Annotated in this window: 47 protein-coding genes and 1 riboswitch (1 of these 48 cut by a window edge); of the genes, 21 read left to right on the forward strand and 26 right to left on the reverse strand. The window is 57.7% G+C overall.

What is annotated here, in order from left to right:
- Window positions 1-74: 74 nt before the first annotated feature.
- Genes ppdD through hofC form a run of 3 tightly spaced genes read left to right on the forward strand, consistent with a single transcriptional unit; the run spans window position 75 to window position 3,094 of the window.
- On the forward strand, window positions 75-530 hold the full coding sequence (ppdD, locus tag OXR04_RS08385; RefSeq protein WP_009092106.1) for a prepilin peptidase-dependent pilin: 456 nt from the start codon (window positions 75-77) through the stop codon (window positions 528-530).
- Entirely contained in the window at window positions 517-1,902 is a 1,386-nt protein-coding gene (gene gspE, locus OXR04_RS08390; RefSeq protein ID WP_267369799.1) for a type II secretion system protein GspE, read from the forward strand. Before ppdD ends, gspE begins: the two co-directional genes overlap by 14 nt.
- Window positions 1,895-3,094 carry a protein transport protein HofC gene (gene hofC, locus OXR04_RS08395; RefSeq protein WP_267369798.1) on the forward strand — a complete coding sequence of 400 codons (1,200 nt, stop codon included), beginning with the start codon at window positions 1,895-1,897 and terminating at the stop codon, window positions 3,092-3,094. Before gspE ends, hofC begins: the two co-directional genes overlap by 8 nt.
- 25 nt (window positions 3,095-3,119) lie before the next feature.
- Here the strand turns inward: hofC and OXR04_RS08400 are convergent, their stop codons facing one another.
- Window positions 3,120-4,160, reverse strand: coding sequence for a GMP reductase (locus OXR04_RS08400; protein ID WP_009092110.1), 1,041 nt, complete (start codon window positions 4,158-4,160; stop codon window positions 3,120-3,122).
- A gap of 234 nt (window positions 4,161-4,394) precedes the next feature.
- On the opposite strand from OXR04_RS08400, the gene coaE reads away from it, so the two are divergent.
- The 3 genes from coaE to yacG are packed head-to-tail and all read left to right on the forward strand — an operon-like array spanning window position 4,395 to window position 5,957.
- Window positions 4,395-5,003 (forward strand): dephospho-CoA kinase, encoded by a 609-nt coding sequence (gene coaE / locus OXR04_RS08405; RefSeq protein ID WP_154928436.1) that lies wholly within the window; start codon window positions 4,395-4,397, stop codon window positions 5,001-5,003.
- A 4-nt stretch (window positions 5,004-5,007) separates the two neighbouring features.
- Entirely contained in the window at window positions 5,008-5,751 is a 744-nt protein-coding gene (zapD, locus tag OXR04_RS08410) for a cell division protein ZapD (RefSeq protein WP_009092116.1), read from the forward strand.
- Window positions 5,752-5,759: 8 nt separating this feature from the next.
- Window positions 5,760-5,957: a DNA gyrase inhibitor YacG gene (gene yacG / locus OXR04_RS08415; protein ID WP_009092117.1), complete on the forward strand. Its 198-nt coding sequence runs from the start codon at window positions 5,760-5,762 to the stop codon at window positions 5,955-5,957.
- Window positions 5,958-5,987: 30 nt separating this feature from the next.
- On the opposite strand, the gene mutT is transcribed toward yacG, so the two are convergent.
- The 22 genes from mutT to ilvI form a co-directional block, all read right to left on the reverse strand.
- Window positions 5,988-6,383, reverse strand: coding sequence for an 8-oxo-dGTP diphosphatase MutT (gene mutT, locus OXR04_RS08420; RefSeq protein ID WP_009092119.1), 396 nt, complete (start codon window positions 6,381-6,383; stop codon window positions 5,988-5,990).
- Window positions 6,384-6,525: 142 nt separating this feature from the next.
- Window positions 6,526-9,228: a preprotein translocase subunit SecA gene (secA, locus tag OXR04_RS08425; RefSeq protein ID WP_009092121.1), complete on the reverse strand. Its 2,703-nt coding sequence runs from the start codon at window positions 9,226-9,228 to the stop codon at window positions 6,526-6,528.
- Window positions 9,229-9,302: 74 nt separating this feature from the next.
- Window positions 9,303-9,809, reverse strand: coding sequence for a secA translation cis-regulator SecM (gene secM / locus OXR04_RS08430; protein ID WP_267369857.1), 507 nt, complete (start codon window positions 9,807-9,809; stop codon window positions 9,303-9,305).
- A 299-nt stretch (window positions 9,810-10,108) separates the two neighbouring features.
- Window positions 10,109-11,026, reverse strand: a complete 918-nt coding sequence (gene lpxC, locus OXR04_RS08435; protein WP_009092125.1) for a UDP-3-O-acyl-N-acetylglucosamine deacetylase — start codon at window positions 11,024-11,026, stop codon at window positions 10,109-10,111.
- A 101-nt stretch (window positions 11,027-11,127) separates the two neighbouring features.
- Window positions 11,128-12,282 carry a cell division protein FtsZ gene (ftsZ, locus tag OXR04_RS08440; protein ID WP_009092127.1) on the reverse strand — a complete coding sequence of 385 codons (1,155 nt, stop codon included), beginning with the start codon at window positions 12,280-12,282 and terminating at the stop codon, window positions 11,128-11,130.
- A 71-nt stretch (window positions 12,283-12,353) separates the two neighbouring features.
- Window positions 12,354-13,610: a cell division protein FtsA gene (gene ftsA, locus OXR04_RS08445; protein WP_009092129.1), complete on the reverse strand. Its 1,257-nt coding sequence runs from the start codon at window positions 13,608-13,610 to the stop codon at window positions 12,354-12,356.
- Complete coding sequence (ftsQ, locus tag OXR04_RS08450) at window positions 13,607-14,446, reverse strand: cell division protein FtsQ (protein WP_009092131.1); 840 nt, start codon at window positions 14,444-14,446, stop codon at window positions 13,607-13,609. Before ftsQ ends, ftsA begins: the two co-directional genes overlap by 4 nt.
- Window position 14,447: 1 nt before the next feature.
- Window positions 14,448-15,368, reverse strand: a complete 921-nt coding sequence (locus OXR04_RS08455; RefSeq protein WP_046101213.1) for a D-alanine--D-alanine ligase — start codon at window positions 15,366-15,368, stop codon at window positions 14,448-14,450.
- The gene (gene murC, locus OXR04_RS08460; protein ID WP_009092134.1) at window positions 15,358-16,836 is read right to left on the reverse strand and encodes a UDP-N-acetylmuramate--L-alanine ligase; all 1,479 of its coding nucleotides are present in this window, start codon (window positions 16,834-16,836) and stop codon (window positions 15,358-15,360) included. Before murC ends, OXR04_RS08455 begins: the two co-directional genes overlap by 11 nt.
- A gap of 70 nt (window positions 16,837-16,906) precedes the next feature.
- On the reverse strand, window positions 16,907-17,965 hold the full coding sequence (murG, locus tag OXR04_RS08465) for an undecaprenyldiphospho-muramoylpentapeptide beta-N-acetylglucosaminyltransferase (protein ID WP_009092136.1): 1,059 nt from the start codon (window positions 17,963-17,965) through the stop codon (window positions 16,907-16,909).
- Window positions 17,962-19,176, reverse strand: coding sequence for a cell division protein FtsW (ftsW, locus tag OXR04_RS08470; protein ID WP_009092138.1), 1,215 nt, complete (start codon window positions 19,174-19,176; stop codon window positions 17,962-17,964). Before ftsW ends, murG begins: the two co-directional genes overlap by 4 nt.
- On the reverse strand, window positions 19,176-20,492 hold the full coding sequence (murD, locus tag OXR04_RS08475) for a UDP-N-acetylmuramoyl-L-alanine--D-glutamate ligase (RefSeq protein WP_267369797.1): 1,317 nt from the start codon (window positions 20,490-20,492) through the stop codon (window positions 19,176-19,178). Before murD ends, ftsW begins: the two co-directional genes overlap by 1 nt.
- 2 nt (window positions 20,493-20,494) lie before the next feature.
- Window positions 20,495-21,577: a phospho-N-acetylmuramoyl-pentapeptide-transferase gene (gene mraY / locus OXR04_RS08480; RefSeq protein WP_009092141.1), complete on the reverse strand. Its 1,083-nt coding sequence runs from the start codon at window positions 21,575-21,577 to the stop codon at window positions 20,495-20,497.
- Window positions 21,571-22,929 carry a UDP-N-acetylmuramoyl-tripeptide--D-alanyl-D-alanine ligase gene (gene murF / locus OXR04_RS08485; protein ID WP_009092142.1) on the reverse strand — a complete coding sequence of 453 codons (1,359 nt, stop codon included), beginning with the start codon at window positions 22,927-22,929 and terminating at the stop codon, window positions 21,571-21,573. The genes mraY and murF overlap by 7 nt, the downstream gene beginning before the upstream one ends.
- Entirely contained in the window at window positions 22,926-24,413 is a 1,488-nt protein-coding gene (gene murE / locus OXR04_RS08490; protein WP_046101208.1) for a UDP-N-acetylmuramoyl-L-alanyl-D-glutamate--2,6-diaminopimelate ligase, read from the reverse strand. The genes murF and murE overlap by 4 nt, the downstream gene beginning before the upstream one ends.
- On the reverse strand, window positions 24,400-26,166 hold the full coding sequence (locus OXR04_RS08495; protein WP_009092146.1) for a peptidoglycan glycosyltransferase FtsI: 1,767 nt from the start codon (window positions 26,164-26,166) through the stop codon (window positions 24,400-24,402). Before OXR04_RS08495 ends, murE begins: the two co-directional genes overlap by 14 nt.
- A gap of 16 nt (window positions 26,167-26,182) precedes the next feature.
- Window positions 26,183-26,503 (reverse strand): cell division protein FtsL, encoded by a 321-nt coding sequence (ftsL, locus tag OXR04_RS08500; protein WP_003854764.1) that lies wholly within the window; start codon window positions 26,501-26,503, stop codon window positions 26,183-26,185.
- A complete protein-coding gene (gene rsmH, locus OXR04_RS08505; RefSeq protein ID WP_009092147.1) occupies window positions 26,500-27,441 on the reverse strand; it encodes a 16S rRNA (cytosine(1402)-N(4))-methyltransferase RsmH in 942 nt (313 codons plus the stop codon). The genes ftsL and rsmH overlap by 4 nt, the downstream gene beginning before the upstream one ends.
- Window positions 27,442-27,443: 2 nt before the next feature.
- Window positions 27,444-27,902: a division/cell wall cluster transcriptional repressor MraZ gene (gene mraZ, locus OXR04_RS08510; RefSeq protein ID WP_009092149.1), complete on the reverse strand. Its 459-nt coding sequence runs from the start codon at window positions 27,900-27,902 to the stop codon at window positions 27,444-27,446.
- Between the two features lie 495 nt (window positions 27,903-28,397).
- Window positions 28,398-29,408 (reverse strand): catabolite repressor/activator, encoded by a 1,011-nt coding sequence (gene cra, locus OXR04_RS08515; protein ID WP_009092150.1) that lies wholly within the window; start codon window positions 29,406-29,408, stop codon window positions 28,398-28,400.
- 196 nt (window positions 29,409-29,604) lie between these two features.
- A complete protein-coding gene (gene ilvN, locus OXR04_RS08520; RefSeq protein WP_009092152.1) occupies window positions 29,605-30,096 on the reverse strand; it encodes an acetolactate synthase small subunit in 492 nt (163 codons plus the stop codon).
- A 2-nt stretch (window positions 30,097-30,098) separates the two neighbouring features.
- Window positions 30,099-31,823 carry an acetolactate synthase 3 large subunit gene (ilvI, locus tag OXR04_RS08525; RefSeq protein WP_009092154.1) on the reverse strand — a complete coding sequence of 575 codons (1,725 nt, stop codon included), beginning with the start codon at window positions 31,821-31,823 and terminating at the stop codon, window positions 30,099-30,101.
- A 903-nt stretch (window positions 31,824-32,726) separates the two neighbouring features.
- On the opposite strand from ilvI, the gene leuA reads away from it, so the two are divergent.
- Genes leuA through leuD form a run of 4 tightly spaced genes read left to right on the forward strand, consistent with a single transcriptional unit; the run spans window position 32,727 to window position 37,403 of the window.
- Window positions 32,727-34,289, forward strand: coding sequence for a 2-isopropylmalate synthase (gene leuA, locus OXR04_RS08530; RefSeq protein ID WP_046101207.1), 1,563 nt, complete (start codon window positions 32,727-32,729; stop codon window positions 34,287-34,289).
- 2 nt (window positions 34,290-34,291) lie between these two features.
- Window positions 34,292-35,383: a 3-isopropylmalate dehydrogenase gene (gene leuB, locus OXR04_RS08535; protein WP_267369796.1), complete on the forward strand. Its 1,092-nt coding sequence runs from the start codon at window positions 34,292-34,294 to the stop codon at window positions 35,381-35,383.
- Between the two features lie 4 nt (window positions 35,384-35,387).
- Window positions 35,388-36,794, forward strand: coding sequence for a 3-isopropylmalate dehydratase large subunit (leuC, locus tag OXR04_RS08540; protein WP_009092161.1), 1,407 nt, complete (start codon window positions 35,388-35,390; stop codon window positions 36,792-36,794).
- 3 nt (window positions 36,795-36,797) lie between these two features.
- Complete coding sequence (gene leuD, locus OXR04_RS08545) at window positions 36,798-37,403, forward strand: 3-isopropylmalate dehydratase small subunit (RefSeq protein ID WP_009092163.1); 606 nt, start codon at window positions 36,798-36,800, stop codon at window positions 37,401-37,403.
- Between the two features lie 308 nt (window positions 37,404-37,711).
- Here the strand turns inward: leuD and OXR04_RS08550 are convergent, their stop codons facing one another.
- Window positions 37,712-38,890 carry an MFS transporter gene (locus tag OXR04_RS08550; RefSeq protein ID WP_058958457.1) on the reverse strand — a complete coding sequence of 393 codons (1,179 nt, stop codon included), beginning with the start codon at window positions 38,888-38,890 and terminating at the stop codon, window positions 37,712-37,714.
- Window positions 38,891-39,145: 255 nt separating this feature from the next.
- Here OXR04_RS08550 and sgrR point away from each other — a divergent pair, with 255 nt between their 5' ends.
- From sgrR to thiQ, 4 genes are all read left to right on the forward strand, one after another.
- Entirely contained in the window at window positions 39,146-40,807 is a 1,662-nt protein-coding gene (sgrR, locus tag OXR04_RS08555; RefSeq protein ID WP_267369795.1) for an HTH-type transcriptional regulator SgrR, read from the forward strand.
- Between the two features lie 35 nt (window positions 40,808-40,842).
- Window positions 40,843-40,945: riboswitch (TPP riboswitch) on the forward strand.
- Window positions 40,946-40,991: 46 nt separating this feature from the next.
- Window positions 40,992-41,978, forward strand: a complete 987-nt coding sequence (gene thiB, locus OXR04_RS08560) for a thiamine ABC transporter substrate binding subunit (RefSeq protein ID WP_154928445.1) — start codon at window positions 40,992-40,994, stop codon at window positions 41,976-41,978.
- Entirely contained in the window at window positions 41,954-43,561 is a 1,608-nt protein-coding gene (gene thiP / locus OXR04_RS08565; RefSeq protein ID WP_267369794.1) for a thiamine/thiamine pyrophosphate ABC transporter permease ThiP, read from the forward strand. Before thiB ends, thiP begins: the two co-directional genes overlap by 25 nt.
- Window positions 43,548-44,249, forward strand: coding sequence for a thiamine ABC transporter ATP-binding protein ThiQ (gene thiQ, locus OXR04_RS08570; protein ID WP_267369793.1), 702 nt, complete (start codon window positions 43,548-43,550; stop codon window positions 44,247-44,249). Before thiP ends, thiQ begins: the two co-directional genes overlap by 14 nt.
- Window positions 44,250-44,254: 5 nt before the next feature.
- Here thiQ and OXR04_RS08575 read toward each other — a convergent pair whose 3' ends face one another.
- Window positions 44,255-45,019 carry a DedA family protein gene (locus OXR04_RS08575; RefSeq protein ID WP_009092177.1) on the reverse strand — a complete coding sequence of 255 codons (765 nt, stop codon included), beginning with the start codon at window positions 45,017-45,019 and terminating at the stop codon, window positions 44,255-44,257.
- A 169-nt stretch (window positions 45,020-45,188) separates the two neighbouring features.
- Here OXR04_RS08575 and polB point away from each other — a divergent pair, with 169 nt between their 5' ends.
- From polB to rluA, 3 genes are all read left to right on the forward strand, one after another.
- Window positions 45,189-47,549 carry a DNA polymerase II gene (gene polB / locus OXR04_RS08580; RefSeq protein WP_267369856.1) on the forward strand — a complete coding sequence of 787 codons (2,361 nt, stop codon included), beginning with the start codon at window positions 45,189-45,191 and terminating at the stop codon, window positions 47,547-47,549.
- 152 nt (window positions 47,550-47,701) lie between these two features.
- The gene (gene rapA, locus OXR04_RS08585; RefSeq protein ID WP_009092181.1) at window positions 47,702-50,608 is read left to right on the forward strand and encodes an RNA polymerase-associated protein RapA; all 2,907 of its coding nucleotides are present in this window, start codon (window positions 47,702-47,704) and stop codon (window positions 50,606-50,608) included.
- Between the two features lie 39 nt (window positions 50,609-50,647).
- Entirely contained in the window at window positions 50,648-51,301 is a 654-nt protein-coding gene (gene rluA, locus OXR04_RS08590) for a bifunctional tRNA pseudouridine(32) synthase/23S rRNA pseudouridine(746) synthase RluA (protein ID WP_267369792.1), read from the forward strand.
- A gap of 51 nt (window positions 51,302-51,352) precedes the next feature.
- Here rluA and djlA read toward each other — a convergent pair whose 3' ends face one another.
- Entirely contained in the window at window positions 51,353-52,165 is an 813-nt protein-coding gene (gene djlA / locus OXR04_RS08595) for a co-chaperone DjlA (protein WP_111208316.1), read from the reverse strand.
- A gap of 182 nt (window positions 52,166-52,347) precedes the next feature.
- On the opposite strand from djlA, the gene lptD reads away from it, so the two are divergent.
- The 4 genes in view from lptD to rsmA are tightly spaced (at most 54 nt apart) and all read left to right on the forward strand, a layout consistent with a single transcriptional unit that may run on beyond the window.
- On the forward strand, window positions 52,348-54,720 hold the full coding sequence (gene lptD, locus OXR04_RS08600) for an LPS assembly protein LptD (RefSeq protein ID WP_267369791.1): 2,373 nt from the start codon (window positions 52,348-52,350) through the stop codon (window positions 54,718-54,720).
- 54 nt (window positions 54,721-54,774) lie between these two features.
- On the forward strand, window positions 54,775-56,070 hold the full coding sequence (gene surA, locus OXR04_RS08605) for a peptidylprolyl isomerase SurA (RefSeq protein ID WP_009092189.1): 1,296 nt from the start codon (window positions 54,775-54,777) through the stop codon (window positions 56,068-56,070).
- Window positions 56,060-57,052, forward strand: a complete 993-nt coding sequence (pdxA, locus tag OXR04_RS08610; RefSeq protein WP_267369854.1) for a 4-hydroxythreonine-4-phosphate dehydrogenase PdxA — start codon at window positions 56,060-56,062, stop codon at window positions 57,050-57,052. Before surA ends, pdxA begins: the two co-directional genes overlap by 11 nt.
- On the forward strand, window positions 57,045-57,671 hold the 5' portion of the coding sequence (rsmA, locus tag OXR04_RS08615; protein WP_009092193.1) for a 16S rRNA (adenine(1518)-N(6)/adenine(1519)-N(6))-dimethyltransferase RsmA. It continues 195 nt past the right edge of the window; the window shows 627 of its 822 coding nt (coding positions 1-627); the start codon lies at window positions 57,045-57,047; its stop codon lies beyond the right edge, outside the window. The genes pdxA and rsmA overlap by 8 nt, the downstream gene beginning before the upstream one ends.

The raw sequence follows: 57,671 nt of genomic DNA on the forward strand, positions 1-57,671 counted from the left end.
GCCTGAAAACTCGCCACTGTTTTTCATTGCCCCCGCTTTCTACCCTGTCGACTTCTTAATCAGGAGACGATGGAATGAACTATCAACGTGGATTTACGCTGGTTGAACTGATGATTGTGGTCGGCATTGTGGCGATTCTGAGTGCCATCGGCCTGCCCGCCTATCAAAACTATCTGCAGCGCGCCGCGCTCACCGACATGCTGCAAACGATGGTGCCCTATAAAACCGCCGTCGAACTCTGTGCCATGGAGCGCGGCGGCCCGACGCAGTGTCAGGCCGGACAGGCTGGTATCCCTGCTGCGAAAGGATCGCGCTACGTTTCGGCACTGAGCGTCACTAACGGGGTGATTACACTGACCGGCCAGGAGAGTCTGAATGGCCTGAGCGTTGAAATGGTGCCGATTCATGATGCCACGGATGGCAGTATCAGCTGGCAGCGCAGCTGCACCAGCAGCAACAACAATCTGCGCGACAATTGCCTGGAACAGTTCCGCTTTGCGGATAAAGGGGCCAGCGATGAATCCGCCTGACGACGCAATAACAGCACTCTGCCAGCGCTATCGCGCGCTGATTTTGCAGCATGATGCCGATCGGTTACGCGTTGCCGTAGCGGAGAGCGTTCCGCCCGGCCTCTCTGAAGCGCTTCACTTTGCCAGTCAGTGTCAGATTGACATTGAATGCTGGCCGCAGGCCCGCCTGGATCAACGTCAGCATGCCGACACGGGGCGGGTCGCGCGCGAAGAGACACCCGCTGAATCGGCGATTGAAGCCGCCGAGCTGATTCTGCGTCAGGCGCTGGAACGTCGCGCCTCGGATGTGCATATCGAACCCGGCGCTGAGGGGATGCGGGTGCGGCTGCGCATTGACGGTGTCCTTCACCCGCTCTCTTCCCTGCCTGTGACCCAGCCTGCGGCGCTGCTGGCGCGCCTGAAAATCCTCGGCGGACTGGATATTGCCGAACGCCGGTTGCCCCAGGATGGTCAGTTCAGTCTGGCGATCGCCGGTCAGTCAGCCTCCTTTCGTCTGGCAACGTTACCCGTGTATGGCGGTGAAAAAGCGGTCATCCGGCTATTGCAGAGTGAAAGCGCGGCGCTGTCACTGGATAAGCTCGGTCTCCCCCCTGCGCAGCTGCGCCTCTTCACGGCGGCGCTGGCCCAGCCGCAGGGGATGATCCTGGTCACCGGGCCGACCGGCAGCGGCAAGACATTTACCCTCTACAGTGGACTCAGCGCCCTGAACCGGCCAGAAAAAAACCTGTGCAGCGTGGAAGATCCGATTGAGATCCCGCTGTCCGGCATTAATCAGACGCAGATCCATAACCGCAAGGGGCTGGATTTTAACCGTGTGCTGCGGGCGTTACTGAGACAGGATCCGGATGTCATTATGGTCGGAGAGATCCGCGATGCCGAAACGGCAGAGATTGCAGTGAAGGCAGCGCAGACCGGCCATCTGGTGCTTTCAACCCTGCACACCAACTCTACCGCCGAGACGCTGACGCGGCTGCGGCAGATGGGCATCCCCGGTTATCTGCTGGGCCCGGCGCTGAAGCTGATCGTGGCTCAACGCCTGGTCCGGCGCCTCTGCCCCCATTGCCGTCAGCCGGCCCAGGCGGTGGCGCACTACCCCACAGAAATCTGGCCCGGCACGCTGCAAACCTGGCGGGCGCCCGGTTGCGATCACTGTTTCTCCGGCTACTTTGGCCGGCTGGCGCTGTTTGAACTGCTGCCGATCAATGCCAGGCTACAGAATGCCATTGCTGCTGAGATGCCGCTGGAGAATCTGCTCACGCTGGCAAAACAGCAGGGATTGCGCACCCTGCTGGTTTCCGGTCTGGAAGCCGTAAGCCGGGGCGACACCTCGCTGGAAGAGATGCAGCGGGTCATCGGGCTGGACGATGGCTGATGCAGCGCTGTTCCGCTGGCAGGCGGTAGATAGCCAGGGGCAGTTGCGCAGTGGTCAGCTGCTGGCGGTTGACAGTGAAACTCTGCTGCGGGTGCTGGCGCAGCGCGACCTGCTGCCCGTGAGCTGGAAGCGGGAAAAGGGCTGGCGTCAGTCGGAATGGAAGTGGCAGCAGAAGAGCGATCTGATACGCCAGCTGGCAACCCTGCTCAAAGCCGGTCTGCCGCTGGCAGAGAGTCTGGCGTTACTGGCTGAGGGGCATCCGCATGCAGGCTGGCGGGCATTGCTGCTCGCCCTGCATTATCGGGTGCTCAGCGGCACCCCTTTTTCTCAGGCATTACGTGAATGGCCACAGATTTTTCCGGCGCTCTATCCGGCACTGATGGAGGTGGGTGAACTGACCGGTCAGCTTGATGTCTGCTGCGATGAGCTGGCCCGTCAGCAGATCCGGCAACAGCAGTTAGGTCAGCAGGTGGTGAAAGCGTTGCGTTATCCGCTGTTCATCCTGCTGGTGGCCCTCGCTGTCACCTGCGGCATGCTGCTGTTTGTGCTGCCTGAGTTCGTTGCCGTCTATGACGCCTTTGACGCGCCCCTGCCCGCCTTTACGGCAGCGGTGATGCAGCTATCAGCCCAGCTTCAGGCATGGGGAGGCGTCCTCGCTTTCGGCGTAACGCTGATACTGGCGATTGTGTTTCAGTTGCGACGGCGCTCTGCGGACTGGCAGCGCCGCGAACAGGCGCTTTTGCTGCGCCTCCCCCTGCTTGCCGGATTATGGCGGGGGATGCAGCTGACGCAGATCTACACCATCCTGACGCTGACGCAGCGTGCCGGGTTGACCCTGTTGCAGGGACTGGCCGCCGCAGAAGTGACGCTCTCTGCCCTGCTCTGGCGGGAGGCCATGGCCGCCCTCCAGCAGCACATTGCTCAGGGTCATCCCCTGCATCAGGCATTGATGCATCACTCGCTGTTCACGCCGTTATGTGGTCAGCTGATTCGGGTCGGCGAAGAGGCGGGGGCACTGGATGTGATGCTGGCGCGTCTGGCGGAGTGGCACGAGGCAGAGACCCGCAAACGTGCTGATACCCTGGCGGCGTCGCTGGAGCCGATCATGATGGTAGTCATTGGCGCTATCGTCGGCTCGCTGGTAGTCGCGATGTATCTGCCCGTATTCGGTCTGGGTGATGCGATGCATTAAGGGGCGCCGGATGCGCCCCGGACAATTACCGGTTGAATACGCGGTTTTCCTGCTCATTAACCCGGATGAAGGTCGTGCGCTTGGTCAGCTCTTTCAGACGCTCAGCCCCGACGTAGGTGCAGGCGGACCGCAAACCTCCCAGAATATCCCGTGCAGTATCAGCCACCGGGCCACGTAGTGGCAGCTTCACCGTTTTACCTTCGGCGGCCCGATACTGGGCGACACCGCCGACATGACGTTTCATCGCCGATTCAGAACTCATGCCGTAAAACAGCATGAAGCTTTCGCCATTTTCTTCGACGACCTGCCCTTCACACTCATCGTGTGCCGCCAGCATGCCTCCCAGCATCACAAAGTCCGCTCCGCCACCAAAAGCTTTCGCAATATCGCCTGGCACCGAACAGCCGCCATCACTGACAATCTGTCCACTTAAGCCATGGGCCGCATCGGCACATTCGATGACGGCAGAAAGCTGCGGATAGCCCACGCCGGTTTTCACCCGGGTCGTGCAGACCGACCCCGGACCGATGCCAACCTTAACGATATCCGCGCCCGACAGAATCAGCTCTTCAACCATTTCCCCTGTCACCACATTACCGGCACAGATGGTTTTCGCCGGGAACATCTCACGGGCGCGCTGCAGAAAATCGACAAAATGCTGCGAGTAACCGTTGGCCACGTCGATGCAGATAAACTGCAGATCGTCGGAGAGCGCCATAATGGCGACCAGCTTGTTCAGATCGTTTTCAGAGGTGCCGGTTGACACCATCACATGCTTCAGAACCGTGGCGGGGACGCGCTGAATAAACGCCCGCCACTCCTCCACGCTGTAGTGCTTGTGAACGGCGGTGAGAATAGCAAAACTGGCCAGCGCCTCAGCCATTAAAAAGGTGCCGACGGTATCCATGTTGGCCGCGATAATCGGGACGCCGCTCCAGCTCAGGCGGGAGTGGCGGAAGGTGAAGCTGCGTTCCAGCTCGACCTGCGAGCGGCTTTGCAGCGTGGAGCGTTTGGGCCGGATTAAGACATCTTTAAAGCCCAGTTTCAGATCTTCTTCAATACGCATAAACAGTGTCCTGGTAGGTGGCAACAACTCGCCGTTCGCGAAATAAGCACGGTTCCAGTGACGTTATATTACGCGCCTCTGGCGACGCGACAAGACTGCGAATTTCACTTTATTTACGCTACAATCCGTAAAATTTATTGCTGCTTTACTGGTGTGATCTGTCGCTCAATTTTGCGTTTTTTGTTCAGATCATTACCCTGAACCTATGTCCATATGAGAAGCCAGGTGAGAAACATGCCCTATACCGTTGCGCTCACAGGAGGAATCGGCAGTGGTAAAAGCACGATAGCCGGGGCCTTTGCTGCGCTTGGTGTGGAAATTATTGATGCTGACCTGATCGCACGCGAAGTGGTCGAGCCGGGCACTCCCGCTCTGCAGGCCATTGAGGCGCGCTTCGGCGCATCCATCTTGACCGGACAGGGAACGCTTGACCGTGCCCGCCTGCGCGAAATTATTTTCCAGCAGCCCGAACAGAAAAGCTGGTTAAACGCGCTGCTGCACCCGCTGATTAACGCCCGGACGCGACAGCTGATCGCCCAGGCGGCCTCACCTTATGTGCTCTGGGTGGTGCCACTACTGGTAGAAAATCAGTTACAGCACCAGGCTGATCGGGTGCTGGTCGTGGATGTTGATGAGGAGACGCAGTTAGCCCGTACCCGACAGCGCGATGGGCTCTCCCTTGAGCAGGCGCAACGTATTCTTTCCGCGCAGGCGACGCGCCAGCAGCGCCTCGCCTGTGCCGACGATATTATTGATAACAGTGGCGAGCCCGATGACGCCTTGCCACAGGTTGCCGGACTTCACCAGCGCTACCTCCGGCTGGCGGCAACGAAACAGGATTAATAACATGAGCACACCCGTTCTGTTTGAACACCCACTGAATGAAAAAATGCGGACCTGGCTACGGGTTGAGTTTTTAATTAATCAGTTAGACGAAACAACTCCGCTGGATAAAACCGTCAATGCACTGACCTTTTTCCGCCTCACTGGCGAGTTGCTCGACATTTTCGAGCGGGGCGATATTCGCACAGAGCTGCTGAAAGAGCTGGAGCGTCAGCAGCAGAAATTACGCGCCTGGGCGGATGTGCCGGGTGTCGATATGACGCGGGTTGATGCCCTGAGCGATAAACTCAAAAGTCAGTCAACCCGGTTGATGAATGCGCCACGGATGGGGCAGCAACTCCGCGAGGATCGTCTCATTGCCCTGGTGCGCCAGCGTCTGAGCATTCCTGGCGGCTGCTGCAGTTTTGATTTGCCGGGTCTGCACATCTGGCTGCATCTGCCACAGGAAGTCCGCGATGCGCAGGTTGAAGCCTGGATGCAGACCCTGGAGCCACTCCATCATGCCCTGGCGATGGTGCTGGATTTGATCCGCCAGTCGGGTTCGTTCCATACGCAGACCAGCCTCAATGGCTTTTATCAGGATAATGCCGAGGATGCCGATCTGCTGCGACTGCAGCTGTCGCTGGACGATGCGCTCTATCCACAGGTGTCCGGCCACAAAAGCCGCTACGCCATTCGTTTTATGCCGCTGGACAGCGAGCGCGGCGAAGTGCCCGCCCGCCTTAACTTCCAGCTGGCCTGTTGTTAGAGGTAACTATGCAGCAAGAAGTCATGACCGTCTCCTGTCCGCAGTGCGGCAAAGAGGTGATCTGGGATGAACTCAGCCCGTTTCGGCCGTTTTGCAGTAAACGCTGTCAGCTTATCGATTTAGGGGAATGGGCTGCCGAAGAGAAACGCATTCCCAGCAGCGATGATATGAACGACAGTGAAAACTGGAGCGAAGAAGATCGCTGACAGAAGGATGGGGCGCACTGCCCCATCCGCTCAGAGCTCGCCGGCGACCAGACGCGCAATCAGCTGATGATTCGCGGCCGGAAATTCGTCGGCGACCAGCGCCTGCTGATCAACCCAGCGCTGCGGCTGCCCCTCTTTACCCCACGGCTCTCCCTTCCAGCCTTCGACCAGAAAGAAATGCAGCGTCACGCGCAGATCGTCATAGGTGTGGTCGGCATGACCAATCGGACGCGCATCGGTCACTTCAATACCGGTTTCTTCGTGGAGTTCTCTGACGAGCCCCTCTTCCGCGCTTTCGCCCGCTTCAATCTTACCGCCGGGAAACTCCCATTTGTTCGCCATATAAGACGTTGACGCGCGCTGGGCAAGGAAAATTTGTTTACTGGCATTGCGAATGATGCCAACCGCAACCTGCAGGTGCTTCATGGAAACTGTCCGGTCGTAATGAGTGAGGGCTGATTTTAGAACATGCTATAGCGGAAGTTAACCGCTTTACGTCTGCTCTGGCGGGATGGGCCGCGGACATAAAAAAAGGAGCCAGCGGCTCCTTTTTCATCAGCATTGCGTATCAGGCGATACGGCCATGACACTGCTTGTATTTCTTACCGGAACCACACGGGCAGGGATCGTTGCGGCCGACTTTACGTTCACCGCTCTGCTCTGCCGCCGGTTCTGCCAGCGCATCCTCTTCTACGTGGCTCAGCTGCTGCTGCTGCGCCAGACGCTCGGCTTCTTCACGACGCTGCTGCTCCATCGCTTCAACCTCTTCAGGCATACGCACCTGAACCTTGCTCAGGGTACTGATCACTTCATACTTCAGTGATTCCAGCATCGCAGCGAACATGGCGAAGGATTCGCGCTTGTACTCCTGCTTCGGATCTTTCTGCGCATAGCCACGCAGATGGATGCCCTGACGCAGATAGTCCATCGCAGCCAGATGCTCTTTCCACAGCGAATCCAGCGTCTGGAGCATCACGCCTTTTTCGAAGTTACGCATCATCTCGGCACCGACGATCTCTTCTTTGGCAGCGTAGCTCTCGGTCGCGTGGGTCATGATGCGCTCACGCAGCACTTCCTCGTGCAGATCCGGCTCTTTATCCAGCCATTCCGCTATCGGCAGGTTAAGATCGAAGTCGGCACGCAGACGCTCTTCCAGCCCTGGCACGTCCCACATCTCCTCCAGTGACTGCGGCGGAATATAGGTATCGATGGTCGCTTTGTAGACATCGTGGCGAATGCTGTTAATGGTTTCGCTCACATCAGAGACATCCAGCAGTTCATTACGCTGGCTGTAGATAGCGCGACGCTGATCGTTTGCCACATCATCATATTCCAGCAGCTGCTTACGAATATCGAAGTTACGGCTTTCAACTTTGCGCTGAGCATTGGCGATCGCTTTGGTCACCCATGGATGTTCAATCGCCTCGCCGGGCTTCATGCCCAGTTTACGCATCATATTCGACACGCGATCGGAGGCAAAAATACGCATCAGCGCATCTTCCATTGAGAGGTAGAAGCGTGAGGAACCGGCATCACCCTGACGACCTGCGCGACCACGCAGCTGGTTATCGATACGGCGGGACTCGTGACGCTCGGTACCGACGATGTGCAAACCCCCTGATGCCAGAACCGCATCGTGACGAACCTTCCAGGCCGCTTTGATCTCTTCGATCTGCGCTTCGGTCGGATTCTCCAGCGCCGCCACATCGGCATGCCAGCTGCCGCCCAGCATAATATCTGTACCACGACCCGCCATGTTGGTGGCGATCGTTACCGCACCCGGCTGACCCGCCTGCGCCACGATATCCGCTTCGCGGGCGTGGAACTTGGCGTTCAGAACGTTGTGTTTAATACCCGCACGGGTCAGTTCGTTAGAGACCACTTCCGATTTTTCAATCGAGATCGTCCCCACCAGCACCGGCTGACCGTTAGCAGTACGCTCACGGATATCTTCGATAATAGCGTCGATCTTCTCTTTCTCGGTCATGTAGACCAGGTCAGCCAGATCTTTACGTACCATCGGACGGTTGGTCGGCACCACGATAGTGTCGAGTTTATAGATGGAGCTGAATTCGAACGCTTCAGTGTCTGCGGTACCGGTCATACCGGCCAGCTTCTCGTAAATACGGAAGTAGTTCTGGAAAGTGATAGAGGCCAGCGTCTGGTTCTCGTTCTGAATCTCTACCCCTTCTTTGGCTTCAATCGCCTGATGCAGACCATCGGACCAGCGACGACCCTGCATGGTACGGCCGGTGTGTTCATCAACAATCACGACCTCGCCATCTTTGACGATATAGTCCACGTCGCGGGTAAAGAGCGCATGAGCACGCAGCGCCGCCGTAACGTGATGCATCAGCATGATGTTGGTCGGTGAATAGAGTGACTCACCCGCTTCCATGATGCCCTGGCTGACCAGCAGCTCTTCCACCTTAACCAGACCGCGCTCGGACATGTGAGCCTGACGCGCTTTCTCATCGACCCAGAAGTCACCTTCACCCTGATGAGTTTCGTTATCTTCCTTATCCTGACGAACCAGATGAGGGATGATTTTGTTCACTTTGGTGTAGAGGTCAGAACTGTCTTCTGCCGGACCGGAGATAATCAGCGGCGTACGCGCTTCATCGATCAGGATGGAGTCGACCTCATCCACCAGCGCGTAGTGCAGTTTACGCTGTACGCGCTCTTCCGGGCTGAAAGCCATATTGTCGCGCAGGTAGTCGAAGCCATACTCGTTGTTGGTGCCGTAGGTGATGTCTGCAGCGTAGGCTTCGCGCTTCGCTACCGCAGGCAGGCCCGACATGTTGATACCAATGCTCAGGCCAAGGAACTCGAACAGTGGACGGTTGTTTTCCGCATCGCGCTGAGCCAGATAGTCGTTGACGGTCACCACGTGAACGCCCTTGCCGGAGAGTGCGTTCAGGTAGGCTGGCAGGGTCGCGGTCAGGGTTTTACCTTCACCGGTGCGCATCTCAGCGATGCAGCGGTCGTTCAGCACCATGCCGCCGATCAGCTGAACGTCGAAGTGACGCATGCCAAATACACGTTTACTGGCTTCACGCACCGTCGCAAAGGCTTCAGGAATCAGGCTCTCCAGCGATTCGCCTTTTTTCAGGCGCTCGCGGAACTCGTCCGTTTTGGCTTTCAGTTCATCATCAGAGAGCTTCTCGAAATCAGGCTCCATCTTGTTGATGACATCTACCACTTTGCGCATGCGGCGCAGCGTACGATCGTTGCTGCTGCCAAAAACCTTGGTCAATATTTTGCTTAACATAATCAATAGTTTCTCAATTCAGCCGGCGCTTGCCGGACTGCGAAATCTTAACAGAGTGAATAAAACCAAAAATATTAGCAGAACAATCGGGCAGGTCCGGCGCGAATGCCATGCACGCTGGCATGCCACTCAACCCATGAGCGGGTTACGGCGGTGAAAAGCGGGGGTGCCGTCATCAGCTGCGGGGCGGTAGGCCGCGCAGAATGGGACGTCAGTAAGTTATGCAGTGAATCAATCAGCGCCAGCTTTTGTGCCGCCAGCGGTAAAATCTGTGGCTCCGCCTGGGCCTGTGGCGCCAGCGTAAACGAAAGATGACGGATAACCGTCCGGATGGCGTGCTGATGCCAGTAATCCACGCTGAAGCTAGGACGGCGGGACGCTTCCTGAAGCCGTATCAGGTGGTCAAAACGTGCGGCACTGCCCAGAAAAAGGCTGCTGGCCGGAGATTCTGAAGAGGTGCTGAGTTCGGAGCTTTGCGCACAGGCTGGCAGGCCAAAGCTGGCCGCGACCATCCCTAACAGGAGATGGGGCCAGAAATAGCGTCTACCCAATTGTCGCCAGCGCTGAAGAATCCCGATCACACCCTTTCCATTGCGCATGCTCCTGCGCCTTTGTTTTCGTTCAACCGCCGCATGCTGCAACGGATTTCGGCCTGTAAAAGCGCCACAGATAGTATCATTAATGTGGGGCATCCACACCTGAGATTAAAGTGGCGGTGTGAGAAAAGGCGAGCGATTGTTCAGCAATTCAGCAGAACAGACAAGGCGTTACGAGAGCGGTCACACAATTGCGACGGAGAACAGGAGGGCAATAAAAAACGGCTGGCGCCGCTGACCGGAGAGGGTGTCAGCATAACCAGCCGTTTCGCGTTCCGGGGTAATTAAGCCAGAACCAGATTCGGTGCTTTGAATGCCAGCGGCAGTTCAGCTTCGTCTTCGAAGGTTGCCCATTCCCAGGCTTCCTGCTTAGCCAGAACCGCTTGCAGCAGCTTGTTGTTCAGTGCGTGGCCTGATTTGAATGCAGTAAATGCACCAATGATGTTGTGACCACACATAAACAGGTCGCCGATAGCGTCCAGCATTTTGTGACGGACAAACTCGTCTTCAAAACGCAGGCCTTCTTCATTCAGTACGCGGAAATCATCCAGACCTATCGCACAATCTAAGCTACCGCCCAGGCACAGGCCTTTAGACTGCAGATATTCGATTTCACGCATAAAGCCAAATGTACGCGCCCGGCTGATCTGACGAACAAAGGCATCAGCAGAAAAGTTCATCGCATAACGCTGTGAGCTGGAATCGATAGCCGGGTGTTTGAAGTCGATGGTGAAATCAAGCGAGAAACCGTTGTACGGTTTGATCTCGGCCCATTTATCACCCTCTTCCACACGCACGGTCTGCTTAACGCGCACAAATTTCTTCGCGCTGTTAAGCTGCTCGATACCCGCATCCATCAGCAGATAGATAAACGGTGCTGCGCTGCCATCCATGATCGGGATTTCCGGAGCATCGACTTCAACAATAATGTTATCGATACCCAGACCGGCCAGGGCGGCATTGAGATGTTCGACCGTTGAAATACGCACGCCGTCATCATTCACCAGGCAGGTACTCAGCATGGTGTCGCGCACGTATTTTGCATCAGCCGGAAAATCTACCGGTGGATTCAAGTCGGTGCGACGATAGATGACCCCGGTGTTAGCCGACGCAGGGCGTAATGTCAGGGTGACTTTTTTGCCGGTATGCAAACCGACACCCGTCGCCTGAACAATACGTTTTAATGTCCTTTGTTTGATCATCGCATTATCTCGCAATATTACCTTTCCGACCGCCAGTATACTTTACCAGCGGGCAGACACTTTAGCACAAAGAGCGGAGAACCCCAATTATAGGGTTAATCCTAATCGGCCTGCTTGCGTAAAAAGGCCGGAATATCAAGATAGTCGGGCTCTTTGTTCGACTGCGCAGCCTGGTCGTTAACCACTTTGGCAGCGGGTTTCTGCTCCTGCGGCAGCGGTGACATACCGTGCTGCTGATAGCGATGATCCATCACAGGCTGGCTGGCTGGCTTGTTAGTGACCAGCGTAATTTCCGGACGCTTGTCCATGCCGATACCGGTTGCCACCACGGTGACGCGCAGTTCGTCGTTCATTTCCGGATCCAGCGAGGTGCCGATAACCACGGTTGCGTTGTCAGAGGCGAAGGCGCGGATGGTATTACCCACGGTTTCGAACTCATCCAGACGCAGATCGAAGCCTGCCGTAATGTTGACCAGCACGCCACGTGCACCAGACAGGTCGATATCTTCCAGCAGTGGGCTGGAGATCGCCATTTCAGCCGCTTCTTCCGCGCGATCTTCACCGCACGCAACGCCTGAACCCATCATCGCATAGCCCATTTCAGACATGACGGTACGCACGTCAGCAAAGTCGACGTTCATCAGGCCCGGACGGGTGATCAGCTCGGCAATACCCTGGACTGCACCTTTCAGCACGTCGTTGGCTGCGCCAAACGCATCCAGCAGGGAGATTCCGCGACCCAGCACTTTCAGCAGCTTGTCGTTAGGAATGGTGATCAGTGAATCGACATGCTTAGAGAGTTCAGCGATCCCCTGCTCGGCAAACGCCATGCGTTTTTTGCCTTCGAAGTTGAACGGCTTGGTGACCACGGCCACCGTCAGGATGCCTAAATCCTTTGCCACTTCAGCCACGACAGGCGCTGCACCGGTACCGGTACCGCCGCCCATGCCGGCTGCGATGAACACCATGTCTGCCCCTTCCAGCGCAGAACGCAGTGCTTCGCGATCTTCTTCTGCAGAGTTACGGCCCACTTCCGGGTTCGCACCCGCACCCAGACCTTTGGTAATGTTATTACCGATCTGGATCGTCTGGCCGACCGCTGTTTTACGCAGCGCCTGAGCGTCGGTATTCACAGCAAAGAATTCCACACCTTCGATACGCTCGCGTACCATGTGCTCTACGGCGTTACCGCCGCCGCCACCGACGCCGATGACTTTAATCACCGCGTCGTTGGTTAATTCCATAGGTTCAAACATGATTTCTCTCCGTTATGTGCCTGTCGCCTGGAGATCACTAAAGAAAACAGCATGATCTCCTTTCACAAAAATTAAAACTCTTTTTTTAACCAACTGTTAAAACGCTTGAACCAGTTACCTACTGAGACACGCTTTTCGGTCTCTGCATCACCGTTCATGTGCGACTCTTTGCCGTAGTGCAGCAGTCCCACCGCGGTCGAGTAGTACGATTCCTGCGCATAATCAGTCAGGCCAGTAATATTCAGCGGCTGTCCGATACGCACCTGCGTATGGAATACGCGTTGCGCACAGGCCGCCAGTCCTTCAATTTGCGCGGCGCCACCGGTCAGGACAATGCCTGCGGCTAAGTGGTGCTTCACGCCCTGCTGACGCAGTTGTTCCTGTAACTGCAGAATCTCGTCGTTGACCAGATTCAAAAGTTCGGTATAACGCGGCTCAATCACCTCTGCCAGCGTCTGACGCTGCAGGCTGCGCGGTGGACGTCCACCCACGCTTGGCACTTCAACGTTCTCATCTTTGCCGACAATCGATCCCAGCGCACAGCCATGGCGCACTTTAATCGCCTCCGCATCGGTTGGCGGTGTGCCAAACGCATAGGCGATATCGCTGGTGACGACGTTGCCCGCATACGGAATAACCTTAGTGTGCCGTAAAGCGCCGCCGGTATATACGGCAATGTCCATTGTACCGCCACCAATGTCGACAACACACACGCCCAGCTCACGTTCGTCTTCCGTTAAAACGGCAAAACTGGAGGCGAGACCGGCAAAAATCAGCTGATCGACTTTCAGCCCGCACCGCTCAACGGCTTTCACGATGTTCTTCGCCATGTCGTTGTGACAGGTGATCAGGTGCACTTTCGCCTGCATACGCACGCCGGAAAGGCCGACCGGGTTCTTAATCCCTTCCTGATAGTCGATGGCATATTCCTGAGGAATCACGTGCAGGATGCGATGCTCATCACGCACACGCACCGATTTGGCGGTATGCACGACGTTCTCCACATCATCCTGAGTCACTTCCTCTTCCGAAATCGGAACCATCCCGATTTCGTTCTGACAACTGATATGTTTGCCCGATAAAGCAAGGTAGACAGAGGAGATCTGGCAATCTGCCATCAGCTCAGCCTGGTCGATGGCACGCTGAACGCATTTCACCACCGACTCAAGGTCGTTTACGCCACCTTTATCCATACCGCGGGAGGGACAGCTGCCCACCCCAATAATGTTGACCATACCATCGGGCAGAATTTCCCCAACCAGGGCGGCGACCTTCGCAGTGCCGATTTCGAGTCCAACTACCAGTTTTCTGTCCGTTGCCTTGATCATTGTTGTTTAGCCTGTGCCTGGTTCTGTTGCTGATTACTGTCCTGTGGCTCCATCACAACCGGTGTCCAGCCAACAGAAGCGCCCGAGTCGTATCGCAAATCCACGTAGCTGATACGTTTGCTCTCGTTCTGACCTTGCTGTTCCAGCACCGGGTAGAGCTCAATAAAGCGATTCAGTCGTTTCATGGTGTCGCTGCGGCCCAGCTCAATACGAACATCATCGCTGGTGACCAGCTGCCATGAACGCCGGGCCGTCATCGACGCCACCTTCAGAGTAAACTTCCGGGCTTTCAGCACATCATCCATGCTGTGATAGCCCGCCAGGACCTCTTTCTCACTCCCTTCAGGTCCATACAGCATTGGCAACGTCTCTTTACCAATGTGGCTGGCAGGCACACTGAAGGAAACCCCATCAGCATCCACCATATGCACATCGTTCCAGCGCGCCACTGGCGTGTACTCCACCAGATGAATCTTCAGCTCGTCCGGCCATTGTTTACGCACGCTGACCTGCTTGATCCACGGCAGCCGCTCGATCTGCTGCTGCAGGATGTCGACATTCTGCGACATAAAGGTGCCCGGTGGGCCAAGCGACAGGATCGCCTGGCGAATATCATCGTGCGTGGTGTAGTGCGTCTGCCCCGTTACCACCAGTCTGGATAACGGCAACCGGGACGCATCATTCATCCACTTCAGCACCACCAGCCCGCCGGAAATCATAATCCCGATGACGATCAGCAGGAAAACAATACCGAACAGTCGGGCTCCGTTACTGCGCCCGGTGCGAGTACGCTCCTGCGGTTCACGGTTTCGAACTCTCATCGCCGCCTGTGACATATCAGTCGGCCAGCTCCAGAATATGGGCAACCAGCTGCGGGAAATGCATACCCGCCTGTTTCGCCGCCATCGGAACCAGACTGTGGCTGGTCATGCCCGGTGAGGTGTTGGCTTCCAGCAGCTGAAAGTTCCCCTCTCCGTCGGTCATCACATCAACCCGTCCCCAGCCACGGCATCCCAGCGCACGCCAGGCTGCCAGCACCAGCTGCTGCAATTCTGCTTCCCGTTCGGCACTTAAATCGGCCGGACAGAGATACTGAGTATCGTCAGAAATGTATTTAGCTTCATAGTCATAGAACTCGCTGGCGCTCTTAATTTCAATGGCAGGCAGAATACGATCGCCCACAATCGCGACGGTATACTCCGCGCCGCTGAGAAACGCCTCGACCAGCACGTCATTGTCGTGCTTAAACGCCAGTTCCAGTGCAGCAGGCAGCGCGCTCAGATCGTTGACCCGGCTGATACCCACGCTGGAGCCTTCACAGGCTGGCTTAACAAACAGTGGCAGGCCAAGCGCCGCAATCGCCGCGTCGCTCTCTGCATCCAGCCCGGCAGCAAACTGCTGACGCGTCAGCCAGACAAAGCGCCCTGAAGGTAAGCCGCGCCCCTGCCACAGCAGTTTGGTGCGCAGCTTGTCCATGGTGACGGCTGAGGCCATCACGCCGCTGCCCGTGTAGGGCAGTTGCAGAAACTCCAGCACCGCCTGCAGCGAGCCATCTTCGCCACCCCGGCCATGCAGAGCGATAAAGGCTTTGGTAAAGCCCTGCTCTTTCAGCGTGAGAACCGAAACATCACGGGTATCGATGCCATGTGCATCAATGCCCATTTCCCGTAATCCGGCTAACACAGCCTGACCCGAGTTAAGCGACACCTCACGCTCTGCCGAGGTACCGCCCATTAATACGGCAACTTTATCCGCCATGACGATCCTCCGCTTTCTGCTCCGGCTGGAGCTTCGCGTCAGCCAGCTTGCGGGCAACCTTGCCGACGTTACCGGCTCCCTGCACCAGAATCAGATCGTTGCCTGACAGCAGCGGTGCCAGCATCTCCGGCAGCGCGTCATGTTCCGGCACCAGAATCGGATCCACTTTGCCCCGGTTGCGAATCGCACGGCAGAGCGAACGGCTGTCTGCGCCCGGAATGGCCGTCTCACCGGCAGAGTAGACATCCAGCATCAGCAGGACATCGACATGTGACAGCACGTTGGCGAAATCATCGAAGAGATCGCGGGTTCGGCTGAAACGGTGCGGCTGAAATACCATGACCAGTTTTTTGTCCGGCCAGCCTGCACGTGCCGCTTTGATCGTCGCCTCAACTTCAGTCGGGTGATGACCATAGTCATCCACCAGCATTGCGCTGCCCGGCTGCCCGTTTACCGGTTCGGTCGGGAACTCACCCAGCAGATCAAAGCGACGGCCCGTGCCCTGGAAGCTCTCCAGCGCGGCCAGAATGGCGTTGTCTTCAATGCCCTCTTCACTGGCGACGGCAACCGCGGCGGCCGCATTCAGCGCGTTGTGGCGGCCCGGTGCGTTCAGCGTAATCTGCAGCGGCGCTTTATCCTGACGGATCAGGGTGAAATGTCCCTGCGCACCACTCTGCTCATAATTCTCAATGCGCAGGTCAGCGTCATCACTGAAACCGTAGGTGGTAATGTGCCGTCCTACACGTGGGATCAGATCGCGGATCACCGCATCATCCACGCACATCACTGCGCGACCATAAAACGGCAGGTTGTGCAGGAAGTTAATAAAGGTCTGCTTCAGGTTCTCAAAATCGCCCTGATAGGTGTCCATGTGGTCCGCTTCAATGTTGGTCACAATCGCCACCATCGGCTGCAGATGCAGGAACGACGCGTCACTCTCATCCGCTTCGGCAATCAGATAGCGGCTGTTGCCCAGACGGGCATGGGTGCCTGCTGCTTTGACCAGTCCGCCGTTCACAAAGGTCGGATCCAGTCCGGCTTCCGCATAAATGCTTGAGACCATCGCCGTGGTGGTGGTTTTGCCATGGGTGCCCGCAACGGCGATGCCGTGACGGAATCGCATCAGCTCCGCCAGCATCTCCGCGCGACGGATGACCGGAATGCGCTGTTCACGCGCCGCCACCAGTTCAGGGTTATCCTGTGAAACCGCGCTGGAGACTACCACCACGCTGGCATCGTTCACGTTTTCAGGGCGATGGTTAAAATAGATGGTCGCACCCAGCGCTATCAGGTTCTGCGTCACCGGGTTAGGGGCCAGATCTGAACCGCTGATATGGTAGCCTTCATTTGCTAACACTTCGGCAATACCGCCCATGCCAGCACCACCGATGCCGACAAAGTGGATGTGCCGGACGCGACGCATCTCGGGCACGATAGAACGCAGTTTTGCCAATTGTTGTGTATTCATCGCTCTCAATTACCTGCTCTTTCAGTTTGTACCCGGCCCGGGTACAGGTCAGACACGCTGACCGGAATGATTACTTTGCGGCGCGAGCCACTTCCTGTGCGACCCGATCGGTCGCATCGGGGATCGCCACCTGACGGGCCTGCTCAGCCATCGTCAACAGGGTTGCGCGATCCCAGTGGCGTAGCAGATCCGCTACGGCCTCCGCAGTAAACTGCGGCTGCTCAAAAATTCTGGCGGCGCCCGCTTTTTCCAGCGGCAGCGCGTTCCAGTACTGCTGGCGATCCTTGTGCTGAAACGGCACGAAAATCGCCGGTAAACCAGCGGCAGCGACTTCACTCACGGTTAACGCTCCGGAGCGGCAGACCACCACATCGGCCCAGGCATAGGCCGCCGCCATATCATCGATAAACTCGGTGACCCTGTGCTGCGTCTGACCCGCCTGCTGATAGGCTTTCTCCGTTTCGGGCAGCGCCCCTTTACCGGTCTGATGCCACAGGGTGATCTCATCACCCACCAGCGCCGCAATCTGCGGCAGCGTCTGATTCAGTATCCGCGCGCCCTGACTGCCGCCAATCACCAGCACCCGGATCGGGCCTGACCGGTCGGCCAGCCGTTGTGCCGGCAGAGGCAGCGCCAGCACATCCGTACGCACCGGATTGCCCACCACATCGGCAGCAGGAAAAGCCCCCGGAAACGCCTGCAGCACTTTGGTGGCAATTTTCGCCAGCCATTTGTTAGTCAGTCCGGCAATCCCGTTCTGCTCATGCAGTACCACCGGAATGCCGCAACTCCAGGCCGCCAGGCCACCGGGACCGGAAACGTAGCCGCCCATGCCCAGCACAACATCGGGCTGCCAGGCTTTCATAATGCGGCGCGCCTGACGCCATGCATTGAAGATGCGCATGGGCGCCAGCAGCAGCGCTTTCAGGCCTTTACCACGCAGTCCACTGATGCGGATAAAGTCGATCTCAATGCCGTGCTTCGGCACCAGATCGGCCTCCATGCGGTCGGCGGTGCCTAACCAGCGAACCTGCCAGCCCTGTTCCATCAGATGATGGGCGACAGCCAGACCGGGAAAAACATGTCCGCCGGTTCCGCCTGCCATCACCATCAATCGCTTACCGCTCATCGACCACCTCGGGTAAACGCCTGCGCTTTCGCCAGGCGCGTTTCATAATCTATGCGTAATAAAAAGACGATGGCGGTCGACATAATGATCAGACTCGAACCACCGTAACTGATCAGCGGTAAGGTCAGGCCTTTAGTCGGTAACATACCGGCTGCAGCCCCGACGTTAACCAGCGCCTGGAAGCTGAACCAGACGCCAATTGAACAGGCTAAAAAGCCGGAAAAACGCTGATCCAGCTCCAGCGCACGTCGGCCAATCGACATCGCACGAAAAGCGACGAAGAATACCATTAAAAGTGCCAATACCACACCGATGTAACCGAGTTCTTCCCCTATGATGGCGAAAATAAAGTCGGTGTGCGCTTCCGGCAGATATTCCAGCTTTTGCACGGAGTTACCGAGTCCCTGTCCCCAGAACTCACCGCGGCCAAAGGCCATCAGCGACTGGGTCAGCTGGTAGCCACTCCCAAACGGATCTTCCCAGGGATTCCAGAACGACGTCACACGGCGCATACGGTAGGGTTCTGCAATGATAAGGAGGATCACCGCAAAGATACCGGAGCCGATGATCGCCATGAACTGCCACAGCTTGGCCCCCGCCAGGAAGAGCATCGCCAGCGTCGTAACAAACAGCACCACCACCGTTCCCAGGTCGGGCTGCGCCAGCAGTAACACCGCCAGCACGACCATGACGCCCATCGGTTTACAGAAGCCCCAGAAGTTATTACGCACCTCTTCCACTTTGCGCACCAGGTAACTGGCGAGATAGCAGAACAGGGAGAGCTTCGACAGCTCCGCAGGCTGGATACGCAACGGACCCAGCGCAATCCAGCGCGATGCACCGTTAACCGAGCTGCCGACCACCAGAACAATCAGCAGCATGACGATCGTGACCATCAGCATCACGTTGCTGTAGCGCTGCCAGAAATCCATCGGCACCCGCAGCGTGACCAGCGCCATGCCCAGCGCCAGCGCAATGTAGAAGGCGTCACGCTTGGCAAAGTAAAAGAGATCGTCATTCAGACGCTGACCGACCGGCATAGAGGCCGAGGTCACCATCACAAAACCAATCACTGCCAGACCGAGCGTCAGCCATAACAGCGTGCGGTCATAGAGCACCAGTGAAGTGTCATCACTTTCACGTGCTCCCATGACCCAATCTTTCAGGCGTCCTGAGAAATAGTGAGCCAGTCCGGCGCCAGGAATACGCATCAGCTCAGCTCCTTCGCCAGCTGCGCGAACTGATCGCCGCGCTGCTCAAAGTTACGGAACTGGTCAAGGCTGGCACAGGCGGGCGACAGCAGAACCATATCGCCGGATTTAACCTGAGGCGCGATCTGCTCCATTGCCTGACGCATCGTCTCCGTGCGTACGGCGATCTCAGGACGCAGCGCCGCCAGCGCATCACCGTCGCGGCCAAAACAGTAGAGACGCACATTGTCACCCTGCAGCCAGGGGATCAGCGGCGTAAAGTCGGCTGATTTGCCATCGCCGCCCATCAGCAGCCATAGCGTGCCGTTCACCTGCAGACCATTCAGTGCCGCTTCGGTGCTGCCAACATTGGTGGCTTTAGAGTCGTTAATCCAGCGCACGCCCTGATGCTCATGCACCAGCTGGAAGCGATGTGCCAGACCGTTAAAATACGTTAAAGCGGCCAGGCTGGAGGCGCGTGGCAACCCTACGGCATCAGCCAGGGCCAGCGCCGCCAGTGCATTGGTGTAGTTGTGCTGGCCGGTCATTTTCATTTCAGCGGTGTTGAGCACCTTCTCACCCTTAACCCGCAGCCAGATACTGCCCTGCTGCTTGTTAAGGTGATAGTCACCGAAATCGATGCCAAAGCTGACACAACGGGTGTCCGCCCCGCGAACCGGCATCGTCAGGGCATCATCGGCGTTAACGATGCAGGTCTGCGCATTCTCGTAAACCCGCAGTTTGGCGGCACGATACTGCTGCATCCCCAGCGGATAGCGATCCATATGATCTTCGCTGACGTTCAGCACGGTTGCCGCCGCGGCTTTCAGGCTGTGCGTAGTCTCAAGCTGAAAACTGGAGAGCTCCAGCACGTAGAGCTGCGCCGGAGACTGCAGCAGGCTCAGTGCGGGCAGACCGATGTTGCCGCCCACACCCACCTGCCAGCCTGCGGCTTTGGCCATCTCGCCCACCAGCGTCGTCACCGTGCTTTTGCCGTTGGAACCGGTAATCGCCACGACAGGTGCCTGCGCCTCGCGGCAAAACAGCTCGATGTCGCCGACGATTTCGATGCCGGCATCTGCTGCTTCGCTGAGAAGCGGATGCGCCAGCGCGATGCCCGGACTGGCAACAATCAGATCGGAGGTCAGCAGCCAGTCGCCGTTAAGACCGCCCAGATGGCGTTCAACCTGCCCGGGCAATTTATCCAGCCCCGGCGGCGAGACACGGGTATCCATCACGCGAGGCGTTACGCCCTGCGCCAGAAAGAAATCAACACAGGAGAGCCCGGTCAGGCCCAGCCCGATGATGACGACTTTTCTACCCCGATAGTCAGCCATGATTAACGCACCTTCAGCGTGGCCAGGCCAATCAGCACCAGCATTAGCGAAATAATCCAGAAGCGCACAATCACGCGCGGTTCCGGCCAGCCTTTCAGTTCATAGTGGTGATGGATCGGCGCCATGCGGAAAATACGCTGACCGCGCAGCTTGAACGATCCCACCTGCAGGATCACCGACAGCGTCTCAACCACAAACACGCCGCCCATGATCACCAGTAAAAATTCCTGACGCAGTAACACCGCGATGGTTCCCAGCGCGCCGCCCAGTGCCAGCGAGCCCACATCCCCCATAAAGACCTGTGCCGGGTAGGTGTTAAACCACAGAAAGCCCAGCCCTGCCCCGACGATAGCGGTGCAGACAATCACCAGTTCACCGGCATGACGCAGGTAAGGTATATGCAGATATTCTGCGAATTTCACGTTACCCGTTGCCCAGGCAACCAGCGCGAAGCCGGCCGCTACAAAGACGGTCGGCATAATAGCCAGACCATCCAGGCCATCGGTCAGGTTGACCGCATTACCCGTTCCGACAATCACAAAGTAGGCCAGCAGCACATAAAAGAGGCCGAGCTGCGGCATGATGTCTTTGAAAAATGGCACCACCAGCTGGGTCGCCGGCGTATCTTTGCCTGCCGCATACAGCGCGAACGCCACGCCCAGCGAAATCACCGACATCCAGAAATATTTCCAGCGGGCGATGAGTCCCTTGGTGTCTTTACGTACAACTTTGCGGTAGTCGTCGACAAAGCCGATGATGCCAAAGCCGATTAACACCACCAGCACACACCAGACATACGGATTCGACGGATAGGCCCACATCAGCACCGAAATGGTGATGGAGGTCAGGATCATGATGCCGCCCATGGTCGGCGTGCCGCGCTTGCTGAAGTGAGACTCCGGGCCGTCATTGCGGACAACCTGACCGATCTGTAACTTCTGCAGCCAGGCGATCAGGCGCGGTCCCATCCAGAGCGAGATAAATAACGCGGTCAGCAGGCTGACAATGGCGCGAAACGTCAGATAGGAAAAGACGTTAAAACCGGAATATAAAGCGACCAGATGCTCGGCCAGCCAAACTAACATGTTCCTTTCTCCTGTAAGCTCTGTACTACCTGCTCCATGGCGGCACTACGCGAACCTTTTATCAAGACAGTAATTTCTGAGTGTTCGGACAACAGCTGGCGTAAACGTTCAGTCAGCGCCGTCTTATCGCTGAAATGTTCGCCAGCTTTGCTGCTTTCGCTGATGAAATGGCTGAATCTGCCGGTCGTCAGCACGCGATCGATGCCTGCGTCACGTGCCGCCTCGCCGACTTCGCGGTGACACTGTTCGGTCTCGTCGCCCAGCTCGGCCATATCCCCCGCCACCAGCACCCGATAGCCCGGCATCTCGGACAGCACCTGAACCGCTGCGGTCATTGAACCGACGTTAGCGTTGTAACTGTCATCCAGCAGCAGCTGCTGCGCAGAGAGGCGCACCGGGAACAGACGGCCAGGCACCGACTGCAGGCTTTTCAGCCCCTGCTGAACGGCGCTCAGCGGCGCGTCCACTGACAGGGCCAGCGCCGCAGCGGCCAGGGCATTAGCGATGTTATGCCGACCCGGCAGCGGCAGAACGATCTCCACTTCGCCACGCGGAGTCACCATGACAAAATGGGTACCGTCCTGAGCAATGCGGATATCGCGGGCGGAGAAGTCGCACCCTGCCGCCTGCGGTGCAAAGCGCCACACGGTTTTATCCTGCAGATTTGCCTGCCACTTTGGCCAGTCATTGCTCTCGGCATTCAGAATCGCAATGCCGTGCGGCGGTAAGCCCTGAAAAATTTCGCCTTTAGCTTTGGCAACGCCCGCCAGTGAACCAAAGCCTTCCAGATGTGCTGCCGCCAGGTTGTTAACCAGCGCACTCTCCGGCCGAACCAGATCGGTGGTATAGGCGATTTCGCCCTGATGATTCGCGCCCAGCTCGATCACCGCATACTGATGTTCAGGTGTCAGGCGCAGCAGCGTCATCGGGACGCCATAGTCGTTATTGAGATTACCGGCGGTATAGAGCGTTTCACCGCACTGACGCAGAATCGCCGCGGTCATCTCTTTCACCGAGGTTTTTCCGGATGAGCCGGTCAGCGCCACGACGCGGGCGGTGGACTGCTGGCGAACCCAGGCCCCCAGTCTGCCAAAGGCGAGACGGGTATCCTCAACGACCACTTGCGGTACAGCGACAGGTAAATGCTGACTGACCAGCAGCGCCTGTGCGCCATTCGCAATCGCATCGCCGACAAAGTCATGCGCATCAAAACGCTCACCCACCAGCGCGACAAACAGGCTGCCAGCCGTCACCTTGCGGGTATCTGTGGTGACCTCGTTCAGAGTGAGGTCGCTGCCATAAAGCGTGCCGCCGGTGATCTGTGCCAGGGTCTGTAATGAAACCGGAATCATGCTGTGCCTCCCAGCAGAGCCGCGACCGTTGCACGGTCGGAGTAATCAAGCCGGTGTGTACCGATAATCTGATAATCTTCGTGGCCCTTGCCCGCGACCAGCACGATGTCGTCAGGCTGCGCCTGCATAATGGTGTTAGTCACCGCCTGCGCACGACCGGAGACCACACGGGCGCGGCCCGGGTCCAGCAAACCGGTCAGAATATCGTTGACGATGGCCTGCGGATCTTCACTGCGCGGGTTGTCATCGGTAATCACCACCACATCGGCAAACTGCTCGGCAATCGCCCCCATTAACGGGCGTTTCCCTTTGTCACGATCGCCACCGCAGCCAAACAGGCACCACAGTTTCCCTGTGCAGTGCAGGCGTGCCGCTTCCAGCGCTTTTTCCAGCGCGTCTGGCGTGTGAGCGTAATCGACCACGACCGTGGGTTTACCTGCGGCACTGAACACTTCCATACGCCCGTTGACCGGCTGTAACCGGGGGGCGGCGTCGATCAGCGTCGCCAACGGATAGTCGAGCGCCAGCAGGGTCGCCAGCGCCAGCATCAGATTGCTGACATTGAATGCGCCCATCAGCGGGCTGGCAATGTCGCCATTGCCCCAGCTGGAGCTGAAACGGATATGGGCGCCGTTGTCGTGGTACTCCACCGCGTCGGCTTTCAGCCAGCGGCCATGGCAACCCGGCTGGAGGTTATTCTCCATGGTGACTGCGACCGCATCCGGTAAGCGCGCGAGCCAGCGACGCCCCACTTCATCATCCGCGTTGAGGATCGCCTGACCGACCTGATGCTCAGAGAAGAGCAGCCATTTGGCGGACTCGTAGCTCTCCATGTCACCGTGATAGTCGAGGTGGTCGCGGCTGAGATTGGTGAAGACCGCAGCGGCAAACGGCAGCGCCGCGACGCGATGCTGAACCAGCCCGTGTGAAGAAACTTCCATGGCGGTCAGGGTCGCCCCTTTTTCAGCCAGATCGTGCAGCAGATGCTGTACGTCTACCGCAGAGCCGGTGGTATTTTCGGCGGCGGCCAGCTGGCCTACCAGGCCGTTGCCGACCGTGCCCATGACCGCGCTGGTTTCACCCAGCAGCATTGCCCACTGCGCCAGTAACTGCGTGGTGGTGGTTTTGCCGTTGGTGCCGGTCACGCCGATCAGCTTCTGTTTTTCACCTGGCTGCTGGTAAAAGCGTCCGGCTAATGCCGAAAGACGCTGATGCAGCTGCGCCAGATAGATAACCGGCACGCCGTGCATCTCACGGATTTCACCGTCGGCGGCTTCGCCTTCGGCTTCCGCCACAACCGCAGCGACGCCCTGCGCAATCGCCTGCGGGATAAAGCGGCGTCCATCAACCTGATGGCCTGAAACAGCGACAAACAGATCGCCAGAAGCCGCAAGGCGGCTGTCCAGGGTCATGTCACGCAGTGGGCGCGCCGGCGCGCCTGGCACCCAGGGGCCGAGTAAGTCGCGCAGGTTACGATCTGTCACTTGATTCCTCACTTCTGTTAGTCACCAGCTCGTTTCTGTCATTGGTCGGTAACGCATCCGGTTCGATGTTCATGGTGCGCAGTACGCCGCCCATGATGGCACCAAACACCGGAGCAGAAACCGCACCACCATAATATTTGCCGGCTTGGGGATCGTTGATCACCACCACCAGCGCGAACCGAGGATGACTGGCAGGTGCAACACCTGCGGTATAGGCGATGTATTTGTTGACGTAGCGACCATCCGGCCCGACTTTTTTCGCCGTACCGGTTTTTATCGCAATGCGATAGCCCTTGATGGCCGCTTTGACACCCCCGCCACCGGGCAGCGCCACGCTTTCCATCATATGCATCACGGTTTTCACCAGCGACTCATCGAAAACGCGCTCCCCCGCGACGGGCGGGTCGACTTTGGTAATCGACAGCGGGCGATTAATGCCATAGCTGCCAATGGTTGCGTAGACTCGCGCTAACTGTAACGGCGTTACCATTAGCCCGTAGCCAAAAGAGAAGGTGGCCCTCTCTATGTCAGACCACCGTTGTTTTTTAGGGTATAAGCCACTGCTTTCCCCGACCAGCCCCAAATTGGTCGGTTTGCCCAGTCCAAAACGCGAGTAAGTTTCTACCAGCGCTGAGGAGGGCATCGCTAACGCCAGACGTGAAACCCCGACGTTACTCGACTTCTGCAGAACCCCTGTCAGGGTCAATTCGTTGTAGCGCGCCACATCTTTGATCTCATGACCATTGACGCGGTACGGCACGGTATTCAGAACGCTGTTCTCTCTGACCACGCCGCGTTGCAGCGCCGTCATCACCACCATCGGCTTCACGGTTGAGCCAGGCTCGAAAATGTCGGTGATGGCGCGGTTGCGCATCAGATCTTTGGAGGTATTACTGAGATTGTTCGGGTTGTAAGCCGGGCTGTTAGCCATCGCCAGCACTTCACCGGTGTTCACATCCACCAGCACCGCCGTGCCCGACTCCGCTTTGTTGAACGCCACGGCGTTATTCAGTTCGCGGTAAACCAGCGCCTGCAGACGTTCATCAATGCTCAGTGTCAGGTTGTGGGCCGCCCGGCTGTCGACGGAAGAGATATCTTCGATGACCCGACCGTAACGGTCTTTACGCACCGTTCGTTCGCCCGGCGCACCGGTCAGCCACTTATCAAAGCTCTTCTCGATGCCTTCAATACCCTGTCCGTCGATATTGGTAAAACCAATCAGATGGGAGGTGACCTGCCCGGCAGGATAGTAGCGGCGCGACTCTTCGCGCAGATGAATACCGGGAAGTTTGAGTTTTTTAACGTACTCGCCGATAGCCGGATTGACCTGGCGCGCCAGATAGACGAAGCGGCCTTTCGGGTTGGCGTTTACACGCGCCGCCAGCTGATCCAGCGGAATCGAAAGCGCATCGGAGAGCGCCTTCCAGCGGCTGTCCAGTGTGACGCCGCCGCCGGCGTGGAGCTCTTTGGGATCGGCCCAGATGGCATTTACCGGGACACTGACGGCGAGCGGGCGTCCGGCTCGATCGCTGATCATCCCGCGCGACGTCGGCACCGCCTGCACGCGCAGCGAGCGAAGATCGCCCTCTTTGACCAGCTTGCCTGGATTGATCACCTGCAGCCAGGCAACGCGTGACAGCAGTCCCCCCAGCGCCAGCAAAATACAGCCGCACAGCAACGCAAAACGCCAGCTTACAAAGCTGGCCTTATCTTCCGGTTTCTTTAACTTCAGCGTTCTGCCTGTACCGCTCATTCGCTATCTGAGGTCCTTATTTCTGCACCACGATATTTTCTTGTGAAGGATCAACGTGCTGCAGCTGCAGCTTCTCGGTGGCGATGCGTTCGACACGGCTGTGATCGCCCAGCGCATTCTCTTCCAGAATCAGGTTGCGCCATTCGATATCCAGCGCGTCGCGCTCCAGTACCAGCTGTTCACGCTGTGCGGTTAACAGTCGGGTTTTATGGGTGGTGGTGACCACCAGCACGGCAGAAACCACCACAGCGATCAGCAACAGCACCGGGATCTTGCCCTTTCGCAGCAGATCCCCGCCGATGACGGCGGGCAGACTGTGACGCTCATTACCGATCATGCGTCGGTTTTCTCCGCAATACGTAATACCGAACTGCGTGCGCGCGGGTTCTCAGAAACTTCGGCATCGCCTGGCGACATTTTGCCGAGTAATTTCAGTTCACGACCGCCCAGGGCACGCAGCTGATGTTCCGTCATTGGCAGCCCGGCTGGAACCTGCGGCCCGCGACTCTGATCGCGCATAAAGCGTTTCACCAGCCGATCTTCCAGCGAGTGGAAGCTGATCACCGAAAGGCGCCCTTGTGGTGCCAGCACCTCAACTGCCCCTTTCAGCGCAATATCGATCTCTTCCAGTTCACTGTTAATCCAGATACGGATCGCCTGGAAACTGCGCGTCGCCGGATGCTTGAACTTATCTTTAACCGGCGTGGCAACGGCGATCACCTCAGCCAGCTCCCGTGTCCGGGTCATCGGCGCTTCGCGATTGCGCTCAACAATGGCGCGGGCGATACGTTTGGCGAACCGCTCTTCACCGTAAGTTTTCAGAACGAAAGCGATGTCTGCCTCTTCCGCCTGCAGCAACCACTCGGCGGCGGAGTGACCGCGCGAAGGATCCATACGCATATCCAGCGGTCCGTCACGCATAAACGAGAAGCCGCGCTCTGCGTCATCCAGTTGCGGTGAGGAAACCCCCAGATCCAGCAGGATGCCGTCAATTTTTCCGACCAAATCCCGCTCAGAGACGTACTCTGCCAGGGCGGAAAAAGGGCCATGAATAATAGAGAAGCGGGGATCTGTAATCTCAGCGGCAGCGGCGATAGCTTGAGGGTCGCGATCGATGGCGATCAGTTGTCCCTTCTCTCCCAGTTGCGAAAGAATCAGACGTGAATGACCACCACGACCAAACGTGCCGTCGATGTAGATACCGTCTTCCCTGATATTGAGGCCGTTAACCGCCTCATCCAACAGCACGGTGGTATGTTTGAAATTTTCCTGCATAGCTATAGCGACAAGTCCTGCAACCGCTCAGATAAAGGCTCCTGAGCTGACTGTTCTGCGTCAATATCGTCCCTGACCTGTTGATACCAGGTCTGTTCATCCCACAGCTCAAACTTGTTGAACTGTCCGACCAGCATCACTTCTTTGGTTAATTTTGCGTGCTGCCGAAGCGTATTCGCCAGCAGCAGGCGTCCTGCATTATCCATCTGACATTCACTGGCATGTCCCAGCAACAGACGCTGCACACGGCGCTCAAGTGGATTCATACTGGATAAGCGGGCGAGCTTTTTTTCAATGATTTCCCATTCGGGCAGGGTATAAAGCAACAGGCATGGCTGGTGGAGGTCGATGGTACAGACCATCTGCCCCTGAGATTCCCCGATCAGCAAATCGCGATATCGCGTGGGTACGGCAAGCCGCCCTTTACTGTCGAGATTGACTAACGTTGCTCCGCGGAACATGCCAGTCTCTCCCCCTGGTCACCCGTTTGCACCACTTTATCCCACTTTTTACCACGAAACGAGTTTAAGGATTCGATGAAATCCTTGTCAAGCCGGAGCGGCAGTTGAATATCACTATTTACAGAGCGCCGAATTAATGGCTGCCGACGCCCTGATCGAATAAAAAGAGAAAGAAAAAATTAAGCCAATGAATACCTGAATAAAAAAAGCGGGCGCGGAAAAAACGATTAAAAATGAAACAGCGTCACACGCTGAATATTTCTCGTGGTTTCTGAGACAGCGGCGGCATTTTAGGGGATTTCCGAAAGAAAGCCCAGCGGCTCAGGCCGGACAGGAAAGCGGCATTTGTTGAAGTTGTAAGCAGATAATAAAAATAACCCTTTCTGCTTTGTTAGAATTGATGAGCAGAATTTACGCTTTTTTACGTCGACCTGTTTATTTAATCAGTAATTCGGAAAAAATAAACGTGGCGGGCAGTGTAATACTGCCCTTCCCTCATTTAACTCTTCGGCTTAATTGTCCGCGACGATATAAATTACGGCGGATACGGGTTAAACCGGGTTTAGGTTTTCTTGGCTCATCCAGCGAGGCTAAAACTAATTCCAGTACCCGTTCGGCGACGTCACGATGGCGTTGTCCTACGGCCAGCACCGGGCACTCAAGAAAGTCCAGTAATTCGTGGTCGCCAAAGGTGGCAATCGCCAGCTCGGTAGGCAGCCGGCCGTCTCGTTTCAGCGTGACATCCATGACGCCCTGCAGCAGCCCGAAAGAGGTGGTAAAAAGCGCCTCCGGCATCGGATGCTCTTCAAGATAACGCTCAAACAGCGCGGCGGCAGCGGTGCGTTCGAAGCTGTTGCAGTAGATGTAATCTATCGGCCGCGGGTCATCTTTCCACGCATCACGGAATCCCATCTCACGCAGGAAGCTCACTGACAGCTCAGGCAGGGCGCCGAGGAACAGCACGTTTTTGACCTCAAGCTGACGCAGTTCAGCCGCCAGCGTATGGGCATCGTCCTGGTCGGCGCCCACGACGCTGGTGAAATGTTCACGATCCAGCGCACGGTCTAACGCAATGATCGGCAGCGGATCGTTGACCCAGCGCTGATAAAAGGGATGCTCTGGCGGTAACGAGGTGGAGACGATGATCGCGTCGACCTGACGCTGTAGCAGATGCTCAATGCAGCGCATCTCGTTATCAGGCTGATCTTCTGAGCAGGCGATCAGCAGCTGATAGCCTCGCTGACGCGCCTGTCGTTCAAGATAATTTGCAATACGGGTGTAACTGGTATTCTCCAGATCGGGAATCACCAGCCCAATAGAGCGCGTTCGCCCGGCGCGCAGCCCGGCGGCCACCGCATTGGGGTGATAATTATGTTCACGTACGACCGCCATCACTTTCTCAACGGTTTTGTCGCTGACACGATATTGCCGCGCTTTACCATTGATCACATAACTGGCCGTGGTGCGCGACACGCCTGCCAAACGCGCAATTTCATCCAGCTTCACGATAACCCCACCATCAAATCCGCTTTTACGGCAGAAATAGCCGCAGTTAAGCTATGGATAACTCATGGCTATCATCTAACAGCAGAAAAGTGCGCGGAGCAACCGCTTTTCTGAATGTAACCAGCCTGGCGCATAAAAAATAAAAAAACCCGGCATTTCGCCGGGTTAGGTGATGTTCGATGGTGACGCAGCGTGATTAACGCATGATGCGATCGCCGCGTGATACGCCCACAATACCGGAGCGGGCCACTTCAACGATTTCGGCAACCTCACGCACGGAATTGAGAAACGCGTCCAGTTTGTCACTGGTGCCTGCCAGCTGAACCGTGTACAGCGTAGGCGTTACATCGATGATCTGACCACGGAAGATCTCAGCGTTGCGCTTCACCTCTTCACGGCCATAGCCACTCGCCTGGATCTTCACCAGCATGATCTCACGCTCAACGTAGGCACCCTGCCCCAGTTCGGTCACGCGCAGCACATCCACCAGCTTGTGCAGCTGCTTTTCGATCTGCTCCAGCACCTTCTGGTCGCCTACCGTCTGAATGGTCATCCGCGACAGGGTGGGATCGTCGGTAGGCGCAACGGTCAGGCTTTCGATGTTGTAGCCGCGCTGCGAAAAGAGACCGACGACACGGGATAATGCGCCAGATTCGTTCTCCAGCAGAACTGATAAAATGCGACGCATAGTTATGTCCTCTCCGTTTTGCTTAACCACATCTCATCCATGCTGCCGCCGCGAATCTGCATCGGGTAAACATGCTCGCTACCGTCCACGGCGACATCCACAAACACCAGACGCCCCTGTGCCAGTTTCTCCAGCGCCAGCGTCAGCTTCTCTTCCAGTTCAGCCGGATGCTCAATGGCAATCCCGACGTGGCCGTAGGCTTCAGCCAGACGCACGAAGTCAGGCAGTGACTCCATATATGACTGCGAGTGGCGGCCGGAGTAGATCATATCCTGCCACTGTTTCACCATGCCCAGAACCCGGTTATTCAGGCTCAGTACCAGCACCGGCAGATTGTACTGCAGTGCTGTAGAGAGCTCCTGAATGTTCATCTGGATACTGCCATCGCCCGTCACGCAGATAACGGTTTCGTCCGGCAGCGCCATCTTGACACCCAGCGCAGCGGGCAGGCCAAAGCCCATCGTCCCCAGTCCCCCGGAGTTGATCCAGCGACGCGGTTTATCGAACGGATAATAGAGCGCAGCAAACATCTGATGCTGGCCCACATCGGATGTGACGTAGGCGTCGCCGTGGGTCAGACGGCTGATGGTTTCAATGACGGCCTGCGGCTTGATTTTGTCGCTGGTCCGATCAAACTCCAGGCACTGACGACTGCGCCAGCCCTCAATCGCGCTCCACCACGCCTGCAGACTCTCAGAGCGCGGCTCACTGTCATTTTGCGCCAGCAGCTCCAGCATCTGCTGCAGAACCTGCTTCGCATCACCCACGATCGGGATATCCGCCGCCACCGTCTTGGAGATAGAGGTCGGGTCGATATCAATGTGCATGATGGTGGCGTTGGGGCAATACTTCGCCAGATTATTGGTGGTGCGGTCGTCAAAGCGAACGCCGATACCAAAAATCAGATCGGTGTTGTGCATCGTCATGTTGGCTTCATAGGTGCCGTGCATGCCAAGCATCCCGACGCACTGACGGTGCGTCCCAGGAAACGCGCCAAGCCCCATCAGCGACGTGGTGACCGGAATGTTCAGGCTTTCGGCCAGCTGTAACAGTTCCGCTTCACAGCCCGCGGTGATGGCTCCGCCACCGGCATAAATCACCGGCTGTTTTGCGGCCAGCAGTGTCGTCAGCGCACGCTTAATCTGACCTTTATGGCCCTGGATGGTCGGATTGTAGGAGCGCATGCTGACAGCGTCCGGCCAGTGATAAGGGAGCTTATTGGCCGGGTTGAGAATATCTTTCGGCAGATCGATAACCACGGGGCCCGGACGTCCGCTGGCGGCGAGCCAGAACGCCTTTTTCAGCACGGTGGGGATCTCTTCGGTACTTTTCACCAGAAAACTGTGCTTCACCACCGGCCGTGAAATGCCGACCATGTCGCACTCCTGAAAGGCATCATAGCCAATCAGCGAGGTAGGCACCTGGCCCGACAGAATCACCAGCGGAATAGAGTCCATATAGGCGGTGGCGATCCCGGTGATCGCATTGGTCGCTCCGGGGCCGGAAGTGACCAGCACGACCCCGACTTCACCCGTCGCGCGTGCGAGGCCGTCAGCCATATGCACCGCAGCCTGCTCATGGCGTACCAGAATGTGATCGATACCCCCGACGGTTTGCAGCGCATCATAGATATCTAATACCGCGCCACCCGGATAACCGAATACCTGCTTAACGCCCTGATCGATTAACGAACGGACGACCATTTCGGCTCCTGACAACATCTCCATCTTCTGCCTCCAGGCTTCAGGACCGGGCGCCATGAATAGGGCCGTTTGCACGTATCGCGTCACGCCGGTGCCTGCTCTGCCAATCAAAATCTTATGTTTATGCACGACAGCGGAAACCTGTGCCGCTGTCCGGTTACAGAGAAATCTGTCGAGTTCATTGTTCTGAGAGTAGGTCGATTACCATAACCGCACTTCAGCGGGCAGGCAAACTGCAAAGCCGTGTAAATTAAATGGCAGGGACGTAAAGGCTCTGCCCGATAAGAATTGGCTGCGCGGATTAAACTAATTACGCCGCAGAACCGCAGAGGAAAATGCTGACTAAGAAATTATTTTTAGCGTGATCTAAGAAATAACGAAAACTTATTGTGACCTGCCCCAGCCCACAATCGCCCCGCCGTTTTATTTTCTGGGTTAATTAACCAGAAAATCGCTAAAGTGCATACGATTATGCTAAGCAAGCGGACATAAATTCTGCGTCACGCCTGAGAAGCATAAAAATAAAATTATTATTTTTCAAATAGATAACACAGTCACCACACTGCAACAGCGTACTTATCCTGCCTGACCGGCGCGGCACTCACTTCTGCGCTATTCATTACGCTGTCAGGCCGTAAAATAACAGACGATCTTCCTTTTACTCGCTGGAGAATAACCCTGCACAGAAGGTTGACATCCCTGAGTGATTGCAGTACCAATATAGGCAGCACAACAATTTATAAGGTTTGAATCCATGTTTCGTTTTGCTCGCCTTCTCGGTCTACTACTAAACGCATACAGCTTGCGCGGTAGACTTGTGGGCGGAATCAAACACTGATTCAAACCTGCTGAAAGTTAAAAACCCGCGCCTGTCGCGGGTTTTTTTATGCTCGTTGCCAGGCCAGAAAATGCATAAGGATGAATACGATGAGTCAGCAAGTCATTATTTTCGATACCACTCTGCGCGACGGTGAGCAGGCATTACAGGCCAGCCTGAGTGTGAAAGAAAAATTGCAGATTGCATTAGCGCTGGAGCGTATGGGCGTGGATGTCATGGAAGTGGGTTTCCCGGTCTCCTCACCTGGCGATTTTGAATCCGTACAGACCATCGCGCGCACCATTAAAAACAGTCGGGTCTGCGGTCTGGCCCGCTGTGTGGAGAAGGATATTGATGCGGCGTACGAATCACTGCGCGTTGCCGAAGCCTTCCGTATTCATACCTTTATCGCCACCTCACCGATGCACATCGCCACCAAACTGCGCAGCACGCTGCCAGAGGTGATTGAGCGCGCGGTACACATGGTGAAACGTGCCCGCAACTACACCAATGACGTTGAATTCTCCTGCGAAGATGGCGGCCGCACCCCGATTGATGACCTGTGCCGGATGGTTGAAGCCGCAATTAATGCCGGTGCCAACACCATCAATATCCCGGACACCGTGGGTTACACCCTGCCAGGCGAATATGCTCACATCATCAGCCAGCTGATCAACCGCGTGCCTAACATCGACAAAGCGATTCTCTCTGTCCATACCCACGATGACCTGGGTATGGCGACCGGAAACGCCCTGGCGGCTGTCCAGGCGGGTGCACGTCAGGTTGAAGGCACGCTGAATGGTCTGGGTGAACGTGCCGGTAACTGTGCGCTGGAAGAGGTGATCATGGCGATCAAAACCCGCCAGCAGATCATGAATGTGCACACCAATATCAATCATCAGGAGATCTACCGCACCAGCCAGATGGTGAGCCAGATCTGCAATATGCCTATCCCGGCGAACAAGGCGGTGGTCGGCTCCAACGCCTTCGCCCACTCCTCCGGTATTCATCAGGATGGCGTGCTGAAGAATCGCGAAAACTATGAAATCCTGACGCCGGAGTCGATCGGCTTACACAAGATTCAGCTGAACCTGACCTCACGTTCTGGCCGCGCGGCGGTAAAACATCGTATGGAAGAGATGGGCTATGCAGAGCAGGATTACAATCTGGATGCCCTGTATGACGCCTTCCTGAAGCTGGCTGACAAAAAAGGTCAGGTGTTCGACTACGACCTGGAAGCGCTGGCCTTCATCAATAAACAGAATGAAGAGCCGGAGCATTTTCAGCTGCATGAATTTAACGTTCAGACCGGTTCCGGCATCACCGCTACCGCCTCTGTCAAGCTGGGCTGCGGCGATGATGCCAAAGCGGATGCGGCCACCGGCAACGGCCCGGTTGACGCGGTCTATCAGGCTATTAACCGTATTACTCAGTTCGACGCAGAGCTGGTTAACTACAAACTGACCGCCAAAGGCCACGGCGAAAACGCGCTGGGTCAGGTCGACATTGTGGTGAGCTACAACGGCCGTAAGTTCCACGGCGTCGGTCTGGCGACCGATATCGTGGAATCGTCCGCCAAAGCGATGGTGAATGCGCTGAACAATATCTGGCGTGCCCGCCAGGTTGAACAGGAATTGCAACGCAAATTTAAAGATCAGAAGGAAACCGTATAACTATGTCCAGCTCTTCTCATATCGCAGTTTTACCCGGTGACGGCATTGGCCCGGAAGTGATGGCACAGGCAATGAAAGTGCTGGACGCCATTCGCCAGCGCTTTGATATGCAGATTACCACTCAGGAATATGCGGTCGGCGGCATCGCTATCGATCAGCACGGCGAGCCCCTGCCTCCTGCGACCGTGGCGGGCTGCGAGCAGGCGGATGCGATCCTGTTTGGTTCGGTTGGCGGACCGAAGTGGGAACATTTGCCACCGGCCTCGCAGCCGGAACGCGGTGCCCTGCTGCCCCTGCGCAAACACTTCAGACTGTTCAGTAACCTGCGCCCGGCGGCACTCTACAGCGGTCTGGAAGCTTTCTGCCCGCTGCGCGCCGACATCGCGGCGAAAGGCTTCGATATCCTGTGCGTGCGTGAACTGACCGGCGGCATCTATTTTGGTCAGCCTAAAGGACGCGAAGGCAGCGGCCCGGAAGAGCGGGCATTCGATACGGAGGTTTACCACCGCTTCGAGATCGAGCGCATCGCCCGTATCGCGTTTGAGTCTGCGCGTAAACGCCGCAATAAAGTGACCTCAGTAGATAAAGCCAACGTCCTGCAGACCTCAGTCATGTGGCGTGAAATCGTTAACGAGGTCGCTAAAGAGTATCCGGACGTACAGCTGAGCCACATCTATATCGACAATGCCACCATGCAGTTGATCAAAGATCCGTCACAGTTTGACGTGCTGCTCTGCTCCAACCTGTTCGGCGACATTCTTTCTGATGAGTGCGCCATGATCACCGGTTCGATGGGGATGCTGCCTTCCGCCAGCCTGAATGAAGCGGGCTTTGGCCTGTTTGAACCGGCAGGCGGCTCCGCACCGGATATCGCCGGACAGAATATTGCTAACCCGGTCGCGCAGATCCTGTCGCTGTCTCTGCTGTTACGCTACAGCCTGAATGCCGATGAGGCTGCCGACAGTATCGAACGCGCCATCAGTCGTACGCTGGAACAGGGCTACCGCACTAAAGATTTAGCCGGTGATGGCCCAGCGGTCAGCACAGATGAGATGGGCAGCATCATTGCCCGCTTTATCGCCGAGGAAAAATAAAAAAATGAAAACCTTATACCAGAAGTTATTTGATGCACATGTCGTCCACGAAGCGCCGAACGAAACGCCGTTACTCTATATCGATCGCCACCTGATCCATGAAGTCACCTCGCCACAGGCTTTTGATGGTCTGCGCGCGCATGGACGCAAGGTGCGTCAGCCGGGCAAAACCTTTGCCACCATGGATCACAACGTCTCTACTCAGACCAAAGACATCAATGCGTCGGGCGAGATGGCGCGGATTCAGATGCAGGAGCTGATGAAGAACTGCGCCGAATTTGGCGTACAGCTCTATGACCTGAACCACCCGTATCAGGGAATTGTGCACGTTATCGGCCCTGAGCAGGGCATGACGCTGCCAGGCATGACCATCGTGTGCGGTGACTCGCACACGGCGACGCACGGAGCCTTCGGCTCACTGGCCTTTGGTATCGGCACCTCCGAAGTAGAGCATGTGTTTGCCACCCAGACCCTGAAGCAGGGCCGGGCGAAAACCATGAAAATTGAGGTGCTGGGCCAGGCCTCAACCGGCATTACGGCAAAAGATATTGTCCTGGCGATCATCGGCAAAACCGGCAGCGCAGGCGGAACCGGCTATGTGGTTGAGTTCTGCGGTCCGGCCATTCAGGCGCTGAGCATGGAAGGTCGTATGACGCTGTGCAACATGGCGATTGAAATGGGCGCGAAAGCGGGCCTGGTGGCACCGGACGAGACCACCTTCAGCTACCTGAAAGGCCGCCAGTTCTCCCCACAGGGTGAGAAGTGGGAGCAGGCTGTAGAGTACTGGCGCACACTGAAGTCAGATGAAGGCGCGACCTATGATGCGGTGGTCACGCTGCATGCAGAAGAGATTGCGCCACAGGTCACCTGGGGCACCAACCCGGGTCAGGTGATCGCCGTTGATCAGGTGATCCCGAACCCGGCCTCATTCGCCGATCCGGTGGAGCGCGCCTCAGCGGAAAAAGCGCTGGCGTATATGAATCTGCAGCCGGGCATCCGACTGACCGATGTCGCGATTGATAAAGTCTTTATCGGCTCCTGCACCAACTCGCGCATTGAGGATCTGCGTGCCGCCGCCGCTATCGCCAAAGGCCGCAAAGTTGCGCCGGGTGTGGTTGCGATGGTAGTGCCCGGTTCCGGTCCGGTAAAAGCACAGGCGGAAGCGGAAGGTCTGGATAAAATCTTCCTGGAAGCGGGCTTTGAGTGGCGTCTGCCAGGCTGCTCCATGTGTCTGGCGATGAACAATGACCGCCTCAATCCCGGCGAGCGTTGCGCGTCAACCAGCAACCGTAACTTTGAAGGTCGTCAGGGCCGCGGTGGACGAACCCATCTGGTCAGCCCGGCAATGGCCGCAGCGGCAGCCGTCACCGGCCACTTTGCCGACATCCGTGAACTGACGACAGGAGCATAAGTCATGGCGAATAAATTTACTCAGCACACCGGCATCGTCGCGCCGCTGGACGCCGCAAACGTCGATACCGACGCAATCATCCCTAAGCAGTTTTTGCAGAAAGTGACCCGCACCGGTTTTGGTCAGCACCTGTTCCATGACTGGCGTTTTGAAGATGACGCTGGCACAGTCCCTACCCCCAGCTTTGTGCTGAACAAGCCAGAGTTTAAAGGCACCAGCATTCTGCTGGCGCGCGAGAACTTTGGCTGTGGCTCCTCTCGTGAGCATGCGCCCTGGGCGCTGACCGATTTCGGTTTTCACGTGGTGATTGCGCCAAGCTTCGCCGATATCTTCTACGGCAACAGCTTCAACAATCAGCTGCTGCCGGTGAAGTTAAGCGAAGAGGAAGTGGATGAGCTGTTCAGGCTGGTTGCGGCTCAGCCAGGCATCAGCTTTACGGTCGATCTGGAAGCGCAGACGGTGACCGCAGGCGATAAAGTCTACCCGTTTGAACTCGACAGCTTCCGTCGCCACTGCATGATCAACGGCCTCGACAGCATCGGTCTGACCCTGCAGCATGAAGCGTCAATTTCGCAGTATGAGCAGAATCAGCCCGCCTTCCTGCGCTGATTGCGTTAAGACAGGGCTAATCTGACAGCAACAATTTAGCTTAACGCGCAGGGAACACGGTCAGAGGAGGAAAGCGTCCCGCGCCAGGGACAAAAACGTCGGGAGCGTTTTTGAACAACGCAATGCGTTGGCCCGTTTACGGGCGCACCTCATGGATGAGGTGCGTAATCGCGCGGGCCAAGCGGCCAGGGATTGGCTTAAGCGCCTTTCCGATCTGACCGTGTTCCCTGAGCAGGCTCGCTATCACAGCGACCGGTCCAGATTCCTCAATAGTTAAAAAAAGGGCGACATCCTGTCGCCCTTCTTCTTTATACGTCGCGCACCCGCGCCGACATCACCAGCGCCACAATCGCCAGCCCGAATGCCAGCCAGTAGACCGCCTCATGTCCCAGCCGCTCGCTCAGCGTACCCTGAATCACCCCGGCCAGAATCATGCCGGTTGAGATGGAGTTGGTGAACAGGGTGGTTGCGGCGCCAGGCCGTCCCGGCATCAGATCCTGGAACCACAACATCCCAATCCCGGCAATAATCCCGACAAACACCGCATTAAACAGCTGCAATACCATCAGTGACGTGCGGGAGTTAAACAGCACCAGCCCCAGATAAAACAGGACTCCGGCGGCCACCGCCACCAGCATTAACCGGCGCTTGCCCATGCGGCGGGCGTAATGCCCGGCCAGCAGCATCACCGGGATCTCCAGCCCGGCGGCCGTGCCCATCAGCAGACCCGCCAGCTTTTCCGGCAGGCCAAGCGTCGTACTGATATAGAGCGGCATATCAATGATATACATGGTATTGCAGGTCCACATCACCACCGACGCGATAAACAGCAGGCGCACATCCCGGTCGCGCCAGCCGCTTAGCGGCAGACCGCCGCTTTGCAGCAGCGGCTGCGCACGGGGCACTGACGGCAGGGTAAACCAGACCAGCAGGATACAGATCAGAAACAGCGCGGCGGCCACCATAAACAGTGTGACAAAACCATAGTTCAGCGCCAGCGCAAATGAGAGCGGCGGCCCGATGACCCACGCCAGCGACAGCTGCGCGCGCATCACCGAACTGAACATGACCGCTTCACGCGCCGACTGATCGGCATATTCCCGTGCCAGCGCAAAGAGCTGAGGCATCGAGACGCTGGCGAGCGCCGAAAGCAGCACACCCAGCGTAATCAGCGTCAGGTAGTGGCGGCTAAAGGCAAACAGCAGCGCATTAACCAGCGCCATCAGGCAGCAGAACAGAATGATATTACGGCGGTCCCCCACGCTGTCCGAACGCTTCGCCACCAGCATGCTCACCAGGATACCGGCCACCGCATTGATGGTAAAAAACAGTCCGACCCAGAAAGGGCGGGCCTGCACTTCGCGCGTCAGAAACAGGCTCAGCGTCGGTGCCTGCAATGCGCCCGCCACGCCCAGCATGAACGAGGCAACCATAAAAGCGAGGTAAACCGGATTGATGCGGCGCTGCCGCGTTAACAGCGATTTCATAGCGAAATCCCTTAGAGGCTAAACAGAGAGGAAAAAAAGAAGGGTAGACCATACCGCGCACGATGAAAAAAGCCAGCAGAGATCCTCTGCTGGCGGTGTAAATGCACCCTACTCAGAAAAGCACTCCGCTGAACAGCGAAGTCAGGGTTGAACGCCATTCCAGACTGAATGCCTCCCGCTCTTCCCATAGCGCAAAGTTTGCTCTTAAAATGAGGCAGAAAAAACAGAGCGCTTTTCAGCAGGAGTTCCTCTTTTATGTCCTCGTCACGTCTGAAGCAGCAATTCATTCGCCTGTGGCAGAGCTGCCAGGGCCAGTCGCAGGCCATTACGCTCAGCGAACTGGCTGACCTGCTGCACTGCTCGCGCCGCCACATGCGCAATCTGCTCAACCGGATGCAGGCGGCAGGCTGGCTGGTCTGGCAGGCAGAAGCGGGACGCGGCAGGCGGTCACATCTGACGTTCTGCTATACCGGGCTGGCTTTACAGCAGCAGCGTGCCGAAGATCTGCTGGAGCAGGATCGCATCGATCAGCTGGTCCAGCTGGTGGGCGATAAGGATCAGGTGCGGCAGATGATCAGTGCGCATCTCGGCCGCAGTTTCCGGCAGGGCAAGCATATCCTGCGGGTGCTCTACTATCGTCCCCTGCTCAATCTGCTGCCTGGCTCGCCGCTGCGGCGCTCTGAAACGCACATCGCCCGGCAGATTTTTAATGGCCTGACGCGGATAAATGAGGAAAACGGGGAAATCGAGCCCGATATTGCGCATCACTGGCAGCAGACCTCCCCGCTGCACTGGCGCTTCTTTCTGCGTCCGGCCATTCGTTTTCATCACGGTCGGGAGCTGGAAATGGCGGATGTCATCGCCACCCTGGAGCGTCAGCGCCCTCATCCGCTCTTTTCCCACATTGCGGAGATCTCCTCACCCGCCCCCTGGACGCTGGATGTGCATCTGAGCCAGCCCGACGACGGCCTGCCCTGGCTGCTGGGCAGCGTCAGCGCGATGATCCTGCCGCGCGAGTGGCCGACGATTCAGGATTTTGCCCGCCAGCCAATCGGCACCGGCCCCTACCGGGTGATCCGCAATCATGAGAGCCAGCTGAAGATTGAAGCCTTTGATGATTACTTTGGCTTTCGCGCCCTGATCGACGATGTCTCTATCTGGGTGCTGCCCGACATCAGCGATGAGCTGGTCTATGCCGGTGTGCGCCTGCAGGGGGACGCTGCGGATGAAATTCAGGAGGAGAGCCGCCTTGAGGAGGGCTGCTACTATCTGCTGTTTGACCAGCGTTCAGAGCAGGGCCGCAATGAGGCAGTCAGGCGCTGGGTCAGTTATCTCTTTAACCCTATCGCCCTGCTCAACCACGCGGGCGTCGGCTATCAGCGATACTGGTTTCCGGCTTATGGCCTGCTGCCGCGCTGGCACCACCGCCGGGACCTGACCCCGGTCGAAAAGCCGCCCGGCCTGACCCATCTGACGCTGACCTGGTACAGTCAGCACGTGGAGCATGAGGGCATCGCCAATGCGCTGCGTCCCCTGCTGGCCCAACAGGGCGTCACGCTGGAAACCCGTGAGATCAGTTATGAAAGCTGGTATCAGGGCGACGCGGAGAGTGATATCTGGCTCGGCAGCGTCAACTTTACCCTGCCGCTGAACTGGTCGCTGTTCGCCCAGCTGTATGAGATCCCGCTGCTGCATCACTGCCTGCCGATTGACTGGCACAGTGACGCGGCCCGCTGGCGCGAGAAAACGCTGCCGCTGGCCGAGTGGAGCAAACAGCTGGTTGAAGACGCGGGCCTGCATCCGCTGTTTCATCACTGGCTATTGCTGGAGGGCCAGCGCAGCATGCGCGGCGTGCGGATGAATACCCTGGGCTGGTTTGATTTTAAATCAGCCTGGTTTGCGCCGCCGGCACTGTGATGCTTTCGCCACGGCGCTGAAATGACTAGAATGTGACGTTCTCAACGGGGTGCCGCCTGCCACCAGCAAGCAGCTGAGAGAGACCCGTCGAACCTGATTCGGTTAATACCGACGTAGGGATTTGAGAGGCCGCTGTGCTCAGATCCTTTGCGACTCATCCCCTATTCTCCTGAAGGAGCGCAAAGTGTTAAACAAAGTTCTGCCGGTATTGCTGTTACTCTCCGCCCCCGTTCTGGCGGCTAAGCCGGTCCTCACGGTCTACACCTACGACTCCTTCTCTGCCGACTGGGGCCCTGGCCCGGCGGTAAAAAAAGCCTTTGAGGCGCAATGTAACTGTGAGCTGAAATTCGTCACGCTGGAAGATGGCGTCTCGCTGCTGAACCGCGTGCGGATGGAAGGCAAAAACAGCAAAGCGGATCTGGTGCTGGGGCTGGATAACAATCTGGTGCAGGCGGCGCAGAAAACCGGTCTGTTTGCTGAAAGTCAGGTCGACACCGCAAAACTTACCCTGCCTGGCGGCTGGCACGACACCACCTTTGTGCCGTTTGACTATGGCTACTTCGCCTTTGTCTATGACAAAACCCGGCTGAAAAACCCGCCCAAAAGCCTGAAAGAGCTGGTCGACAGCCCGGAAAAGTGGCGGGTGATCTACGAAGATCCGCGTACCAGTACCCCCGGCTTAGGCCTGCTGCTGTGGATGCAGAAGGTCTACGGCGACCAGGCTCCGCAGGCGTGGCAGAAGCTGGCGCAGAAAACCGTAACGGTGACCAAAGGCTGGAGCGAAGCCTATGGCCTGTTCCTGAAGGGCGAAGGCGATCTGGTGCTGAGTTACACCACCTCTCCGGCTTACCACATCATCGAAGAGAAAAAAGAGAACTACGCCGCCGCCCCGTTTGCCGAAGGACACTATCTGCAGGTGGAAGTGGCCGCACAGTTAGCCAGCAGCAAACAGCCTGCGCTGGCACAGCAGTTCATGCAGTTTATGGTCTCGCCTGCGTTCCAGCGCACCATTCCCACCGGCAACTGGATGTACCCGGTGATCGATACGCCGCTGCCTGCCGGTTTTGCCAGCCTGACGGTGCCGTCCACCGCCCTGCAGTTCTCGCCTGAAGAGGTGGCCACACAGCGTTCAGGCTGGATCAGCCAGTGGCAACGCGCCGTCAGCCGCTGATGCCGCGCTGGCTGATCCCCGGCTCGCTCGCCACGCTGCTGCTAACCGGCGTGGCGCTGCTGGCCTTTGGCGCACTCTGGATGGCCGCGCCAGGCCTGGAGTGGCGCAGCGTGCTGCAGGATGCATATCTGCGGCACGTGATCGGCTTCTCTTTCGGTCAGGCGCTGCTCTCCGCCCTGCTCTCCCTGCTGCCTGCCGTGCCGCTGGCGCGTGCGCTCTATCGGCGCCGTTTTCCCGGCCGCCAGCTGCTGCTGCGTCTCTGTGCCATGACCCTGGTCCTGCCGGTACTGGTGGCGGTGTTTGGTCTGCTGACCGTCTATGGCCGCGTTGGCTGGCTGGCCCAGCTCTGTCAGCTGCTGGGCATCGGTTATCACTTCTCACCCTATGGTCTGCCGGGCATTTTGTTGGCGCACGTCTTCTTTAATCTGCCGCTGGCGACGCGTCTGATGCTGCAGGCGCTGGAGAGCATTCCGGCCGAGCAGCGTCAGCTCGCGGCGCAGCTCGACCTGCGCGGCTGGCACCATTTTCGCCTGCTGGAGTGGCCGTGGCTGCGGCGTCAGTTGCTGCCGACCGGCGCGCTGATCTTTATGCTCTGCTTTGCCAGCTTTGCCACCGTGCTGTCACTGGGGGGCGGGCCGCAGGCTACCACGCTCGAACTGGCGATTTTCCAGGCGCTGAGTTATGACTACGATCCGGGCCGTGCCGCGCTGCTGGCGCTGATTCAGCTCGGCTGCTGCCTGACGCTGGTGCTGCTCAGCCAGCGCTTCAGTAAGGCGATCCCCGCCGGCACCCGTCAGCTGAAGGGCTGGCGCGATCCGCAGGATTCATGGGTCGCACAGCTCAGCGATGCGCTGCTCATCCTGCTGGCGCTGCTCCTGCTGCTGCCTCCGCTGGCGGCGGTGATTGTGGAGGGCCTGCATGGCGGCGTGCGCGGTGCGCTGGCTCAGCCTGCTCTCTGGCGGGCAACCCTGACCTCATTACGCATCGCCACCGGGGCCGGATTGATCTGCGTGGTGCTGACCATGATGCTGCTCTGGAGCAGCCGCGAGCTGCGTCTGCGCCAGCATCCGGCGGCGGCCACGCTTATCGACACCAGCGGAATGCTGATTCTGGCGATGCCGGGCATTGTGCTCGCCACCGGCTTTTTCCTGCTGTTCAACGCCACCATTGGCCTCCCCGACTCCGCTGAAGGGCTGGTGATGTTTACCAATGCGCTGATCGCCATTCCCTATGCGCTGAAAGTGCTGGAAAACCCGATGCGCGACGCCGCAGAGCGGTACGGCAGACTCTGCGATTCACTGGATATTCAGGGCTGGAACCGGCTGCGGCTGATCGAGTTGCGGGCGCTGAAACGTCCGCTGGCCCAGGCGCTGGCCTTTGCCTGCGTGCTGTCGATTGGTGATTTTGGCGTGGTGGCGCTGTTTGGCAGCGCCGACTTCCGCACGCTGCCGTTCTACCTCTATCAGCAGATAGGTGCCTATCGTGGCGCTGATGGTGCGGTTACCGCCCTGCTGCTGCTGCTGCTCTGCTTATTGCTGTTCACGCTAATGGAAAAATTACCAGGCCGCCATGCTGACTCTTGATAACCTTACCTATCTCTACCAGCATCTGCCGATGCGCTTCAGCTTCAGGGCCACACGCGGTGAACGCATCGCGATTCTCGGCCCCAGCGGCGCGGGTAAAAGCACCCTGCTGAGCCTGATTGCCGGTTTTCTGACGGTGAATCAGGGCACCCTGCTGATTGATGGTCAGGAGCACACCCACACTGTCCCGGCCCGACGACCGGTCTCCATGCTGTTTCAGGAGAACAACCTGTTTCCGCACCTCAGCGTGCAGCAGAACATGGCGCTGGGGCTGCACCCGGGGCTACGACTCAGCGCGGAACAGCAGCGGCAGCTGACTGCGCTGGCTGAACAGGTGGGATTAAGCGATCTGCTGTCACGCCTGCCAGGCGAACTGTCGGGCGGCCAGCGCCAGCGCGTGGCGCTGGCCCGTTGCCTGCTGCGTGACCGACCGGTGCTGCTGCTGGATGAGCCCTTTTCCGCGCTGGACCCCGCCCTGCGCGGCGAGATGCTTCAGCTGGTGCGTTCGGTGTGTGAGGCGCGCAGCATCACGCTGCTGATGGTGTCACACAGTCTGGAAGATGCGCAGCAGATCGCGCCGCGCAGCGTGGTGATTGTAGATGGCCGGGTTTACTGGGAGGGCGAAACCCGACAGCTGCTGTCGGGCGACACGCGGGAGGCCGACGTACTCGGCATCCCGCGTCGTTAAGCGGCTCAGGCGATGAAAACCTGCCACAGCAGATGGCGGAAAACCGGCATCATCGGATGGAACTGGATCGCGACGAACGCCGCCACGGCGATCGCCAGCCCCAGCGGGCCAGCCCAGCGCAGGCGCGCCGGGGGCAGCCAGGCTGTAGCCCAGTCGCGGCTCTTGCCACTGCGCCACCAGCGCCAGCCTAACCAGCCGCCAAGCCAGATCAGCAGCGCTGCGCCGAGTAACAGCCATTTAAAGCTGCCGCCCTGCGCCGCTTTTGGCACGTCAATCGCCACCCCGGCCAGAATGCCGGGCAGCAGATAAATCGGCGGCCAGAGAAGACAGCCGATGAGATTAGGCGGCAGAAATTTACGTACCGGCAGCTCCAGCATACCGGCCGCCAGCGGGATTAGCGGCCGCGTGGGGCCGACAAAACGTCCGACCAGGATGGTAAACATACTGTGCTGATGCAGGGCATGCTCGGTTTTATCCAGCAGACCTTTGTACTTTTGCAGATACTTCCAGCGGTGCAGCGGCCCCTGAAATTTCCAGCCGATACCGTAGGAGACCCAGTCACCGATCAGGCAGCCCGCAAAGCCCGCCGCCCAGGCAGGATAAAGACCAAGCTCGCCACTGCCGACCAGCGCGCCCAGGCTGGCCATCATCACCGTACCTGGCAGCAACAGCCCGACCAGCGCCAGCGACTCCAGAAACGTCACCAGCGCAACGGCAAACAGCGCCCACTCCAGGGACTGCGTAATCAGTTGTTGAATCCAGGCTTCCATAGTGGTCCTTAGTCAAAGCAGAAGGCTGGATTGTCCAGAGCCAGCCACACAGCGTCAAGGCAAGAATTGTAGGACAATGTTGACAAATCGTGGCGACAGGAACTGTATAAATATCCATGATATACTCAGGTTGTTTACTTATCCCTGAAACACGGCGTCCGGAGAACATCTGACTATGCCCCGCGCAGGTTTTCTGCTCACCCGCCACTGGCGGGACAGCCCGAATGGCACCGAAATTATCCTCTGGCTCGCCACCGATGCGGGCGCGCAGCGCGTGGTGCTGCCTGTGCAGGAGTCTGTCGCTTTTGTGCCTGCGGAATATCAGCCGCAGATCAGCGAGTTGCAGAGAGAGGAACGCCAGCTGCGTATCCAGCCGCTGGCGCTGAAAGATTTTCGTCACTGTCCGGTGCTGGGCCTCTACTGCCAGCAGCATCGTCAGCTGCAGCGCATCGAAAAACGGCTGCGCGAACAGGGGATTCCGATCTACGAGGCAGATATCCGCCCGCCGGAACGCTATCTGATGGAGCGCTTTATTACCGCCCCCGTCTGGTTTGATGGCGAGCAGCAGGGCGACACGCTGGTCAACGCGCGGCTTAAGCCCCATCCAGACTATCGCCCGCCGCTGAAATGGGTCTCGCTGGATATTGAAACCACCCAGCATGGCGAGCTCTACTGCATCGGACTGGAGGGCTGCGGTCAGCGCCAGGTCTATATGCTCGGCCCGGCTAACGGCGATGCCAGCACGCTGGATTTCGACCTGATCTATCTCGACAGCCGGCCACAGCTGCTGGAAGCCCTGAACCAGTGGTTTGCAGAGCATGACCCGGATGTCCTGATTGGCTGGAACGTGGTGCAGTTTGACCTGCGGGTGCTGCAGAAACATGCCGACCGCTACGGCATTCCGCTGCGTCTTGGCCGCCAGCAGACGGCGCTGGAGTGGCGGGAACATGGCTTTAAACCAGGCGTTTTTTTCGCGCAGGCCAGCGGCCGCCTGATCATTGATGGCATCGACGCACTGAAGTCGGCGTTCTGGGATTTTCCGTCGTTCAGCCTGGAGTCGGTGTCGCAGCTGCTGCTGGGTGAAGGCAAAGCGATCGACAACCCCTGGCAGCGCATGGAGGAGATCAACTGGCGGTTTGCCAACGATAAACCGGCGCTGGCGCGCTACAACCTGAAAGATTGCGAACTGGTGACGCGCATCTTCCACAAAACGGCGATCATGCCGTTTCTGCTGGAGCGCGCGGCGGTCAATGGTCTGGCCGTGGACCGCCATGGCGGTTCGGTGGCGGCATTCAGTCACCTCTATATTCCGCGCATGCACCGTGTCGGGTTTGTCGCGCCTAACATGGGTGAGGTGGCCCCGGAAGCGAGCCCGGGCGGTTATGTCATGGATTCGCGTCCCGGTCTCTACGACTCGGTGCTGGTGCTGGATTACAAAAGCCTCTATCCGTCGATTATCCGCACCTTCCTGATCGATCCGGTGGGCCTGGTGGAGGGTCTGGCTCATCCTGATGATGCGGATTCTGTTGCCGGTTTCCGGGAAGCGCGCTTCTCTCGCCACACCCACTGCCTGCCGGCGATGGTTGAACAGATCTGGCTGGGGCGCGAAGCGGCGAAAAAACAGAACAATCAGCCGCTGTCACAGGCACTGAAGATCATCATGAACGCCTTTTACGGAGTGCTGGGCACCAGCGCCTGCCGCTTCTTCGATCCGCGACTCGCCTCCTCAATTACCCTGCGCGGTCACGCCATCATGCAGCAGACCCGCGCGCTGATCGAAGCGGAAGGCTACGACGTCATCTATGGTGACACCGACTCCACCTTTGTCTGGCTGAAGTCGGCCCACGATGAGGAGCAGGCCGCTGCCATTGGTCATCAGCTGGTGCAGAAAGTGAATGCCTGGTGGCGCGATCACCTGCAGCAGACGCTGGGACTGACCAGCGCGCTGGAACTGGAGTATGAAAACCACTTCTGCCGTTTTCTGATGCCGACCATTCGCGGCGCGGAACAGGGCAGCAAGAAACGCTACGCCGGACTGATTCGTGACGCCGACGGTGCGCGCATGGTCTTTAAGGGGCTGGAGTCGGTGCGAACCGACTGGACGCCGCTGGCCAAAACATTTCAGCAGCAGCTCTACCACCGTATTTTCCACCGCGAGCCGTGGCAGGATTACATCCGGGAAACCGTGGCGCAGCTGCTGGCGGGCGAGCTGGACGACCAGCTGATCTACAAAAAGCGCCTGCGGCGTCCGCTGAAGGAGTATGAACGAAATGTGCCCCCGCACGTGCGCGCCGCCCGGCTGGCTGATGAGCAGAATCGCAAACTGAACCGGCCACTGCAGTATCAGAACGGCGGCCGGATTCGTTACGTCATGGCTACGGCTGGCCCCGAACCGCTGGAGGCGCGCAGTACGCCGCTCGACTATGACCACTATGTGACGAAGCAGCTGCAGCCGGTGGCAGAGGGGATCCTGCCCTTTGTCGGAGGAGATTTTGCTACACTGATTACGGGGCAGCTGGGGCTTTTTTGACAGGTGACGAATGCCCTGCCATCCAGTACCATAGCGCCCTTCCTGAAACTCACCGCTCTTATGCACGCTCCAGACCTTGTTGTCTGGCGGTAACGCTATTGCCTGAGATTCGGGAACACCTCTAAAAACGTTAAAATTCGAGCTAAAAATATATGGTTTTTACATTAGGTCAGCGCTGGATTAGTGATACGGAAAGTGAACTGGGACTGGGCACCGTGGTGGCGATCGATACCCGCATGATCACCCTGCTGTTTCCGGCCACGGGGGAAAACCGCCTCTACGCCCGCAACGATTCGCCGGTTACCCGCGTCATCTTTAACCCGGGTGATACCATCACCAGTCACGAAGGCTGGCAGATGCGCGTCGATGAAGTCCGCAACGAAAATGACCTGATGACCTATATCGGTACCCGACTGGATACTGAAGAAAGCGATGTGATCCTGCGTGAAGTGATGCTCGACAGCAAGCTGGTGTTCAGTAAGCCGCAGGATCGTCTGTTTGCCGGTCAGCTCGACCGCATGGACCGCTTTGCCCTGCGCTTCCGCGCACGCAAATACCAGAGTGAGCAATACCGTCTGCCGATCAGCGGGTTACGCGGCATGCGCACCAACCTGATCCCTCATCAGCTGCATATCGCACACGATGTGGGTCGTCGCCACGCGCCACGCGTACTGCTGGCCGATGAAGTGGGCCTGGGTAAAACCATTGAAGCCGGGATGATCATTCAGCAGCAGCTGCTAGCGGGTCGTGCCGAGCGGGTACTCATCGTGGTGCCTGAAACCTTACAGCATCAGTGGCTGGTCGAGATGCTGCGCCGCTTTAACCTGCGTTTCGCCCTGTTTGATGATGACCGCTACACCGAAGCGCAGCACGACAGCGATAACCCGTTTGAAACGGAACAGCTGATCATCTGTTCGCTCGACTTTGTTCGCCGTAACAAACAGCGCCTTGAACTGCTGGCCGATGCCGAATGGGATCTGCTGGTGGTGGATGAGGCACACCACCTGGCCTGGTCCGAAGGCGAACCCAGCCGTGAATATCTGGTCATCGAAAAACTGGCTGAGAAAACGGCCGGGGTGCTGCTGCTGACGGCGACGCCGGAACAGCTCGGCATGGAGAGTCACTTTGCCCGTCTGCGCCTGCTCGATCCGGACCGTTTCCATGATTTTGCTGCCTTTGTTGAAGAGCAGCAGCATTTCCGCCCGATTGCCGATGCGGTAACAGCGCTGCTGGCTGACCAGGCGATCTCCCAGGAGGAGATGAACCGGATCAACGATCTGGTGGGCGAAGAGGATATCGAGCCGCTGCTGCAGGTCGCCAACAGCGATCGTGAGGGCAAGCTGGAGGCGCGTCAGGAGCTGATCGCCATGCTGATGGATCGCCACGGCACCAGCCGCGTCCTGTTCCGCAACACCCGTAACGGTGTAAAAGGTTTCCCGAAACGCGAACTGCATCAGATCCGTCTGCCGCTGCCTGCGCAGTATCAGACTGCCATCAAAGTCTCCGGCATTATGGGCACGCGCAAAAGCGCCGAGGAGCGGGCGCGTGACCTGCTCTACCCGGAGCAGATTTATCAGGAATTTGAAGGCGACAGCGGCACCTGGTGGAACTTCGATCCGCGCGTGGAATGGCTGATGGGCTATCTCACCAGCAACCGTAAAGAGAAAGTGCTGGTCATCTGCGCCAAAGCGGCCACGGCGCTGCAGCTGGAGCAGGTACTGCGCGAGCGCGAAGGCATCCGGGCGGCGGTGTTCCACGAAGGCCTGTCGATCATTGAGCGTGACCGGGCTGCCGCGTGGTTTGCCTCGGAAGAGAACGGCGCGCAGGTACTGCTCTGCTCTGAAATCGGTTCTGAAGGCCGTAACTTCCAGTTTGCCAGCCGCCTGGTGATGTTCGACCTGCCCTTTAACCCGGATCTGCTGGAGCAGCGTATCGGCCGTCTGGACCGTATTGGTCAGGCGCACGATATTCAGATTCTGGTGCCGTGGCTGGAGCAGACCGCTCAGGCGGTGCTGCTGCGCTGGTATCATGAAGGTCTGGACGCGTTCGAGCACACCTGCCCGACCGGTCGTACCATCTACGACAGCGTGCATCAGCAGCTGATCGGCTATTTAGCCGCGCCGGAAAACAGTGAAGGCTTTGACAGCTTTATCGCAGAGTGCCGTAAACAGCACGAGGCGCTGAAATCGCAGCTGGAACAGGGCCGCGATCGTCTGCTGGAGCTGAACTCTAACGGCGGCGAATCGGCTCAGCTGCTGGCGAACGCCATCAGCGAGCAGGATAATGACACCGGTCTGGTGAACTTCGCGCTGAACCTGTTTGATATTGTTGGTATCAATCAGGAAGACCGCAGCGATAACCTGATTGTGCTGACCCCTTCCGACCACATGCTGGTGCCCGATTTCCCTGGCCTGCCGGAAGATGGCTGCACCATCACGTTCAACCGCGATCAGGCGCTCTCCCGCGAGGATACCCAGTTCATCACCTGGGAACATCCGCTGATCCGTAACGGCCTGGATCTGATCCTGTCGGGTGACACCGGCAGCTCCGCGCTGTCACTGTTGAAGAACAAAGCGCTGCCGGTGGGCACGCTGCTGGTTGAGCTGATCTATGTGGTGGAAGCGCAGGCACCGAAGCATCTGCAGCTGACCCGCTTCCTGCCACCGACGCCTGTCCGTCTGCTGCTCGATCGCAACGGCACCAACCTGGCCGGGAAAGTGGAGTTCGAAAGCTTTAACCGCCAGCTGAATGCGGTTAACCGCCACACCGCCAGCAAACTGGTCAATGCGGTGCAGCAGGATGTGCATGCGATCCTCACCCAGGGTGAAGAGAGCGTGGTCAGCGAGGCACGTGCGGTGATTGAAGCGGCGCGGGCCGAGGCGAATGAAAAGCTGGGTGCAGAGCTTTCCCGTCTCAACGCGCTGAAAGCGGTGAACCCGAACATCCGTGAAGATGAGATCGAGGCGCTGGAAAGCAACCGTGAACAGGTGCTGGAAAGCCTGGATCAGGCCAACTGGCGTCTCGACGCGCTGCGCCTGATTGTGGTGACTCACCAGTAAGCTCAGGGGCCTTCCGGCCCCTTATTTTTGGAAAGCCCTATGGAACCTTACAATCCACCACGTGAACCCTGGCTGCACATCCTTTATCAGGATGCGCATATCATGGTGGTGAATAAACCCAGCGGTCTGCTCTCGGTACCCGGTCGGCTGGAGGAGCACAAAGATAGCGTGATGACGCGGATACAGCGTGATTTTCCGCAGGCGGAATCGGTTCACCGGCTGGATATGGCGACCAGTGGTGTGATGGTCGTCGCCCTGACCAAGGCGGCTGAGCGTGAGCTGAAACGGCAGTTTCGCGAGCGGGAACCCGCCAAGACCTATGTGGCCTGCATCTGGGGTCATCCGGAGAAGGAGGAGGGAGTGGTTGATCTGCCGCTGATTTGCGACTGGCCCAATCGTCCGAAGCAGATGGTCTGCTTCGAGAACGGCAAAGCCGCGCAGACGGAGTATCAGGTGCTGGAATATCGTGCGGATAACAGTGCACGCGTTTCGCTGAAGCCGATTACCGGCCGCTCGCACCAGCTGCGGGTGCATATGCTGGCCCTGGGCCATCCGATTCTGGGCGACAACTTCTATGCCCATCCGGACGCCAGGGCGATGGCACCGCGCCTGCTGCTGCACGCGGAGTCACTGACTATCACCCATCCGGCATTCGGTAATGCCATGACGTTTCGTCAGCCCGCCGATTTTTAAGGAGGGCGGTACGCCTGGCCGCCTCCTTCTGAGAGGCGGAGAGAGGCGCGATTACTTAAAGCCTTTTTCTTTGCGAATCAGATCGTACGCCGCCTGAATTTCCTGTGCCTTCTGCTTCGCCATCTCCATCATCTCTGGCGGCAGCCCCTTCGCCACCAGCTTGTCGGGATGATGCTCGCTCATCAGCTTGCGGTATGCGCGCTTGATGGTGGTGGCGTCATCGCTGCTCTTCACACCCAGCACGCTGCAGGCATCTTCCAGCGTTGGTCCACGTTGCGCCTGCTGAAAGCCACCACTGCCACTGCGCTGTCCGCCGCCGAACTGCTGGCCGCCTTCCATCATGCGCAGGAACTGATCGAACTGAACGCGTGAAATGCCCAGCTCCTCGGCGATGACATAGAGCACCTGCCGCTCATTGGGATGCAGGGAACCGTCGGCAAAGGCAGCCTGAATCTGAATTTCCAGGAACATGCGAATCAGATCGAACCGGCCAAAACAGGCGCTGCGCAGCTCCCGCAGTTTGCTGCGTAACGGGTAATCTGCCTGCTTGCCTTCGCGAAATGCGCGCTGGGCGGCGGTGCGCGAGTCACCGTGCAGCTGCATCCGCTCCATAAGCAGCGATGCAATCTGAATATCCGCTTCGGTAACGCGCCCTTTTGACTTGGTCAGATGGCCCATGACCTGAAAGGTGGTGCTGAAAAACAGCGTCTGTCGGGTCTGATTATTTGAGAAGTAAGCCTTACCTTGCGCGCCGCGCACTTTGTCAAACATATGGCCAATGATCAAACCGATCACAATACCCCAGAAGCCTGCACCGGAAAGTAATCCCAGCGCCAGACCCACAACTTTTCCCCAGTAGCGCATAAACTCCTCAATTCGCCATGCTTGCGGCTGAAAATTGCATTATCATACCTGTCATTTATCTCAGCGCCTAACGGCAACGCTGACTGACCAGGATTAACACTGGCGCAACGCCGGGCAGTAAGTTAGTCTCTGACCCGATTGTCGGCATGATGCCAGTTTTCATGGAATTCTCGATACCGCGTATGAAAAAACATATACCTACCCTGCTGGCCACACTGATCGGCGCAGCCATTAGCCAGCAAGCCGTTGCCGACGATCTGATGTCGCAGTGTATGTTAGGCGTGCCGAGTTACAACCGCCCGCTGGTGAATGGCGATACCAATCAGCTGCCTGTCACCATTCACTCCGACGCGGCCAAAGGGAACTATCCCGATGATGCGGTCTTCACAGGCAATGTGAATATTGAGCAGGGCAACAGCCGTATGCAGGCCGATGAAGTTCAGCTTCATCAGCGTCAGCAGGAGGGCCAGACCATGCCGGTTCGTACCGTCGATGCCCTGGGTAATGTGCATTACGATGATAACCAGGTCATCCTGAAAGGTCCGAAAGCCTGGTCAAATCTGAACAGTAAAGATACCAACGTCTGGAACGGTCAGTACCAGATGGTGGATCGTCAGGGTCGCGGCACCGCCGATCAGATGAAACTGCGCGGTGATAACCGCTACACCATTCTGGAAAATGGCACCTTTACCTCCTGTCTGCCTGGCTCCAACAGCTGGAGCGTGGTCGGCTCCGAAGTGATTCAGGACCGCGAAGAGGAAGTGGCCGAGATCTGGAACGCCCGCTTTAAACTCGGTTCCGTTCCGGTGTTCTACAGTCCCTATCTGCAGTTACCGATTGGCGACCGTCGTCGCTCCGGCTTCCTGATCCCGAATGCTAAATATGGCAGCAACAACGGCTTTGAGTTCATCCTGCCCTACTACTGGAACATCGCGCCGCAGGCCGATGCCACCATTACGCCGCACTACATCAGCAAGCGCGGCATGAAGTTTGAGAATGAATTCCGTTATCTGACAGAGCTGGGCGCAGGTCTGATGGAGTTCGACTACCTCGGCTCAGACAAGCAGTACGACAAAGATAAAGCGCTGCGCGGCATCGCCGAAGATGACAGCTCCGATCGCTGGCTGTTCTACTGGCGTCATGCGGGTGTCTACGATCAGCACTGGCGCTTTAACGCGGACTACACCAAAGTCAGCGATAAGTACTACTTCAACGACCTCGACTCGAAGTACTACAGCTCGACCGACAACTACGCCACGCAGAAATTCAGTATTGGCTACGCGGACACCAACTGGGATGCGACGCTTTCCACCAAAGATTTCCAGGTGTTCGGCGACAACAGCAGCAACAACGTCTATCGCGCCATGCCGCAGCTGGACGTCAATCTCTATCAGAATGACATCGGTCCGTTTGATGGCCGGATCTATGCGCAGGCGGTGAAATTCACTAACGTCAGCGATCGCTATCCTGAAGCGACCCGTTTGCACGTAGAGCCAACGCTGAACCTGCCGCTGTCAAACGGCTGGGCGAGCCTGGATACCGAAGCGAAATTCCTGGCAACCCACTATCAGCAGACCAATGTTGATTACTACAACAACAACTTTGCGAACCGCAACGGCAAAAGTGGCGATCTGGATGAGTCGGTAAACCGCACCCTGCCGCAGTTTAAAGTTGATGGCCGTCTGGTCTTTGACCGCGATATGGACTCCGCGGCGGGCTATACCCAGACGCTGGAGCCGCGGGTGCAGTACCTCTATATCCCGTACCGTAATCAGAGCAACATCTATCCATACGACTCAACGTTGCTGCAGACCGACTACACCGGGCTGTTCCGCGACCGCACCTACAGCGGCCTGGATCGTATCGCGTCGGCTAACGAAGTGGCCACCGGCGTCACCACACGCATTTATGATGCCGATCTGGTTGAACGTTTTAACGTTTCTGTAGGTCAAATCTACTCGTTTACCCCTTCTCGTACTGGTGTGAATCAGACCAGTAAAGAAGATGATACCGGCAGCCTGATCTGGGCTGGCGATACATACTGGAAAATCAGCGATCGCTGGGGCGTCCGGGGTGGGTTGCAGTATGACACCAAACTCGACAACGTTTCCCAGGGCAATACCGTACTGGAATATCGTCGTGATGCCGATCGCATGGTGCAGCTGAGCTACCGTTACAGCAGCCCGGAATATGTCGCAACCGCGCTGAACGACAGCAGCCTGGTGACCAATCCTATCTTCAAAAATGGGATTTCACAGGTGGGCACCACGGCCAGCTGGCCGATTGCGGATGCATGGTCCGTGGTAGGCGCGTACTACTACGATACCCGCAACAGCCGTCCGGCTTCGCAGCTGGTAGGCCTGCAGTACAGCTCATGCTGTTATGCCATTCGGGTCGGTTACGAACGCAAAATTAACGGTTGGGAAAACGACGACAGTAAATATGACAACCAAATCTCATTCAACATTGAGCTGCGTGGTCTGAGCTCCAACTATGGCTTAGGCACCAACGATATGCTGCGTCAGGGGATTATCCCTTACCAGCCCGCTTTCTGATGTTGTGATGTTTGACAGGCAATCCCGCAGTGCGGAACCAACAATGGATAAAGTATGAAGAACTGGAGAATGCTGATTCTTGGTGTGGCAATCAGTGCCAACACCGCGTTCGCAGCACCACAAGTCGTTGATAAAGTTGCCGCCGTGGTCAATAACGGCGTGGTTCTTGAGAGTGACGTGGACGGCATGATGGGCACGGTGAAATCTCAGGCCCGGCAGGCAGGTCAGCAGTTGCCAGATGATAAAACGCTGCGCCATCAGATTCTGGAACGCCAGATCATGGACAACATCATTCTGCAGATGGGTGAAAAAGCGGGGATCCAGATCAGCGACGAGCAGCTGGACCAGGCGATTAAGAACATTGCCGCACAGAACCGCATGACGCTGGATCAGCTGCGCAGTCGTCTGGCTTATGACGGCATGAACTATGGCGTCTATCGCTCACAGATCCGCAAAGAGATGATGATTGCCGAAGTCCGCAACAATGAAGTGCGTCGTCGCGTGACCATCCTGCCGCAGGAAGTGGATACGCTTTCAACCCAGATTGCCGCCCAGAACAGCCAGGGAACCGAGCTGAACATCAGCCACATTCTGCTGCCGCTGCCGGAAAACCCGACGCAACAGCAGGTCGATGAGCAGGAAACGCTGGCGAAACAGCTGGTTGGCGAACTGAAAAATGGTGCGGATTTCGGCAAGATGGCCGTGACCTACTCCGCCGACTCGCAGGCGCTGAAAGGCGGTAACATGGGCTGGGGTAAAATTGAAGAGTTACCGACCCTGTTTGCTCAGGCGCTGGCAACGGCGAAAAAAGGCGACATCGTCGGGCCGGTGCGTTCAGGTGTGGGCTTCCATATCCTGAAGGTGAACGACCTGCGTGGCGAAAGTAAGAACGTCTCGGTCACTGAGGTGCACGCTCGTCATATTCTGCTGAAACCATCGCCGATTCTCACTGACGATCAGGCCAGGGCGCAGCTGGAACAGATCGCGGCCGATATCCGCAGCGGAAAAACCACCTTTGCCGCCGCGGCCAAACAGTACTCTGATGACCCGGGATCGGCGAATCAGGGTGGCGATCTCGGCTGGACCTCTCCGGAAGTCTTTGATCCCGCTTTCCGCGATGCGCTGCTGCGTCTGCAGAAAGGCCAGACCAGCCAGCCGGTGCACTCCTCTTTCGGCTGGCATCTGATTCAGCTGCTGGATACCCGCCAGGTGGACAAAACCGACGCGGCCCAGAAAGAGCGCGCTTATCGCATGCTGTTTAACCGTAAATTTGCTGAAGAAGCGCAGACCTGGATGCAGGAACAGCGCGCCAGTGCTTATGTGAAGATTCTGGATGGCAATGCACAGTAACCAGCGTGTGGTGATCACTCCCGGCGAGCCCGCCGGGATTGGTCCCGATCTCACCGTTCAGCTGGCTCAGCACGCCTGGCCGGTGGAACTCGTCGTCTGCGCCTCCCCTGCCCTGTTGCAGCAGCGGGCAGCGCAGCTCGGTCTGCCGCTGACCCTGCGTCACTACCAGCCTGAGGCGGACCCCGTGCCGCAGCAGGCGGGGACGCTGACCATTCTGCCGATTGAGACGGCACAGCCGGTCACACCAGGCGAACTCTGTGTCGCTAACGGTGATTATGTGCTGGCCACGCTGGCCCGCGCCTGTGACGGCTGTCTGCAGGGTGAATTTGCGGCGCTGATTACCGGTCCGGTGCACAAAGGCGTGATTAACGATGCCGGTATCGCCTTTACCGGCCATACCGAATTCTTCGCCGACCGCGTAGGCGGTCATCGCGTGGTGATGATGCTGGCAACCGAAGCGCTGCGTGTGGCACTGGCCACCACGCATCTGCCGTTGAAAGAGGTGCCTGCGGCGGTCACCCGCGAATGCCTGCATGAAGTGATCACCATTCTTCATCGTGATCTGCAGCAGAAGTTCGCCATTGCCGAGCCGCATATCTATGTCTGTGGTCTTAACCCCCACGCCGGTGAAGGCGGTCATATGGGACGGGAAGAGATTGAGACGATTACGCCGGCCCTCAATGAACTGCGTCAGCAGGGCATTAAACTGACCGGCCCGCTGCCTGCGGATACACTGTTCCAGCCCAAATATCTGCAAAACGCCGATGCGGTGCTGGCGATGTATCACGACCAGGGCCTGCCGGTACTGAAGTTTCAGGGGTTTGGCCGCGCGGTAAATATTACCCTGGGCCTGCCCTTTATCCGGACCTCCGTTGACCACGGCACCGCGCTTGAACTCGCCGGGCTGGGTCAGGCGGAACCGGGCAGCTTTATCACGGCGCTTAACCTCGCCATCACTATGATCAAGAGCAGTAATGAATAATCGCGTCCATCAGGGGCACTACGCCCGTAAACGTTTCGGGCAGAACTTCCTGAACGATCAGTACATTATCGATAGCATTGTCTCCGCCATTCATCCCCAGCGCGATGAAGCGCTGGTAGAGATCGGCCCTGGCCTCGGCGCCTTAACCGAGCCGGTGGGCGAACGCCTCGATAGCTTAACGGTGGTGGAGCTGGACCGCGATCTCGCGGCGCGTCTGCAAACGCATCCGTTCCTTGGCCCGAAACTGACCATCTTCCAGCAGGATGCCATGACCTTCGACTTTGCCGCGCTGGCACAGGAGAGAGGCCAGCCGCTGCGGGTATTTGGTAACCTGCCTTACAATATTTCGACCCCGCTGATGTTCCACCTTTTCAGCTATACTGGTTCGATCAAAGATATGCACTTCATGCTGCAGAAAGAGGTGGTTAACCGTCTGGTTGCGGGCCCGGGCAGCAAAGCGTATGGTCGCCTGACGGTGATGGCGCAATATTACTGCCAGGTTATTCCGGTGCTGGAAGTGCCGCCACACGCCTTCACGCCGCCACCGAAAGTGGACTCGGCTGTCGTGCGTCTGGTGCCGTTTGCCGAGCCACCGCATCCGGTCAGCGACGTGCGTATC

The sequence above is a fragment of the Pantoea sp. GM_Pan_3 genome, from assembly GCF_026541045.1.
Taxonomy (GTDB): Bacteria; Pseudomonadota; Gammaproteobacteria; order Enterobacterales; family Enterobacteriaceae; genus Pantoea; species Pantoea anthophila.

Bases quoted from the DNA above. Each gene is read 5' to 3' on its own strand.
- ppdD (WP_009092106.1), top strand. From the start codon at position 75: ATGAACTATCAACGTGGATTTACGCTGGTTGAACTGATGATTGTGGTC.
- OXR04_RS08495 (WP_009092146.1), bottom strand. From the start codon at position 26,166: ATGAGCGGTACAGGCAGAACGCTGAAGTTAAAGAAACCGGAAGATAAG.
- murG (WP_009092136.1), bottom strand. From the start codon at position 17,965: ATGAGCGGTAAGCGATTGATGGTGATGGCAGGCGGAACCGGCGGACAT.
- zapD (WP_009092116.1), top strand. From the start codon at position 5,008: ATGAGCACACCCGTTCTGTTTGAACACCCACTGAATGAAAAAATGCGG.
- lpxC (WP_009092125.1), bottom strand. From the start codon at position 11,026: ATGATCAAACAAAGGACATTAAAACGTATTGTTCAGGCGACGGGTGTC.
- thiQ (WP_267369793.1), top strand. From the start codon at position 43,548: ATGCTGACTCTTGATAACCTTACCTATCTCTACCAGCATCTGCCGATG.
- OXR04_RS08575 (WP_009092177.1), bottom strand. From the start codon at position 45,019: ATGGAAGCCTGGATTCAACAACTGATTACGCAGTCCCTGGAGTGGGCG.
- ilvN (WP_009092152.1), bottom strand. From the start codon at position 30,096: ATGCGTCGCATTTTATCAGTTCTGCTGGAGAACGAATCTGGCGCATTA.
- ftsA (WP_009092129.1), bottom strand. From the start codon at position 13,610: ATGATCAAGGCAACGGACAGAAAACTGGTAGTTGGACTCGAAATCGGC.
- secA (WP_009092121.1), bottom strand. From the start codon at position 9,228: ATGTTAAGCAAAATATTGACCAAGGTTTTTGGCAGCAGCAACGATCGT.
- ilvI (WP_009092154.1), bottom strand. From the start codon at position 31,823: ATGGAGATGTTGTCAGGAGCCGAAATGGTCGTCCGTTCGTTAATCGAT.
- OXR04_RS08455 (WP_046101213.1), bottom strand. From the start codon at position 15,368: ATGGCGGATAAAGTTGCCGTATTAATGGGCGGTACCTCGGCAGAGCGT.
- mraZ (WP_009092149.1), bottom strand. From the start codon at position 27,902: ATGTTCCGCGGAGCAACGTTAGTCAATCTCGACAGTAAAGGGCGGCTT.
- murF (WP_009092142.1), bottom strand. From the start codon at position 22,929: ATGATTCCGGTTTCATTACAGACCCTGGCACAGATCACCGGCGGCACG.
- lptD (WP_267369791.1), top strand. From the start codon at position 52,348: ATGAAAAAACATATACCTACCCTGCTGGCCACACTGATCGGCGCAGCC.
- rsmH (WP_009092147.1), bottom strand. From the start codon at position 27,441: ATGCAGGAAAATTTCAAACATACCACCGTGCTGTTGGATGAGGCGGTT.
- leuC (WP_009092161.1), top strand. From the start codon at position 35,388: ATGAAAACCTTATACCAGAAGTTATTTGATGCACATGTCGTCCACGAA.
- djlA (WP_111208316.1), bottom strand. From the start codon at position 52,165: ATGCGCTACTGGGGAAAAGTTGTGGGTCTGGCGCTGGGATTACTTTCC.
- ftsW (WP_009092138.1), bottom strand. From the start codon at position 19,176: ATGCGTATTCCTGGCGCCGGACTGGCTCACTATTTCTCAGGACGCCTG.
- rapA (WP_009092181.1), top strand. From the start codon at position 47,702: ATGGTTTTTACATTAGGTCAGCGCTGGATTAGTGATACGGAAAGTGAA.
- OXR04_RS08550 (WP_058958457.1), bottom strand. From the start codon at position 38,890: ATGAAATCGCTGTTAACGCGGCAGCGCCGCATCAATCCGGTTTACCTC.
- gspE (WP_267369799.1), top strand. From the start codon at position 517: ATGAATCCGCCTGACGACGCAATAACAGCACTCTGCCAGCGCTATCGC.
- hofC (WP_267369798.1), top strand. From the start codon at position 1,895: ATGGCTGATGCAGCGCTGTTCCGCTGGCAGGCGGTAGATAGCCAGGGG.
- OXR04_RS08400 (WP_009092110.1), bottom strand. From the start codon at position 4,160: ATGCGTATTGAAGAAGATCTGAAACTGGGCTTTAAAGATGTCTTAATC.
- mutT (WP_009092119.1), bottom strand. From the start codon at position 6,383: ATGAAGCACCTGCAGGTTGCGGTTGGCATCATTCGCAATGCCAGTAAA.
- yacG (WP_009092117.1), top strand. From the start codon at position 5,760: ATGCAGCAAGAAGTCATGACCGTCTCCTGTCCGCAGTGCGGCAAAGAG.
- surA (WP_009092189.1), top strand. From the start codon at position 54,775: ATGAAGAACTGGAGAATGCTGATTCTTGGTGTGGCAATCAGTGCCAAC.
- murD (WP_267369797.1), bottom strand. From the start codon at position 20,492: ATGGCTGACTATCGGGGTAGAAAAGTCGTCATCATCGGGCTGGGCCTG.
- pdxA (WP_267369854.1), top strand. From the start codon at position 56,060: ATGCACAGTAACCAGCGTGTGGTGATCACTCCCGGCGAGCCCGCCGGG.
- ftsQ (WP_009092131.1), bottom strand. From the start codon at position 14,446: ATGTCACAGGCGGCGATGAGAGTTCGAAACCGTGAACCGCAGGAGCGT.
- mraY (WP_009092141.1), bottom strand. From the start codon at position 21,577: ATGTTAGTTTGGCTGGCCGAGCATCTGGTCGCTTTATATTCCGGTTTT.
- sgrR (WP_267369795.1), top strand. From the start codon at position 39,146: ATGTCCTCGTCACGTCTGAAGCAGCAATTCATTCGCCTGTGGCAGAGC.
- leuA (WP_046101207.1), top strand. From the start codon at position 32,727: ATGAGTCAGCAAGTCATTATTTTCGATACCACTCTGCGCGACGGTGAG.
- coaE (WP_154928436.1), top strand. From the start codon at position 4,395: ATGCCCTATACCGTTGCGCTCACAGGAGGAATCGGCAGTGGTAAAAGC.
- murC (WP_009092134.1), bottom strand. From the start codon at position 16,836: ATGAATACACAACAATTGGCAAAACTGCGTTCTATCGTGCCCGAGATG.
- ftsZ (WP_009092127.1), bottom strand. From the start codon at position 12,282: ATGTTTGAACCTATGGAATTAACCAACGACGCGGTGATTAAAGTCATC.
- leuB (WP_267369796.1), top strand. From the start codon at position 34,292: ATGTCCAGCTCTTCTCATATCGCAGTTTTACCCGGTGACGGCATTGGC.
- leuD (WP_009092163.1), top strand. From the start codon at position 36,798: ATGGCGAATAAATTTACTCAGCACACCGGCATCGTCGCGCCGCTGGAC.
- ftsL (WP_003854764.1), bottom strand. From the start codon at position 26,503: ATGATCGGTAATGAGCGTCACAGTCTGCCCGCCGTCATCGGCGGGGAT.
- rluA (WP_267369792.1), top strand. From the start codon at position 50,648: ATGGAACCTTACAATCCACCACGTGAACCCTGGCTGCACATCCTTTAT.